Genomic DNA, 41,320 nt, shown 5'->3' with positions numbered 1-41,320 from the left:
TCAGTGCTGGGCCCGGACCGCTTGCCGGCGTCCCGCTCGGCCTGCGCGACCCAGCCATGCAGCGTCTGCGGAACGCACCCGATCTTGCCGGCAATCGAGACGATCGCCGCCCACTGCGACGGATACTCCCCGCCGTGTTCCATCACCATCCGAACCGCTCGCTCACGCACCTCAGGCGAGTAATGAGGTCTCTGCTTCTTGTCTGTCATAGGGCCACTCTCTCAAAGAAAATGGCCTCCGGCAAACCCGGCGTGGTTCATCCTCTACTTTCAATCGGTTCTTCGGCCAGGACAGAACTTCTTGGAGGATTGTGTCGATTATCTTGTGCCGAGTTTCTGCCTCGTTTTGACTAGAATCTCGGGTGAGGTTTGCATAAGCGATTAGCTCGTCGATGATGGCTTGATGATCTTGGGGCATCTATCCGCACTTCAACTTTATTTAGGAATTTATGTGATCGGATTCAAAGAAAATGACAATCGGGCAAACTCGAGGGTCTTAAGAGCATATCGGGAAGAAAAATGACATCAACAGGCGCCTCTAATTGCTAGGGAATTGCAGGGGTGGAACGGTTCATTTGATCAGCTATCGGTCGGCGGATAGGTAAATCTCGCCGCGTTGGGATGACTTTTGCGACGGTGTTCATCAATGACCGGAATCGGCGATTAGCCGCCTTTCGAGACCCGGTCTGCCAATGTCGGCTTTCAGGAATGAAGCGCCTTCGTTGTTGGATTTTCAGCCGGTATAAGTACAGCTTGAGATCATGCACTACCCAGCCTACCCGGCACCAAACACCCCCGCCTCAAACGGATGCGCAATCTTCAATAGCTCCGCGCGCCGGTATTCCAGCGACCCGCCCATCCCGTATTCCGGCCGGTTGTTCTTGTGCCCCATCAGCGCGCAGCGCAGGCCGTAGTCGAGCCCGCCTTCGAGCATGCGGTCTTCAAACGAATGCCTGAAAGAATATATGACGTGGTCGGATGTTGGCAGGAGCTTTCTCTGCCTGAATGCCTTCATCAAGTTCGCTGACACCAGCGTGCTGCGGTCGTAATAGTAGGGAAACCCCTCCGGGCAGGCACGCATCGCGATTTCAGCGACGCCGACCAGCGGGATCTCACGCCGGGAATCATCTGTCTTGAGCTCCCGGTTCTGCTCGGGCCGGATCGCGATGTGCGGGACTTTGGCATTTAGCCGGATGTCTTCCGGGCGCAGGTTCACAAGCTCGCTGAGGCGTGCGCCGGTTTCGATGAGGAGGTAAATGATGACGCGCAGCTCCAGCCGCAGCCCCTCGAACAAGCCTGGCACGAGGATACGGCTTCTCACCCACTCATTGCTGAATGATGCGCGCTTCACCTCGGTCTTGCCGCTGAAGTAAAAGTCCCGGAACGGATCTTCCACATCGGCCGCGCCGATATGCTTGAAGTAGCGCTCATAGAGCGAGCGGATGTTTCCGATATGCCGGTTGGCTGTGTTGGGCGCGACCGGCGCCGAGCCATCGGCCTGCGGCTGCATCTTCTCCATCCACCAGTCCCGGTATTCGAGGGCCTTCTCCCGCGTGATGTCGCTCAGCGGCAGGTCGCCCATCTGGTCGATGAAGTAGTTGATCGAGGTTCGCTTTGTCTTCTCCCAGGACCGGCGCTGGGCGTTCGACTTGTTGTACTGGTCATCGAACGCGATGCGTTTGACGTAGAGCTCGAACGCCTCGGACACCGTAATGCTGGACGACGGATCGGGTGATCCGCCGAGAAGGGCTTCGGCGTCTGCGCGGCGCGGATCCCCGCCCTTGCCGGCCTGCGCCTCCAGCATCCGGATACGCTCCATCAGCTCGGCGATTGCCTGGCTCTCGGCGAGCGGTTCGGCCGGCTTGTAGGAAAACCCATAGGCCATGGCGCGGGAGATGGCCGCCTTGTACCGATGCTCGAGCGCCGCGCGAAGGGCCGGCCCTCTGCCGCCGGGGCTGCCCGCTTCAGCCGCGAGCGCCATCCAGTACTGATCATCTGCCTCTGCAAGCTGGTCCCGGCGAAGACGCGCGACCTCCTGCGATCCGGTCTTCAGGGAGACCTTCACGAAGGCCCGGTGATCAAGATGGGAAAACGCGTTCGGAACGCGCCGCTGATAATACCAGCGGTTGCCGCGCTTGAGGAGAAACCTGTCAGGATCGCGGAGCTCAGCCATCGCTCCTTGTATCCCATTTTGTATATCAATTTCTACCCTTAATTGCCGCCCCTCACCTTATCGGCGCCCTCGGCCCGCAGGCCGGAAAGTAATTTCCGCCCTGGCGGGCGGGAACGTCAACGCTCATAGTGTTGTCATAGGCCCGCAACCTCATCTGCGTGCCGTGTCAAAGCCTTTGCCGGAGACATCTTCCAGGTGGACGCCGGCGGCGAGCGCCTTTCCCAGCTGGGCGGTTGGCTTGCCAGCTTCCAGATCCACAATGAAGCGCTCTCCGGCATTGATGGCCAGGGCGAGCTCGCGCTGGGTAATGCCCAGCGCCTTGCGCGCGCGGGCAACCATCTGGCCGAATTCTGAGGCGTTGCGGATCATATGAAATCTTCCCGATCGGGAAGATCATGGACCCGGACTTCAGGGTCGGCAAACGCGTTCGGGGGAGCGCAGGAGACACCCGTCTGAATACCCGGGCGCACATATCCGTTTCTCTGCCCGCCTGATGCTCCCACCCTTAGGGCGGTCCCGCGTGACTAAAAGCTGACAGGTGACCAGCGGGGCGCTTGCACTGGAAAGCGCCCCTGATTTGCATGAATTTTCAATAAGAAAACTTGCATATTGCCATTCCCTACCGTATATAGGACGTGAGGAGCGCAGCGATGACGGCACTGACAGATCTGACGAAACACCTGCGGCCAGGCGAGGTATACCGGCGCCGGGATCTTGCGCGCTGGTCGACGGCTGTCGACCGCCACCTCCAGCGGCTTCTGGCGGAGGGCCGGCTTGAGAAAGTCGGAGCCGGACTTTACATGGCACCGCGCAAAACCCGTTTTGGGCTGGCGCCGGCCGATCCGCAAAAGCTGGTGGAAGCTTTTCTGGGAGACAGCCGCTTTCTGATCGTGTCGCCCAACGCCTATAACAGTCTCGGACTTGGCACGACGCAGCTTTACAATGAGCCGGTCGTGTACAACCGCAAACGGCATGGCCGTTTCGAACTGGACGGGCGCTGGTATGATTTCCGGATGCGCGCCTGCCTGCCCGCAAAGCTGAGCACGGAAGTCCTGCTGGTCGATCTGCTTCACAATCTCCACCGCCTGCCCGAAGATCAGTCGTCTGTTCTGCCCAGGGCGCTGGCGCGGGCGCGAGGCATGAACCGCAATCGGCTGGCAAAGGCAGTCCGGGAGTTCGGCTCTGCCCGGGCGCAGCGGCTGCTGGAGCCTGTTCTGGAAGATCCGCATACGGTAACTGCATAATGCTGCTGCACACGCTTCGGGATTTTCCTGATCTTCTGGCCGTCGCGGGACGCAACGAAAAGATTGATCCTGGACTGATCGAAAAAGACTACTGGATCATGCACTGCCTCTGGGGACTGCAACAGCAGGGTTTTGTCTTCGAGCTGAAAGGCGGCACGTCCCTGTCGAAAGGCTATGGTCTGATTGACCGGTTTTCTGAGGATATCGACATCCTGATCCATCCTCGGGAGGATCTGCAAACCGGACCGAACCACAATAAACCAGCGCAGGTCGCTGCAAGGCTGGCGTTCTTCAACAGCCTTGCAGGCACCATAAAAATTCCGGGGATCACCGGGGCCGCCCGAGACACTGACTTTGATGACACGCGCTATTACAGAGGCGCCGGGATCCGGCTGCAATATGATCCGGTCCATCCGTTACCGGATGGTCTCAAGGCAGGCATCCTGCTTGAGGCGGGATTTGATCAGGTTGCGCCGAACAGGCCCTGCACGATCTCGTCCTGGGCTTATGATCTCGCCGTCGGGAGCGGTGTCCGGGGGCTGACGGACAACCGGGCGATCAACGTGCCCTGCTATGAACCTGGCTATACATTCGTCGAAAAGCTGCAGACGATCTCCACGAAGTACCGGCTGCAACAGCAGTCCGGAGACATGCCCGTCAATTTCATGCGGCATTACTATGATGTCTACTGCCTTCTCGGCGCGAAAGACGTCCAGTCATTCATCGGCACGGACGACTATTTCGCCCACAAGCAAAAGCGATTCCGGAATGACGATGTCGCCGATCTCAGCAGGAACGACGCCTTTCTGCTTGAGGATAAAACAACACGCAGAGCGTATGCATCCGCCTATGCCGCAACCCGTGCCCTCTATTATCGCGAGCAGGTTCCCTTCGACGCCATTCTGGAGCGCATAGCAGGGGTGGTGGCTGACCTGTGACGGGTTGCGGCCATGCGCGCCTGGTTCACCCATTTCATCCTGCCTGAGGAGCCCGTGGAAAGCGGTCAGACGGGCCGTCAGCCAGCCCTCTTTGTATCCCACTTTGTACCCAATTTGTATCCCAGTTTTGGGGAACAACGGGATTCGAACTCCAGAAACCGACCTAAGTCTTTGATTTTATTGGAGTTCATTCCAAATGGAATGGCGCGAGTGACGGGGCTCGAACCCGCGACCTCCGGCGTGACAGGCCGGCACTCTAACCGACTGAGCTACACCCGCGCATTTTTCTGCCGCCCCCTTCGGAAGCGAAGCGCCTCTCTAATCAAGCATGGCGGATGGGTCAAGCACACTTCTTCACGCAATTCACAAGCATGTGTTGTGCCCCTGCGCAGGCGCCTTTCCCCCCTTTTATGCCCGCTTTGCCATTCACACGACACATTCCGAACCCATGTGATACTGAATTACGCAAAAGTCGGGATTCGCCCCATGAATATCAAACGCATCGGCCTGATTGCTGGCGGCGTTATCGCCCTGCTCCTGATCGCGCTCGTGACGGTGCCCTTCCTTGTGCCCAAGGAGGTTTACCGGGCCCAGATCGAACGCGCGGCCACACAGGCGCTGCAACGCCAGATCTCCCTGACCGGTGATGTAAAAATCTCGATATTTCCGTCGATTGCCGCCAGCGTGGGCGGGGTAACGGTGGCCAATCCGCCTGGATTTGATGGCCCCTACATGGTCGAAGCCGGTGAACTTCGCGGCTCGGTGCGGTTGATGCCGCTACTTTCCCGCCGGGTTGAGGTAAAGGAACTGGCCTTTGTAGACGCGAAGGTGTCCCTGCAGAAACTTGCAGATGGACAGACCAACTGGGTCTTCACCCCGGCTGAACAGCCCCCGCCCGCCCCAACGCGGTCGCCGGCAGAGCAGAAGGGATTCAATGGCGGGGTGGAACAGGCCCGGCTGCAGAATGCGTCGCTGACTTACCGGGACGCGGGCACTGGCGAATATTATGAGCTGCGCGACCTTGATCTACTTGCCTCGATGGCGTCGACCGACGAGCCGTTCCGGCTGAAAGCGAAGGGGTTCTTTCAGGCCCACCCCTTCGAGATCAATTCGACGATTGAAACCATCGACGCCCTGACCAAGGAAAGGCCGGCAGATATCAAGGCCGACCTGGAGACGCCGTTCGGGAAGGTCCATTACACAGGATCGGTCAAGCTTGGGACAATACCGGACATCGAGGGACAATTCCGGGCGTCTTCGGACGCGCTTCCGGCCCTTGCCGCGCTCACCGGGGCAGAGGTTCCCTTCGATCTTTCCAAGCTGGGCAAGATCAATCTGGAAGGCCGCCTGAAAGGCCCTGCCGACGCCCTCGTAGTCGATATCGACAAACTCACCCAGACATCAAACCTCGCCAAGACGAGCTTCTCCGGACAGCTCAATCTCTCCGAAGCGCCGACCATCTCCGGCGAGTTGAGCCTCGACGCGCCGAGCCTGGCGGAGCTTGCCCGGTTTGCTGCTGTCGAGATGCCTCTCAACCTCGCCCCCCTGGGCGGGGCCGATATCAAGGGCAAGGTCAGCGGATCCCTGCTCCAGCCTGATCTCAGCTTCGAGAAGCTGGGCATAAAGGGCGCCCTCATCAACGCCAACTATGCCGGCACCATTCAGCTGGGCGAAGTGCCGTCGCTCAATGGCAGGCTGGACCTTCGCTCTTCCAATGCGGGAGAGCTGGCGCGCCAGTTGGAGTTTGATCTGCCGGCCTCGACCGCGCTTGGCAAAGTGGAGCTTTCCTCTGCGATCAGCGGGCCCGTGGATGGGCTTGTTCTGACAGGGCTGGAATTCACCCAGCAGAGCGACATTCTGACCGCTTCCTATAAGGGGGATGTGGGCCTGGGCGGCGATGGCAGCCTGAAGGGCCAGCTTTCGGCGGAAAGCGAGCGCTTGCGAGACCTGCTGGCAGCCGCCGAGGTCGAGATGGCGCCAGGCTCTACTCTTCGCAGCTTCAGCGCCAGGGGACTGGCCAGCGGAACGTTTACGAAAATTGCGCTGACGGGCCTCGATCTCAAGCTCGATGACATTACTGCCAAGGGCACCGCGGGCATCGACCTCACAGGCGAACGCCCCCGCCTGACCGGCAATCTCGACATGGGCGCGCTTGACCTGTCCCCCTTCCTGGCGCCCGCCGACCAGAAGCCGCAGCAACAACAGCCGCTGGAAGCCTGGAGCAAGGACAAGCTCGACCTTGCCGGATTGCAGGCCGCCGATGCGGATCTGAACATCAAGACAAGCAAGCTGACCCTGGGCAGTGTCGTGCTGACTGATGCGGCGCTGGCCGCCAATCTGAACGCCGGCAAGCTGACGACCGATCTCTCCCAGTTCAAGGCCTTTGGCGGAAACTGGAAAGGTCAGATGGTGGTAGATGCGGGCAGCCAGATCCCGGCGGTGAACCTTGCAATGGAAGGCAACAGCGTCGCCATTTCCAACCTGCTGGGAACGCTGGCAGGGTTTGACAAGTTGACCGGCACAGGCGCGTTCAAGGTCAATGCTTCTGCACGCGGCGCCTCGATCGACGAGATCATGCGCGGGCTGAACGGAGAGCTCTCGACAAATCTGAATGAAGGCGCGCTCAAGGGTCTGAACGTCACGCAGATCGTGCGCAGCGCACAGTCGCTGCAACAGGCGTTCACTACCGGCAGCCTGAACAATCTGGACTTCCGCGGCGTTCTTTCGCCCGCGGCCGAAACCGAGTTCACCACATTCAACACAGTGCTCAGTGTCCAGAATGGCGTCGCCACAGTGGATGTCCTTAAACTGCTGAGCCCGGTGCTGGGCATCGACGGCAGCGGCAAGATCGACATTGGCGGGCAGTCCCTTGACGTGCGCCTGGCAACAGCCATCGACAGGAGCGGTCAGGGCCAGGGGGCGGTGGTGCAGCTCAACGGCATTCCGGTGCCCGTGCGCCTGTCAGGCAGCTGGGACGCGCTGAAGGTAACGCCGGACTTCTCAGGCGTTCAATCGGCCTTGCAGGCAGAACTGACAGGTCGCCTGCAACAGGAAGTGAACGACCGGGCCGGCGATGTTGCCGGAGCGATCATCGGCAATATCATTGGCGGAAAACAGCCGGCCGCAACGCCGCAGACGCCCCCCCCTGCCGGCCAGGATGAGGACGAAACACCTGCGGCTCAGGCCCCTGCGCCTCCTGTTGAGCAACAGCTGGAAGACGCAGCGGAGAAAGCGGCGCGTGACGCGATCGGTAACCTCTTCGGCCGCCGCGCCGCGCCCAAACCCGCTGAAGAACCCAAGCAGGACGAGGACGGAGAATAAGGCGTGCCGGCTGAGCCCCCAAAAGGGCGCTCAGCTGGCCCGGCTTTGTACGGCCGCTTCCAGCACCTGCGGCGGTGAGGTGACCTCGACCGCCTGTCGCAGCGGCACGATGTGAGCGAGCTGTTCCAGCGGGTGGGCACGGCTGAAGAAGAAACCCTGCAATTCCTCACAACCGAGTTCGCGCAGATATTCCGCCTGAAGCGTGGTCTCCACCCCTTCTGCCGTACACTGCATACCCAGCGACCGCGCAAGGCTTACCATGGACTGGGTGATCGCCTGGCTGTCGGAGCGGGTTTCGATTTCGCTGACGAATGTGCGGTCAATCTTGATCCGGTCAAACGGGAAAGACCGCAGATAGCTCAGGGACGAGAACCCGGTCCCGAAATCGTCCAGCGCGATGCGTACACCCAGCGAGCGAAGCTGGTGCAGGCGGCGCAGCGTGAACTCGGTATTGCTCATCAGGGCCGTCTCGGTGATCTCGAGTTCCAGCCGGCTGGGGTCCAGCTTGCTGGCGGCAATTGCGCTGACAATTGTGGTGGTGAGCGAGGCGGAGTGAACCTGCAGGGGTGAGATGTTTACGCAGATGCGGACATGCTCCGGCAGGCGGGCGGCCTCGGTCAGCGCAGCCCGGATCACCCATTCTCCCATACGGGTTATCAGGCCGTTTTCTTCTGCATGCTCGATGAACTCGCCGGGATAGACCAGCCCGCGTTCAGGATGCTCCCAACGGAGAAGTGTTTCACAGGCAACCGTTTCGTGCGTCTGCGCGTCAACGATGGGCTGGAAGTGGATCCGCAGCTCGTTGCGCTCCATGGCGCGCTGCAACTCTTCCTGAATATCCAGCCTGGCCTGAGCCCGTTGCTCGAGTTCGTCCTCGAACATGCACCACTTGGCCTTGCCCAGATGCTTGGCCTGATAGAGCGCAAGGTCTGCCTGGCGAAACATGGCCCGGCTGTCGCGGATCGTCGGATCAAACAACCGTACACCAATAGAGGCGGAGGAATTCGCGGTTGATCCCCAGACATCATAAAGCGCGCTCATTTCGGAGGCGAACTGGTCAAGAAAGCTGCGGAGCGCGTCACTGCTTGACCGCTCTACGACCATTGCAAATTCATCGCCGCCAAGCCGCGCAACGAGGTCTCCGGGCTCCGACAGCGCGCGGATACGCGAGGCGACCTGGCGCAGCAGCTCGTCTCCTGCCGGGTGGCCGAGCGTGTCGTTTACCCATTTGAAGCTGTCGAGGTCCATCATCATCAGCGCCCGGCAGGCCGGCGCAACAGGTGGGCGGCGCAGCAGGTTTTCCAGCTGATCCTGCATCGTGATGCGATTGGGCAGACCGGTAAGGCTATCGAAATGCGCCATGTGCGCGATGCGGTCTTCGATCTTCTTGGATTGAGTCACGTCTGCCGCAACGCCGCGATAGCCAAGGAATTGTCCGTGTTCGACGACAGGCTTGCCGGTCACCGACCACCAACGCAGGTCTCCGTCCGCACCTTTGATCGGAACGACCCTATCGCGGAACGGCTGGCGGGCATTGACTGCCTTTTCCAGCGCCCTGCGGGCGTCACCCGAATGAAAGACTTCCGTAAACACCGCGCCGCGGCGCAACATGTCACTCTTGCTCCAGGCCGCATCGCCTGCCTCGCTGACAATCGGAATTTCCTGCAGCACACCATTCGCATCCGTCTGCCAGAGCGTATCGGACGTGCTTTCCTCAAAATCGCGCAGGAGAAGGCCAATCAGCTGTGACTGGTCCTGAATGGCTGCCCGGCCGAGGAACTGTTCCACGAACTGCCGGTGGGTCCATGCCACGGCGACCAGCAGAACGATCAGATAATACACCATCAAAATGGAAAGGATGGCATATTTCGGCCCGGTCTGAAGCATCAGCGCCGTCGCCAGGCCGAGGCCCGTGGGAACGATATAGTAGATCGCTGCAACGGGGATGCGGGACAGCAGGAAACCGCCCGCGAACATCATGCCGGCCGTGATGATGCCCATCACCATCTGGCCCTGAACATCAGCCGTTCCAAGCACAACGATGGGCGCCAGCCCCCAGAGCACCCCGTTGCAAATGGCAACACGGGTGAAGTCAGCGATGGCGCGGCGGTTGCTGCGCTGTTGCGAATCGATCCGGAGGAAATGGCGATATTTGAACCAGGCGCCGATGTTAATGATCAGTCCACAGACAGACCACGCCGCCAGGAAGTGGATCTGGCCATAGTTCAGGAAAATGCCAAGAATGGCGATGATGTTCAGAACATTCGACAGGATGATCACATTGGTGATCCGGCTCATCGAATTCATCTGTTGGGCACGCAACGCGGGCACATGCTTTTCCGGCACCTCCACACCCTGCAAAAGTTTCCTCAGCGACCAAAGCGTCGCCGAGCCGTCCTGGCCATGTGGCATTACCCCATCTCCCGCACGCTTTAAGTGTCCCGCCTTCTACTGAACATTGTTACCGCAAGCGGGTTAGCCACTGCCGACCGGGATCGATGAAATTTGATCTATCTCCCTGTGGAAATGCGATTGTTACGGGGAATTCAGGCCGATCTCACGAAGGAAACCAGCCGCTTCGGAGCGTATCTCAGCGCGTTCCGAAACGCTCATCCTGTTTAAGGATTTACAGATCACGGCCATCCGTGGGTTGTTTTTGAAGCGCGCTTCATGGCGGTCGACAAAATCCCAATAGAGAAAATTAAAAGGGCACGCTTTTTCGCCGGTCCGGCGCTTCACATCGTAGGGGCACCCTTCGCAATAGTCCGACATCTTCGAAATATAGTTGCCGCTGGCCGCATAGGGCTTGGACGCCATAAGGCCGCCATCGGCGTGCAGCGCCATGCCATGCGTGTTGGGCAGTTCCACCCATTCATAGGCGTCCGCATAGACCAGCAGATACCATTCATTAACCTGCGCCGGCGACAGCCCGGCAAGCAGGGCGAAATTGCCGGTAATCATCAGCCGCTGGATATGATGCGCATAGGCATAGCGCCTGGTCTGGCCGATCGCTTCGGCCATGCAGCGCATGGGGGTCTTTCCGGTCCAATAGAATTCCGGCAACGGATGATGCGCGTCCAGAGCGTTCATCTCCGCATAGCCAGGCATCTTGAGCCAGTAGATGCCGCGCACATATTCCCGCCAGCCGATAATCTGCCGGATGAAACCCTCAACAGCGTTGAGCGGCGCCCTGCCCGCTTTCCATTCCGCTTCTGCGCGGCGGCAGACATCCAGCGGGTCCAGCAGGCCGCAATTGATGTAGACCGAAAGCAGCGAGTGCCACATCCACGGCTCGCCGCGTGCCATGGCGTCCTGCCAGTCGCCAAAACCCGGCAGGATTTCGGCGATGAAATGGTCCCGCGCCGCCTCGGCTCCCGCGCGCGTCGTCGCGAACACCCAAGGCTCAAGATCGCCGAAATGGTCCGGAACGCGCTCGGCAACCAGCGCCATGACCTCGCGCGTCAGCGCATCGGCCTCGGGCAAGAAACGCGGGGGCGTCACCATGGATTTGGGAAGGCGCTTGCGGTTTTCGGCGTCGTAATTCCACTGGCCGCCTTCAGGTTGGTCTCCCTCCATCAGCAGACCCGTCTTGCGGCGAACCTCGCGGTAGAAATACTCCATCCGCAACTGTTTGCGCCCCTTTGCCCAGGCTTCAAACTCCGTCAGCGGCACGATGAAGCGGGTATCGTCCCGCAGCTCCACAGGCACGGGCAACAGCGTACCCCATTGCTCCATATCCTGCAGCAGGCGCCATTCGCCGGGCTTGGTGACCACCAGTCTATCGAGGCCGGGCACCTCTTCCAGCGCGCTCGCGGCTTCAGCCCTGAGCGAGCCCTGATTGGCGGGATCATCAAGGCGGATATACCGCACCCTGTAGCCGGAGACCGTCAATTCCTCTGCAAAATGGCGCATTGCCGCGAAAAGGAAGGCAATCTTCTTCTTGTGATGGCGCACATAGGTCGCCTCCTCCCTCACTTCCGCGATGAGGATAACGTCACATGATTTGTCGGCATCCCTCAGGGACGAGAGGTCCGGCGACAGCTGGTCGCCGAGCACGAGCCTCAATGTCCCCACCCCCAGGCTCCCGGCGCATCAATACATCTGGTTGAGGACGTACTCGATCTGCTGGCCGCGCGCCTCGAAGGCGAGCTTCACCCACCGGCCCTGATCATCATACCAGAGATCAACGTCCAGATCGGACTCCAGAAGGTAGCGATTGGCCTCGATCTCGCGCCCGGCGGCGGTAATCGTTTCGCGGCCTTTCGGCGTGACCTTGATGTCGTAGATTTCGCCATCTTCGGTCGAGAGCAGGTTCCGCGTCTGCGTCTGGGCAAAATTCCAGTGGCTGGCCGGGATCACATTGGTGGGCACCTCGCCGGAAAACAGCGTGCCTTGCACGGCCAATGCGTTGCCATTCCGGACAGCTTCCATCGAAGCCCTCTTGCCATCGTCATTGACCTCGCCGGCCACCTCGACGAGTTGGCCTTCCCGCCAGACTTCGCTGGCGGTGTGATCATAACGGAACACCGTAATCGGGCCGAGGCCGGCCTTCAGGTTGATCTTCGTCTTTGCCACAAGGGCGCCATCGGGGCCCTCATCGAAGGTAACGAGGTGGGACCCGAACGGGCTGCCCTTGCGCAGAACATCGAAGCGGATCACGTCACCCGGCGCGGGTTGCCAAGCCTGCGTGATGCCTGCGGGCTGCGGAACGGGGGCGTTATCCGCTGTCGCCGCGCCGCTGAACGGAAAAATCAGGACAGATGCGGACAAAACCAGTCGCTTGACGAGCATGTGAGTTATCCTTTCGCTTGTGTGACCTCTGTACGGCCAGCCAGGCGAAATAGATCAATCTGAGCTGTCTGACCGGAAATGCAGGGGCGGCCAACTCGCAGCCGCCTTCAGCGAATTAACCCCGCTACGGCGAGATGGTTCCACGCCCGCTTAAGGGACATGTGAGTTGACGGCGGGTGCCACCAGCCCCTTTTCACCCGCAAACCGGGCATACGCCGCGGCAGTTTCGCAGCCCTTGCGGATTGAACGCGCTGACGGCGGCGCGTAGCCTGCATTCAAGCAACCCAGTGTCAGAATCGAGTAACGCCCCATGACCATCCACAGGTCTGTCATCGACCTCATAGGCAACACGCCGCTGCTCCGTCTCAACCGTGTATCGGATGAGACGGGCTGTGAAATTCTCGGCAAATGCGAATTCCTCAATCCCGGCCAATCCGTGAAGGATCGCCCTGCCCTGGGCATTGTTCGGGAAGCGGAAGCCTCCGGCGCGCTGAAGCCCGGCGGGACGATCGTGGAAGGCACCGCGGGCAATACCGGCATCGGGCTTGCGCTGGTGGGCAAGGCGCTCGGTTACCGGGTGGTGATCGTGATGCCGCGCACACAGAGCCAGGAGAAGAAGGACGCCATCCGCCTGCTCGGCGCCGAGCTGATCGAGGTGGACGCGGTGCCCTATGCCAACCCGAACAATTATGTGCGCTATTCCGGGCGCCTTGCCGAGGAGCTGGCCGCGAGCGAACCGAACGGCGCGATCTGGGCCAACCAGTTCGACAACCAGGCCAACCGCCGCGCCCATTACAACACCACCGCGCGGGAAATCTGGGATCAGACGCAGGGCCAGGTGAACGGCTTCATCTGCGCGGTCGGTTCCGGCGGGACGCTGGGCGGCATTGCCCTTGGCCTGAAGGAGCGCAATCCGAAGATCACCATCGGCCTGGCCGATCCCGGCGGCGCGGCGCTCTTTTCCTATTACACCACGGGCGAACTGAAAGCCGAGGGCACCTCCATCACCGAGGGCATCGGCCAGGGGCGCATCACGGCAAACCTCGAGGGCATCCCGGTCGACAAGGCCTGGCGCATCCATGACGATGAGGCGCTGCGCTATCTGTTCGATCTGGTGGAATATGAAGGGCTGTGCCTTGGCGGCTCAAGCGGCGTCAACGTAGCCGGGGCGGCCCGCCTGGCAAGGGAGCTGGGGCCGGGGCACACCATCGTCACGATCCTGTGTGACTACGGCAACCGTTACCAGACCAAGCTCTACAATCCGGAATTCCTGCGCTCCAAGGGCCTGCCGGTTCCGCCATGGATGGAGACGAAATGATGAGCGAGCAAGGCGACCCGCTGGTCAGCGCAGACTGGCTGATGACCAACATAACGGCGCCGGATGTGCGCATCGTGGACGCAACCTGGTTTGCCTCCTGGACCAATCCGGTGGAAACCGGGCGCGAAGCCTGGAAGCGGGGACATATTCCGAAGGCGGTCTATTTCGACATTGACGAGATCGCCGACACCGCCTCCCCCTACCCGCATATGATGCCCGATGCCGTGAAGTTTTCCTCGCGGGCGCGCAAGCTGGGCCTCGGCGATGGCAGCCGCATTGTGGTGTACGATCAGAACCGGTTCTTTGCCTCCGCCCGCGCCTGGTGGATGCTGCGCGTGATGGGGCACAAGGATGTGTATGTGCTCGATGGCGGGCTGCACGCCTGGGTGTCCGAAGGCGGCGCGCTGGACGACCTGCCCACCCCGCCGGGCGAGCGCCACTTCACCCCGCGCGTACGCAGCGACCTGATCATGGATGCGCGGGATATGGAGCAGCTCGTCGGCTCTGCCCGCGTCAAGATCATCGATGCCCGCCCGGATGGACGCTTCTTCGGGCGAGATCCCGAGCCGCGCGCCGGGCTGCCCTCCGGCCATATCCCCGGCAGCATCAATGTGCCGGGCAGCCTGCTCGTCTCCGAAGATGGCCGCATGAAATCGGCCGAAGAGTTGCGCCGCCTGATGCCCGATCCGGGCGCGCCGACCGTGGCCACCTGTGGCTCCGGCGTAACGGCGGCGATCACGGCGTTGGCACTTGCGCGCCTCGGCAACTGGGATGTCGCCGTCTATGATGGTTCGTGGACGGAATGGGCGTCTGATCCCTCCCGGCCGATCGTGCGGGGCGCGCCATGAGCGCAAACGATGACGCAGCCCCCGAAACACGCCTGATCCATACGCGCGCCGAGCGCCTTGGCCGCGTGACGGTGAACCCGCCGGTGGAGCGGGCGTCGACCGTTCTGTTCCGCACCGAAGCCGCGCTCTATGGGCCCAAGCCGACCTATGGCCGGATGGGGCTGACGGTTCACCGCGAACTGGAAGCGGCCATGTGCATTCTTGAGGGCGCCAGGCATACGCGGCTGGCCTCCAATGGTCTGCAGGCCTGCGCGCTGGGGATTGCCAGCGTGGTGGAAGCCGGCGGGCATCTTCTGTTTACCGACAGCGCCTACGGGCCGACGGCGCGCTTCTGCGAAAAGCGCCTGAAAACGATGGGCGTGGAGGCGGAGCGCTTTAATCCGCGCATCGGCGCGGGCATTGAACGCCTGTTCCGGGAGAACACGCAGGCGATCCTGCTGGAATCCCCCGGCTCCCTGACCTTCGAGATTTCCGATCTGCCGGCCATTGCCGAGGTGGCGAAGAAGCGCGGCATACGGATCGTCTGCGACAATACCTGGGGCGCGGGCCTGCACTATCAGCCGCTGGCTCTGGGCGCCGATATTTCCGTGCAGGCGCTGACCAAATATGTGGTGGGCCATTCGGATGCGTTTGGCGGCGCGGTGATGACGAATGAGCTCAGCCTTGCCAACAAGGTGGCCAATTGTTCGGAAGACTGGGGCATCGGCCTTGCTCCGGATGATGCCTATCTGGCCATTCGCGGCATTCGCAGCCTGAAGACGCGCCTGAAAGCCCATGAGGCTGCCGGGCTGGAACTGGCCAGATGGCTGGAGACACGGCCGGAAGTGGCCAGCGTCATCCATCCGGCCCTGCCCTCCCACCCCGATCACGCCCTGTGGAAACGGGATTTCACGGGCGCCAATGGCCTCTTCGCATTCGTGCTGAAGGACTATCCGGCAGAGGCGAAGAAGCGTTTCTTCGAGGCCCTCAGCCTGTTCGGCATGGGCTTTTCATGGGGCGGTTTCGAGAGCCTGATCATTCCATGCGATGACCAGCTGACACGCAGCGGCACATGCTGGACGAGGCAGAAGCCCGGCGAGTTGATGCGGGTGCATGTGGGGCTGGAAGCGGTGAGCGATCTCAAGGCAGATCTTGAGGCGGGTTTTGCGGCGCTGAACGCGGCCTAGGGCGCGGACCGTTCAAAATCCAGGAAGACGAGCAGGTCTTCCACATCGGCGCCCAGATCGGACTGCGGCTCGGACGGAGGCCAGAGGCGCTGCTGGCGCTCCTCCATCGCAACACAGCGGCGCGTCATGTTCGAGAGGTGGACGAAATCGTCCGCACCCGGCAGGGAATCCAGAACGCACTGGTCAAACACCGGATAGATCATCCCCGCGCCGCAACCGAAGGAGGAGCGGTCCGGCCGGGCCGCCGTCATCACCAGCCGGTTCGGCGCGGCCAGTTCCGGCACGAAGACGCCGGAGAAGCAAGCCGAGACGACCACCACCGTCGGGCGCTGCCCGCACCACTGGCTGATCAGGCCATTGAGTTTCCTGGGGCTGATCAGCCCTTCCGTGCCCAGCACCATGCCTTCGGGAACACCATGCGAGGTGAAATAGAAGAGGCAGCCCGCTGGCGCCTTGGCTGCCAGCTCTCCGAAGGCAGAAAACACCTCCTCCGAACGCAGCGAAATGCCGCCCAGCTCTCTTGGGCGCAGCGACATGTGGGTGATGTTATCCGGGTTGAACCCCACATCGGCAAAGCCGCGGGCAAGATCGCGCCGCGCATTCTCGAAGGCATCGATGGGGGCGCCTTCACTGTCGCGCCAGTCAGCTGCCAGGATACCGACGGCCCAGTCCTTGAGCGGAGCATCTTCGACGGCGGGTTTGGCAAAAGCAGGCCCCGCCCAGCACGCAGCCAGGAACAGAGCCACAGCAAACAGACGGCGCAACTTCAACCGCGTTCTCCCCACGGTGAGTGTGTTCTCCGGCCATATGAGCAGCGCACAGGGCGAAGCGCAAGCGCGCAGGCAGCCGCCTTTGTTTCCTTCCGCTCCTGCGCCCGGAATTGCGGCGGCTATTTGGGATAGGTGTCGAGCGATGGCTCGCGGTGCCAGCAGTCGCAGCTGGCATTGTACTGGAAGGCTTCGCCATAATCGTTGATGCGGGTGGCGGGGGTGACATAGTAGCCGGGCACATAATCCCAGGCCGGATCTGCGTAGCGGTCCGCAAAGCCATCGCCAGTGTCGTCGCACACGGCATACCCCTGAGCATTGTAATCGCATCCATAGCGAGGGGTCTGGGTCAGCGTGACGGCCATTTCGTCAGCCGCCATATTGAGGCCCATGGCAACCGCCTCCCAGTCAGAATGGCTGCAGCCAGCAACGCCGATCAGCGCTGCGGCTGCAATCCATCCCCGTGTCCCCAGTCCCGCATGCCGTCCCATTTCCCACTCCCAGACTTCATGAATGACATTCTGGTAATGGGGCGCATGAACGCAAGCTGAACCTGAGCCTCAAACCGGCTCCGGACTGACCTGAACCACGAGTTTTCCGAGATTTTTGCCCTCAAACAGGCGCGAGAGGCTTGCCGGCGCCTTCTCGAAGCCCTCGACGATATCGGTCTCGAATTTGAGTTTCCCCTCCATCAGCCACTGCGCCATCTGCTGCATGCCTTCCGGGAAGCGGGGGAAATAGTCGATGACGATAAAGCCCTTCACCAACGTCCGCCGCATCAGCAGGTTGGCAAAGTTGTAAGGGCCCGGCACGGGCGTGGTGGCATTGTAGGTGGAGATCAGCCCGCAGAGCGGCATTCGCGAGAAGTCGTTCAGGCGCGCGATCACCTCATCCATGATCTTGCCGCCGACATTCTCGAAGTTGATGTCGATGCCCTTCGGGCAATGCTTGTCCAGCGCGGCGCCGACATCTTCATTCTTGTAGTCGATGGCGGCGTCAAAACCGGCGACTTCTGTGAGCCAGCGGCACTTGTCGGCCCCGCCCGCGATGCCGACGACGCGGCAGCCCTGGATCTTGGCGATCTGGCCGACCATGGAGCCGACGGCGCCGGCGGCAGCGGACACAACCACCGTCTCGCCCGCCTTGGGCTTGCCGATGTCCATCAGGCCGAAATAGGCCGTCATCCCCGTGGCGCCGAGCGGCCCCATGAAAGCCGTCAGCGGTACGCCCGGCAGCTTGGGCAGCTTGGTGAGCGCGGCGCCAGGCAGCGTGTTGTAGATCGCCCAGCCAGCCAAGCCGGTGTTGACGATGTCGCCGGGCGCGAGGCCCTCAAACCGGCTTTCGGTGATCACGCTGAGCCCGCCGCCGCGCATCGGGTCGCCGATCTGCACGGGCGGCAGATAGGCGTCCATATCGCTCATCCAGATACGGTTGGTCGGATCAAGCGAGAGATAGATCGTCTTGGCGCGCACCTGTCCGTCTTCGAGCGGGGCGAGCGGCGTTTCGACCAGCTCCAGATCCCCCTCTTTCAGATCGCCCACAGGACGATTGCGCAGCACCCATGTCTGGTTCTTTTCGTTGACCATGTTGTTCCTCCCTGAACTTCTCGCCGGGAGGCTAGAGCGAATTGCGTTCAGCGCAAGACGCCGCGCTTCATCTGCCACCAGGCATATCCGAGCTGGACCAGCGCGATCGCGATGATGACATAGGGGAAGAACTCTGCGCCCTCCATCTTCGGCGCGTCGGTGGCCATGATGCCGATGGCGAGGCTGATGACGGCGCCGAGCAGCGAAAGGGCAAAGAGCCTCACCGCCCAGACGCTGCGCAGCAGCAAGGCGGCCGCGCCGAAAAAGCCGCCAAATACACCGAGCGCCCAGACCGCCCAGACCCACCAGGGCATGGCAAACCAGTAGTCCAGCATCTCCTGCGGATAGGGCTTCAGATAGGCTTCGTTGCGCGTGGCCGTCATCACGAAATCGAAACAGCCAAAGGCGTTCCAGAAGAGCGCGAGAATGCCCACGAGCCAGATATGCCAACCTGCTTTCGGTGCGATTACGGATGTATCTTCGGTCATATGCGCGCCCTCCCTGACGTAGGGGAAGTGTACGCCGATTTCGGGGGAGCGCAATCTGGGCGGCCGGAGGCCTACTTCAGCACGCCGAACTTCGCCCAGGTCTGCGCGTAATAGAGCAGCAGGACAGAGACCACGATCGTGAACATGGAGACGGCGTGGATGGTGCCATCATCGGGCGCGCCATTGGCGAAGGTAAAGCCGATGCCCAGAATGGTCGCCGTGGCGCCGAGGGCGAGGATCCGGACGGCGGTGAGCCGCTTGCGGATAAGGTAGACCGCGCCGGCAAGCGTGGCGAAAACTGCCACCGCGCGCAGGATGATCACTGCCGGCGGAAGCTCGTAGATGAACTCTCGTGTCAGCTCCGGCATCTGGTTCATATAGGGCGCAAAGCGGGTGATCATCGCCAGAAGGTCGAAGACGCCCAGGAGGCTCCACAACACGGCGATGGCCCCTATAACGGGGAGATGCCACGGCGCCTTCGGCACATGCTTCTGCACAGCCGGGATAAGGGCCGTCGCTTCTTCGAAGTCCAGATCACGGTCCATGTTGCATAATTAGCACACCCCAGCTGCCACGGAAAAGACAAAATTGGCCCCGGCGCATTACTTAGACGAAAGGTGGCGAATCGACAGGCAATGCGCCTGATTTCCGGGCCAGCGGGTGACGTGGCCGATCATGCGGGCTAAACCGGGAACAAATAAAGGAATCGCTCATGGCCACGGCGCCCATCACCCAGGACAGCCACCTCTACCTCATCGATGCGAGCGCCTATGTGTTCCGCGCCTTTCATGCCCTGCCCCCGCTGACACGCTCATCCGATGGCCTGCCGGTGGGCGCCGTTGCCGGCTTCTGCAACATGCTGTTCAAGCTGCTGGAGGAGTTGAAAGGCGGGCAGCGGCCGACGCACTTTGCGTGCATCTTCGATGCCTCCGAAGTGACGTTCCGGAACGAGATCTACCCGCTCTACAAGGCCAACCGTTCCGACCCGCCAGAGGAGTTGGTGCCGCAATTTCCCCTCGTGCGCCGCGCGGCGGTGGCCTTTGCCGCCCATGCCATCGAACAGGGCGGGTTCGAGGCAGACGACCTGATCGCCACCTATGCCAAACAGGCCGAAGCCAAGGGCGCCCGCGTCACCATCGTCTCGTCGGACAAGGACCTGATGCAGCTTGTTTCCGACAAGGTGCTGATGATGGACCCGATGAAGAACAAGCTGCTGGGCCGCGAGGATGTGATCGAGAAATTCGGCGTCGGCCCCGAAGGCGTGGTGGATGTGCAGTCCCTCGCCGGCGACAGCGTGGACAATGTGCCCGGCGCGCCCGGCATCGGCATCAAGACCGCTGCCCAATTGATCAGTGAATATGGCGACCTCGAAACCCTGCTGGCGCGCGCCGAAGAGATCAAACAGCCCAAGCGCCGGGAAACGCTGATCGGCTTTGCCGACCAGATCCGCATTTCCAAACGGCTGGTGCAGCTCGAAGAGAATGTGCCGGTGAAGGTGCCGCTGGAAGACCTGGCCGTGCAGGACCCGGACCCGAAGGAGCTGATCGGCTTTCTGGAGGAGATGGAGTTCCGCACCATCACCCGCCGCGTGCGCGAGCAGATGGAGATGGAAGGTGCCCTCGAAGCGCCCACACCCGAAGGCCAGCCCTTTGACCTGTCCGCCTATACCTGCATCCGTGATCTGAAGACCCTGGAAGACTGGGTATCCCGCGCGATGACGCAGGGCCACGTCGCCGTTGATACGGAAACGGACAGTCTGGACTCCGTCTCCGGCGGCCTCGTCGGCGTGTCACTGGCCCTCAGCCCCGGCGAGGCGTGCTACATTCCGCTGGCGCATGTCGACCCTGACGCCAAAGGCGACGGCGACATGTTCGGCGCAGATCCGCCGCGGCAGATCCGCATGGCGGATGCGCTGAAAGTTCTGAAGCCGATGCTGGAAGACCCGGCCACGCTGAAGATCGGCCAGAACATCAAATATGATCTCTGCGTGTTCGCGCAGCATGGCATTCGCGTGGCGCCTATCGACGACACGATGCTGATCTCCTTCGCGCTGAATGCCGGCATCCACGGCCACGGCATGGACGAGCTCTCCGAGCGCTATCTCGGCCATACGCCCATCACCTTCAAGGATGTCGCCGGCAGCGGCAAAAGCCAGAAAACCTTTGCGCAGGTCGCCCTCGACAAGGCCACGGAATACGCCGCCGAAGACGCCGATGTGACCCTGCGCCTCTGGCAGACGCTGAAACCGCGTCTGCGTACGGAGCATATGACAGCGGTTTACGAAACGCTGGAACGTCCGCTGGTGCCGGTGCTGGCGGAGATGGAGCGGGCGGGCATCAAGGTGGACCGGCAGATGCTGTCGCGCCTGTCGGCAGACTTCAACCAGCGCATGGCAGGCCTGGAAGCGCAGGCGCATGAGCAGGCAGGCCGCAGCTTCAACATCGGCTCTCCCAAGCAGCTTGGCGAAATCCTGTTTGACGAGATGAATTTGCCCGGCGGCAAGAAGACCAAGACCGGCGCCTGGGTGACCGATGGGGATGTTCTCGAAGGGCTCGCCGCAGAGGGCCATGCCCTGCCCCGCACGATTGTGGACTGGCGGATGCTGTCGAAGCTGCGCTCCACCTATACCGAAGCCCTGCAGGCGGCGATCAACAAGAAGACCGGCCGCGTGCATACCAGCTTCATGATGGCCGGCGCGCAGACCGGACGGCTTTCCTCAACCGACCCCAACCTTCAGAACATCCCTGTGCGGACCGAAGAAGGCCGCAAGATCCGCGAGGCGTTCATCGCCGAAGACGGCAATGTGCTGGTCTCGGCGGACTATTCGCAGATCGAGCTGCGCATCCTCGCGCATATGGCGGACATTCCGGCGCTGAAGGATGCGTTCCGGCAGGGGCTGGACATTCACGCGATGACAGCGAGCGAGATGTTCGGCGTGCCGATCGAAGGCATGGACCCGATGGTGCGCCGGCAGGCCAAGGCGATCAACTTCGGCATCATCTATGGCATCTCGGGCTTCGGCCTTGGCCGCCAGCTCGGCATTCCTGCGGGCGAGGCGAACCAGTATATCAAGACCTATTTCGAGCGCTTCCCCGGCATCCGTCAGTATATGGACGAAACCAAGGAGTTCGCCCGCGAGACCGGCTTTGTGCGCACCGCCTTCGGCCGCAAGATCAACCTGCCGGACATGAAAGCCAAGGGCCCGGCCCGGTCCTTCGCCGAGCGGCAGGCGATCAACGCGCCGATCCAGGGCTCAGCCGCCGACATCATCAAGCGCGCGATGATCCGGATGCCGGAGGCGCTGGGCGAGGCTGGCCTTAAAGCGAAGATGCTGTTGCAGGTGCATGACGAGCTTGTGTTCGAATGCCCGGAGAAGGAAGCGGAGAAGCTGATCGCGCTGGTGCAGAAGACGATGGCGGCGGCTGATGGACCGGCGCTCAAGCTTTCCGTGCCGCTGGTGGTGGAAGCCAAGGCGGCGAGCAACTGGGCGGCGGCGCATTGAGCCGCCGGGAGCGCGCCCCCAGCACAAGCCACCGCTCATCCTGAGCGAAGTCGAAGGATGGGCCACGCAGGACTGCCCCAAGCCCCGGCTCGTCCTTCGACTTCGCTCAGGATGAGCCATCCGCGAGCGGGTGGTGAACAATAGCCCAACGCTATAACCTCCCAATCCGCCATCTGGCCCATTCCAATCTTTCCCGTAGATGCTAAAGAGCGGGTGAATTCACCGCTTTCCGGCTTCATTTCCGCCCCGGAAGGCAAAATTTTGCGTATGTATCGAGACCTGAGCCAATGATCCCCTACCGTTCACGCACCTCCACCCACGGCCGCAACATGGCCGGTGCCCGCGGCCTTTGGCGCGCAACGGGCATGACGGACAGCGATTTCGGAAAGCCGATCATTGCGGTGGTAAACTCGTTCACCCAGTTCGTGCCGGGGCATGTGCACCTCAAGGATCTCGGCCAGCTGGTGGCCGGCGAGATCGTCGCGGCGGGCGGCGTAGCGAAGGAATTCAACACAATCGCGGTCGATGACGGCATCGCCATGGGCCATGACGGGATGCTCTATTCCCTGCCTTCGCGCGAAGTGATCGCCGACAGCGTGGAATACATGGTCAACGCCCATTGCGCCGATGCGATGGTGTGCATCTCCAATTGCGACAAGATCACGCCCGGCATGATGATGGCCGCGCTGCGCCTCGACATTCCGGTCGTGTTCGTCTCCGGCGGGCCGATGGAAGCGGGCAAGGTCAACATCGACGGGGAGCTGCGCGCGGTGGACCTGATCGACGCCATGATCGAGGCGGCCAATCCGGAGCGCACTGACGCCGAAGTTGACGAGTTCGAGAAGAATGCCTGCCCCACCTGCGGCTCCTGCTCAGGCATGTTCACGGCGAACTCGATGAACTGCCTGGCCGAAGCGCTCGGCCTTGCCCTGCCGGGGAATGGCTCGACGCTGGCGACGCACGGCGACCGCGAGATGCTGTTCCGCCGCGCCGGGCGCCGCATCGTCGAGCTGACGAAGATGTATTACGAGCACGGCGACACCGGCGTCTCCGCGCGCGGCATTGCCACCAAGGCGGCGTTCGAGAATGCCATCACGCTCGACATAGCGATGGGCGGATCGACCAACACCATCCTCCACCTGCTGGCCATGGCCCGCGAGGGCGAGGTAGACTTCACCCTCGACGATATCGACCGCCTCAGCCGCGTGACGCCCTGCCTCTGCAAGGTCGCCCCGGCGGTGCATAATGTGCATATGGAAGACGTACACCGCGCCGGCGGCATCTTCGGCATCCTGGGCGAACTGGCGCGTGCCGGAAAGCTCGACACGTCCGTGCGCACGATCCACTCGCCCACGATGGCCGAAGCGTTGAACAAATGGGACATTGCCGTCACCAATGATCCCGAAGTGCAGGAGCTGTTCCTGGCCGCGCCGGGCGGCGTGCGCACGACGCAGGCGTTCAGCCAGTCGCGCCGCTATAAAGCTCTGGATACGGATCGTGAAAAAGGCGTCATCCGCTCGGCGGAACATGCCTTCTCCAAGGATGGCGGCCTCGCCGTTCTCTTCGGCAATATTGCCGAGCAGGGCTGCGTGGTGAAAACGGCCGGCGTGGATGACAGTATCCTGAAATTCTCCGGCCCGGCCATCGTGTGCGAAAGCCAGGAAGAAGCCTGCAAGCGCATTCTGGGCAAGCAGGTGAAAGCCGGCGATGTTGTCATCGTGCGCTATGAAGGCCCGCGCGGCGGCCCCGGCATGCAGGAAATGCTTTACCCGACCTCGTATCTGAAATCGATGCGGCTGGGCAAAGCCTGCGCTCTGATCACGGACGGGCGTTTCTCCGGCGGCACTTCCGGCCTTTCCATCGGCCATGTCAGCCCGGAAGCAGCCGAAGGCGGCGCCATCGGCCTGATCGAGGAAGGCGACCTCATCGAGATCGACATCCCCAACCGGACGATCCATGCGAAGGTTTCCGCTGAAGAGTTCGCGCGGCGCCGCGCGGCGATGGAGGCCAAGGGCGCCAAGGCCTGGAAGCCGGTGGAAGACCGCCCGCGCAAGGTGAGCCGTGCACTGAAGGTCTATGCGGCGCATGTGGGCAATGCGGCTCAGGGGGCCGTGCGGCTCGATCCCTGACATCTGCCGAAAGCGGCGGCCGGACGGGCGCTTTGGTTTCAGGCAGCACGAAGGGCCGGACGCAGCGGGGGCTGGCCGGGGATTTGGGCTGAGTTCGGCGGTTGCGGAAAGCTAGGACGTGTCGGGGCGTGCGGCGCGGGCGCAGGCCCCCTTCATTCCTTCTCGGGGCGCTTGCAGCGCAAACGCTTTTCCCTCGAAGCCCCCGCAAATGCGGGGAAAGAAAAGGGTGTGCGACTCATCAGCGTTGAAGATCGCCGGAACGGCGCTGGACCAGCAGGGATCGCTCCACGGCTTTCGTGTGGGCTCAACTGGTCTGTAGGCGGAGGGGTTGGGCGCGGCGTCGCCGAGATATTCGATGTGCACGCCGCCCCACCACATCACGCGCAGCATGGCGCGGCTGCGCCCGGCGGCGCGCACTTCTTCCACTGCGCGCGCGAGCTGCCAGATCAGCACCGGCCAGAAGAAGGGATGCACGAACGCGAAATATCGCGCGAGCGCAGGTTCTTTTCTGAGGCGGGCAAGACTGAACATCCGCCAAGGATACGCCCGGCACGGGAGGGGGTGGACAAGAATTGCGGAGATTTTTTGCAAGGTGTTGATTGTATTGGGGATGTTGAGCGCGGCTCGGGCGGAATTTGTTGGATAAGCGGGGAGGCGCGTAGAGAGCGCCTGCTGCTGGCGCCTCAGCGGGGGTCGGAGTGGGAGGACGTTCACAAATGCGGCACCCATGGCCGCAATGAATCGTGAAACTGCCGTAATGTTGGCAATCGGGCGCCCCAGTCCTTTGTTTTCCTTGGCCTCAACAACAAGGAGGGCTTTTTCTATGACGCGAGCTGTGTTTGAACCTGTAACTGGACGGGCCGAGCCCCAACATGCTTCCCGGCTCATGGAAAAGGATAAGGCGATGACGACACTGGCGCTGGTAGATGACGACGAGAACATCGTGGCTTCGCTCAAGATGTTCTTCGAGGCAGAAGGCTATCAGGTGCGCGCCTATCATGATGGCGAGGCCGCCCTGCCCGCGCTGACCGACTCGCCACCCGACATCGCCATCCTCGACATCAAGATGCCGAAGATGGACGGGATGGAGCTGCTGCGCCGCCTGCGCCAGACTTCCGAGCTGCCGGTGATCTTCCTCACCTCCAAGGATGAGGAGATCGACGAGGTGATCGGCTTCAATATCGGCGCAGATGATTTCGTGCGCAAACCCTGCTCCAACCGCCTCCTGGCCGAGCGCGTGAAAGCCGTTCTGCGCCGGGCGCGCGGCGCCTCGGCTGTGCCCGAAGAAGGCGATGTGAAAGCCATCGTGCGCGGCAAGCTGGTGCTGGACCCCAACCGCCATGCCTGCACCTGGGATGGCAAGCCGGTGCGCCTGACAGTGACCGAGTTCCTGATCCTGCAGGCGCTCGCCGCCCGCCCCGGCTATGTGAAAAGCCGCGACCAGCTGATGGACGCTGCCTATGACGACCAGATCTATGTGGATGACCGCACCATCGACAGCCACATCAAGCGCCTTCGCAAGAAGTTCCGCGAAGTGACCGACGAGTTCGATGCGATCGAGACCCTCTATGGTGTCGGCTACCGCTATACCGAATAGGCCGCCTGCGGAGCTTTATATCGGCGGTGCAGCGGACGAGGCCTCACGCCTTGTGCTGGGCTATTCCGAAGCGCGCCGCCGATTGCTGGAGCCGAAAGGCTGGCAGGTCCGGTATTTCCCGCATTACCGCATTCCCGAGGCGCTGGCCTTTGCCCGCGCCATGGCGGGCGAAGGCCGGCCGCTGGGGCTGATCGGGCATAGCTGGGGCGCCGATGGCGCGTTGCGGCTGGCCCGGCGGCTGGAGACGGATGTGCTGCTGATCGGGGCTGACCCGGTGGCCAAGCCCGCCCTGCCCCTAGCGCTGTGGCAGGGGCGGCCGGAAGCGGCGCGGACCTTGGTGCATGTCGATGCCGTGGCCGAGGCGCGCGACCGGTCTGACCATGTGAAGACGATGGGATACCTGGCCGGGGGCGGCGTTCACCGGGCCTGGCGGGAGGCTGACCATATCATTCCGACGCGGCTCAACCATTGGAACTTTGCCGGGATGATGGCGGCGAAGGGCCCCGATGGACGCTCTGCCGAAGACTGGCTGGCGAGCCTGGTGGCCGCTTAGCCGCCGACGAGCCGGGAGAAATGCCAGGCCCAATTGGGCAGCGAAAAGGTGAGCGCGAGGAAGCCAAAGCCGATCAGCGCGCAGAGGGGGGAATAGAGGCGGCGGTTGAGCGTCAGGTAAGGTTGTTCCGGCGCGGCGCGCTCGAAGGCCGGCAGGATGCCGACAACCCCGCGCAGCAGGAAGATGGCCGACAGCAGCAGGCCAACGGGCACAAGCAGGAATTTCAGGCCCGTGAAGGTGGCCGCATAATGACCCATGATGAGAGCCGCTGCCGCGCCGCACAGCAGCAACACGCCCAGCAGCGCAACCGAGGCGCGTGATGGCAGGCGGGTTATACCCCTGCGGCCAACCACCGACCTGGCCAGCGACTGCTGATTGGGGAATGGAAATGACGCGCCTGCTGCCCATATCAAATGGAGCGCGCAAAGACAGCCGAGCACAAGTGCCAGCAGGGTGCCTAGCAAAGCGGCCACGGTTCTCCTCGTCAGCGCAGGCAGAATGACCTAATAATACATGCAGGTAGCGCTTGCCGCCAGTGCTGCGATTGAATAGCCAGATTGCCAGCTACGGCCCAGCCAGGAAAGAAAAAGATGTCCGACCCCGAAAACACCCTCCTTGTCGAAACCTCCAAGGGCAATGTTACCATTGAACTTCGCCCTGACCTGGCGCCGGGCCATGTGGCGCGGATCAAGGAACTCGCCCGTGAAGGGTTTTATGACGGCATCGTCTTCCACCGCGTGATTGCCGGTTTTATGGCACAGGTCGGCTGCCCGAAAGGCAACGGCACGGGCGGCTCCAAGAAGCCGGACCTGAAAGCCGAGTTCAATGCCGAGCCGCATGTGCGCGGCACCTGCTCGATGGCGCGCACCTCGGCGCCGCATTCGGCCAACAGCCAGTTCTTCATCTGCTTTGACGATGCCCGCTTCCTGGACCGCCAATATACGGTGTGGGGCAAGGTGACCGAAGGCATGGACATCATTGACCAGCTGGCCAAGGGCGAGCCGCCGCGCAATCCGGACCGTATCGTGAAGATGCGGGTAGCCGCCGACGCCTGATGTCGGACGGGGGACGCCAAGGGAAGAAGGCGGGGGACAAGAACGCCCCCAGCCGCAAGAACCAGAGGCGTGGCCCCACCCTCCTCGGCTCGCGCATTGCGCGGCTGATCTTTGCATCGAACCTGGCGGGCCTCGCCATCCTCATCGTCGGCGCCATGGTGCTGAACGAGATGCGGGCGGGCTTCGTCGTTTCCAAGAAGCAGGACCTGATCGCGCAGGCGCAGGTGTTCTCCGGGCTTCTGTCGGATGACGCGACCACGCCGGAGCCAGCGCTCAACCCGGAAGCAGCGCGTCTGGCCATTGCGCGCCTCAACCTGCCCGAACGCATCCGCGCGCGCATCTATACGCCGACCGGCGAGATGGTCGCCGACAGCTATTTCCTGTCTGATATGGTGGATGTGGCGGCGCTGCCGCCGCTGCGGGAACCGGGCTGGATTGCGCGGACGGGGCGGGATCTTTCCGAATGGGCGGGCGAAGTGTTCGGCGTATTCTCGCCGCGGCGCAGCTCTGAAGCGCTCCGTACACAAACCTTCGAGGAAGAATTCCGCGCTGCTGCCCTCGGCGAACAGGCGGCGAGCCAGCGTTTCTCCGACAGGGGGCAGCGGGTGATTTCCGTCTCCATGCCCATCCAGCGGGTGTCTGCGGTTGTCGGCGTGCTGGTGGTGGAAGGCAGCGACATTGACGAGATCATCCGCGCCGAGCGCGTGGCGCTGGTGCCGTTTGTGGGCGTGGCCGTTCTGATGGCGTTTGTGACCTCCATCCTGCTGACCATCGGGATTGCCCGGCCCATGCGGCGGCTGGCGATTGCGGCTGACCGGATCCGCGCAGGCTCCTCGGCGCGGATGGACATTCCGCAGTTGACGCGGCGGACCGACGAGATCGGCGACCTGGCGACCTCCCTGCAGGCCATGACCGAGGCGCTGATCGAGCGGATCGAGGCGAACGAGCAGTTTGCCGCCGATGTGGCGCATGAGCTGAAAAACCCGCTGACCTCCATCCGCTCTGCCGTGGAGACGCTGGAGCGGGTTCAGGACCCGGATGCAGCGGCGCGCCTGCGGGCAGTGATTGCCTCGGATGTAAAGCGGCTGGACCGTCTGATTACAGATATTTCCAATGCGTCCCGCCTGGAAGCGGAGATGACCCGCCTGCCGAGCGAAACCATCGACATCGCCCGTTTCGTGCGCGATGTGGTGCATACCTATGAGGGGCTTTCCGACAGCGCAGAGGCGGTGCATGTGGCCTTCACCGACGCAACGCTGGGCGCGCGCCTGCTGGTGCGCGGGCGCGAGGGGCCGCTGGGACAGGTGCTGCGCAATCTGATCGACAATGCCCGCTCTTTCTCCTCGCCAGGATCAAAAGTGGAAGTGACGCTGGAGCAGACCAATTACGGGCCGCGCACGGTGGCGCGCATCCTGGTGGAAGATTCCGGGCCCGGCATTCCCGAGGATAAGCTGGAGACGATCTTCAACCGTTTCTATACGGACCGCCCGAAAGGCACAGCCTTCGGCAACAATTCCGGGCTTGGCCTCTCTATCGTGAAACAAATCGTGGAGACCCATCGCGGCGAGGTCTGGGCCAGCAACAAGCCCGGCGGCGGCGCACGGTTTACGGTAGACCTTCCGGCGATCTGACGCGTCAGCCGACGCGCAGGCGCGGGCGATAACCCAGCCGCCCGGCAAGACGCTCAAGCCGCGCAGCCAGAGGCCGGGTGAGATAGGCGGCTGCCTGAGGCCGCGAGGCGAGCCAGCCAGCCGCCTTCGGCAGATTCTTTGCTCTCATGGCCATGGCAAAGCCTTCGAAGGCCTCGGCAGTCTTCAGGGCGGATTCATGCCGTCGCACGGCGCGCACGCCAGTGGCCGAGAGCCTGCCGGCATGACGCTTCAGGAATGGCGCGTATACGGATCTCTGCAGCGTGTAGACATTATCTCCCCGCGTGCGCGAGAGGGAGGCCGGGCGCACGGCGTAACGATAAAGCGGCGCAGGCAGAATGGCGAAGCGGGCGCCACAGGCGAGCAGATCTGCCACGAACCAGCAGTCTTCGGCCACGCGCAGTTCGGGAACATAGGAGATGTCGTGGCGGAGAAGAAATTCGCGGCGCACCATCGGCTTGAGATAGCCGAGCATCGGCGTCTTGATGCCGGCGCGATTGCCTTCCAGCCAGACCGGCAGGTCAACGGGTTTGAGATCAGTCCCAGGCTGGCCAAGATATGGTTTACCCTCGCCCATCAGCGCTTCAAACTGCACCAGCAGCAAATCGTCCGCGATCAGATCCAGCCCTGTCTTCTCCGCAGCCGCGACGAGCGTTTCGAGGCGCGTGGGTTCAAACGCATCGTCTGAATCGAGGACCGCGATCCAGTCTCCCGCCGCCTGGCTGTTACCGAGATTGCGGGCGCAGGCGACGCCACCATTCTGCTCTGCCCGGACGAGTTTGATGCGCGGGTCTCCTCCGGCGGCGGCCATGGCCACAGCGGCGGTGTCATCGGGCGAGCAATCATCGACGATGATCAGTTCCCAGTCCTGCAGGGTTTGCGCGCGCACGCTGGAGACGGCCAGGCCGATGAAGGCGGCGGCCTTGTAGGCGGGCATCACAACGGAAACTTTCGGCGCGGCCATAGGCCCCCTCAACGGACGGAAACGCTAAGCTTATGCCCATAACAGGGATAATAAAGCTTTTAAGGCCGCGCGCGAATTCTAGCGGTTCTGGCGGTTCTCGATCAGGTCGTTCACCACTTCAGGCTCTGCCAGCGTGGATGTGTCGCCCAGATTGGAGAACTCGTTCTCGGCGATCTTGCGCAGGATGCGGCGCATGATCTTGCCAGAGCGTGTTTTCGGCAGGCCGGGCGCAAACTGGATGAGATCAGGCGAGGCAATCGGACCGATCTCGCCGCGCACATGCTGGACGAGGTTTTTCCGCAGGGCGTCATCCGCCTCGCAGCCCGCGCGCAGGGTGACATAAGCATAAATGCCCTGCCCCTTGATGTCGTGCGGGTAGCCGACCACAGCCGCCTCGGCGACGGCGTCATGGCTGACGAGCGCGCTTTCGACTTCGGCCGTGCCCATCCGGTGGCCGGAGACGTTGATCACGTCATCGACGCGGCCGGTGATCCAGTAGAAGCCATCTTCGTCGCGGCGGCAGCCATCGCCGGTGAAATACTTGCCCGGATAGGCGGTGAAATAGGTTTCCACGAAGCGCTGGTGATCTCCGTATACGGTGCGCATCTGGCCGGGCCAGCTGTCGGTGATCAGCAGGTTTCCATCGGCGGCGCCGTGCAGTTCCTTGCCATCAGCGTCCACCAGGATGGGCTGGACGCCGAAGAAGGGGTGGGATCCTGCGCCGGGCTTCATGTCTGTTGTGCCCGGCAGCGGAACGATCAGCGTGCCGCCGGTTTCGGTCTGCCACCAGGTATCAACGATGGGGCAGCGCGCCTCGCCGACGACATGGAAATACCATTCCCATGCTTCCGGATTGATCGGCTCGCCCACCGTGCCGAGGAGGCGGATGGATTTGCGCGAGGTCGTGTTCACCGGGCCTTCGCCTTCGCGCATCAGGGCGCGGATGGCGGTGGGCGCGGTATAGAAGATCGTCACCTGATGCTTGTCGCACACCTGCCAGAAGCGGCTGGCATCGGGATAGGTGGGCACGCCTTCGAACATCACGCTGGTGGCGCCATTCGCGAGGGGTCCATAGATGATGTAGGTATGACCGGTGACCCAGCCGACATCGGCCGAGCACCAGAAGATGTCGTTTTCCTTCAGGTCGAACACGTATTCATGCGTCATCGAGGCCCAGAGGAGATAGCCGCCGGTGGTATGCAACACGCCCTTGGGCTTGCCGGTGGAACCGGACGTATACAGAATGAACAGCGGGTCTTCTGCATTCATCGGCTCGGGCGGGCAATCGGCAGAGACGGTAGCGCCGATCTCGTGCAGCCAGACATCGCGGCCTTCGGTCATGGCGACATTGGCGCCGGTGCGGCGGACGACGAGGATTTTCTTCACGACGCCGCCAGCGATGGCAGCAGCCTTGTCTGCATTCACTTTCAGCGGAACCCTCTTGCCACCGCGCAGGCCCTCATCGGCGGTGATCACCACTTCGGAGCCGCAGTCGGCGATGCGCCCGGCGAGCGCCTCGGGCGAGAAGCCGCCGAACACGACCGAGTGGACCGCGCCGATACGCGCGCAGGCGAGCATGGCATAGGCCGCCTCAAGGATCATCGGCATGTAGATGGTAACGCGGTCGCCTTTCTTGACGCCGAGTTCCTTCAGGACGTTGGCGAACTTGCTGACGGCGGTGTGCAGCTCGCGATAGGTAACCGTGTGGCTTTCGCCGGGGGCGTCGCCTTCCCAGATGAAAGCGGCCTTGTCGCAGCGCTTTTCAAGATGGCGGTCGATACAGTTGGCGGTAACGTTGAGCACACCATCGGAATACCAGCGGACATGCAGGTCTCCGGTTTCCCAGGAGACATCCTTCACGACCGAATAGGGCTTGATCCAATCCAGGCGCTTGCCCTGCTCGCCCCAGAAGGCGACCGGGTCTGCGATCGAGGCCGCGTACATCTCCCGGTACTTTTCCGGGGTGAGGTTTGCCTGTTTCGCAAACGCCTCGGGAACTGGATAGGTCTTTGAATGGTCGCTCATTGCCGACATTCCCTCCGCCATTTTTATGAGCCTTTCTATCAGAATGCATACTTTGTCGAGAAGGTGAAACGGCTAATCGACCCGTCTGCGCCGCTCTCTTCCTCGCGGATACCGTGCATGGCTTCAACCCCGAGGGTGACTTTCGGCGCCACATCCCAGAGTACCGCCGCGTAAGCGGACTGGACTGAGGCGGTTGTCGCGGCGGGCACATAGGACGGGTTGTCGAGGAACAGGCCGGAATAGCCGATATTGAGGCGGGCGGTCTCGCCAAACGGGTGGCGCCAGGCGATCAGGCCGCCAAAGGCCGGGATGGCTTCCAGCTCGCCAGCGGGGCTGAGAACAGCCTCCCGCCCGGCAGCAAGGCCCACATAGCGCCCGACGCCCTCGCCGCCCACCACGTTGAAGCGGATGTCATCCCGCGCGCCCACCTTCAGGAGGCCCGAAACGGAGAGGCCATAGCCGAAGGCTTCTTCCGTAACGCCGGCCTCATCCACGCGCAGCTGCCGCGCCAGGCCGGCCAGAGACACGTTGCCGTAATCCCCTTTCCAATTGTAGCGCACCACGGCATCCGGCAGCGTATTGGCATCCTGGTTGCCTGACGTGATCGTCGGCGTGTTGGGATTTTCGATGGCGACTTGCCAGTTGCCATGAGTGTAGCGTATCTGCGGCTGACGCACGAATATCATGCCATCGGAGAGGATGAGAAAGCTCGCGCTTTCGGGAATGGCAGAGGTGTTCTGGAAGGTCGACCATTCCTGCCCGGCCAGCCAGTTGCCATAGGTGACGAAGGCCCGGCGCATGCGCGGTGAATAGGAGTTTGTCACCAGCTCATTGCCCTGCGCGGAGCCCAGGAAATCCATTTCCAGATAGCCGATGACACTGCCCTCCCCCGCGGGCTGGGAGGCGCTGATAAAGAAGCGCGTGGATTCGGCGGTGAAATCGGTAAAGGTCGTGCTCTCGCCGCCAATGGGGGTCGAGCCGGGGATATAGAAATCCCGGGCGATGCTGTTGGAGGCAATCGCGCCTCCGTCGAGATGGGTCACATGCGCATCCAGATCAATGATGCCGCCGATCTTCACGGTCGCGTCGCCCACCCGGAAACCATCAGCCTGGGGCGGCGGCGCGGCCGGCGCAGACGTTGCCGCTATCTGGGTTTCTATACGGACGATATCGGCGTCGCCCTTCGCGCGTTCCGAAGCCAGTTCAGCCTTGAGTTCGGCAACCATTTCTTCCAGCGCGGCCAGACGGTCTTCCAGCGGGGATTGGGCGTGCGCCGCTCCCGCCGACGCCAAGCCCGCCGCTGACAGGAAGAGCAGTTTCTTCAAGCAATTCATGGCGTTTCCTCCGGGAATTTCTTTTGTGTTTGAGGCAACTATCGTCAGCCGGAGGCAGGCGCGCTATTAGCAATAGGTGCTAAGACCAAAGTTCTACGACCAAGGTAGAAGCCGGGACTCGACTTGCGCCCTGCATTGCGTCAGGTTTGGTCTCGTGCCGCGCAGGTAGAAAATTGCAAAGCCGATCACGCGCACAGGGAGGACAGGATGAGCGAGGGACCAAGGGTCCTCATCGTGGACGATCATCCCCTGTTCAGGGACGCGCTGGCGGTTGCCCTGCGCGGGGCCTATCCGTCCGGCGCAGCGGCGATGTTTGCCGGCTCCCTCGCAGAAGCCATAAGCCATCTCGATGCCGGCGCCTGCGATCTTGTGCTGCTGGATCTCAACCTTGGCGACACACATGATTTTGAAGGGCTGACGCGCATCAAGACGAAGCATCCCGCCCTGCCGGTCGTGGTTGTCTCCGCCACCGAAGCGCCTCAAGCCTTCCAGACAGCGCGCACGCTCGGCGCGGCCGGATATCTGCCCAAAAGCCTGTCGCTGGAAGATCTGTCTGCAGCGCTGGCGACAACGCTGGATGGCGGCGAATGGTTTCCTGAAATGCCGGGCGCCGCGCTCGCCGACGCATCAGCCGCCAGCCGCATGGCAAGCCTGACGCCCGCCCAGCGCCGCGTGCTCTCAGGCCTTGCCGAGGGCCTTCTCAACAAACAGATCGCCTATGAAATGGGCATCTCGGTGGCCACCGTGAAAGCCCACATGACGGCAATCTTCCGCAAGCTGGGCGTACTCAACCGCACGCAAGCCCTGCTGATTTATCAGGAAGCCCTCTCGGCAGGCGATCACCTGGCCACCTGAAACTGCAGGCGCCGGGCGCACTCTCCCAGGAAACGCCTGAGGTTAGCCGGGCTTGCAGGCTTGCGCATCAGCGTGATGCCGGCCGCCGTGGCCAGGTCGGCCAGAGCGTCCTCCGCGGCGGCCGTGATGAGGAGCGTGTTGCGCGGCTCCGAAAGGGACGCCTGCGCGGCTGAAATCACATCAAAGCCCGTGAGATCGGCGCGCAGATCATAATCGGCAATCATCACATCTGGCGGGGCGCTGGCGAAAAGCGACAAGGCCTCTCCAGGCGTCCGGCAGACACGAATGTGGCAGCCCCAGCCCTCCAGCAACAGGCGCATGGCTTCAGTGATCGAGGTCTCGTCATCGACGAACAGGACATTGAGCCCGGCAATCTTCTTCTCCGGCTCGGGGGCGGCGTCGGCAAGTCGGGCGCGTTTGACCGGCGCAAGCTGCGCAGCCGGAACCGAAACCCAGAACACGCTGCCTTTTCCCACCCAGCTGCGCACGCCGATACCGCACTTCATGATGGCTGCCAGCCGGCGGGCGATTGCCAGGCCGAGCCCGGCGCCGCGTTTGCCGGTATTGTCCACATCTGAAAACCGGCGGAACTCTTCAAACACATGCGGCAGCAGGTCTTCTGCGATGCCCGGGCCAGTATCCCAGACCTCAATCTGCACCTTGTCGCCCCGGCGGCGGGCGCCAACCAGCACAGCCCCCGAGCGGGTGTAGCGACGGGCATTGGAAATGAAATTCCGCAGGATGCTTTTCAGGAAATCCGGATCGGCCTCCACGGCCAGGCGCGTGGGGACGAGACGTATCCTGATGCCGACTTCCTCTGCCATCGGAATGTTTTCATCGACGAGATCTTCCAGCAACGGCCCAACGGGCAGGACGACCGGGGCAGGCTCAACCATCGCATGGTCAAGACGGGAGACATCGAGAAGCCCCCGCAACAGCTCGTCCGCCGACTGGATGGCGCGGTCCGCCTTATCGATTACCTCCGGCATGCTACGCCCGGCATTCGCCGCGCCGAGCAACAGCCGCGCCGCATTGAGGGGCTGGAGGAGGTCATGGCTGGCCGCCGCCAGAAACCGTGTCTTGGACGCATTGGCGCCTTCTGCCGCCTGCCGCGCAGCGAGCAGGTCTGCCGTGAGACGTTCGAGATCGTGTGTCCGCTCACGCACCCGCTCTTCGAGGGTTTCGTTTGCCTCGATCAGGGCCCGCTCGCGCAGCTTGTCCGCCGTAATGTCGGTGAAGGTGGTGACATAGCCGCCGCCGGGCATCGGCGCGCCGGTAATGCGCAACCAACGGGCATCAGGGATCTGGCGCTCGCGCGTGTGCGGGCCGCCCGCTTTCATGTGATGGATACGGCGGCCAATCTCCTGCTCGGCATTGCCGCCGATCCATCCGCCGGAAATATTATGCGCAATCAGTTTTTCAACCGGCGTGCCGACCCGGCAAAGCTCAGGCGGATACTGGAACAGATCAACATAGGCTGAGTTCCACGCGACGAGTTTCTGATCCGCGTCCACCACGCTGATGCCCTGCGCGATATTTTCCAGCATCGACTGCAGCATATGCCGCTCGAAGCGCTCTGCCTGCGTGCGGGAATCGAGCATGGACAGCACGTCCGGCAAGGCAATATTCTTCCCGCCGAGGGCTGACGCCAGCACGATGCGCGCCGATGAAGCGCCAAGCGCGCTGGCCAGAAGACGCTCCGTGCGCTGAACAAGCCGCCAGTCGGCCGGGTCGTCCCCCGTTGCCACAATCCCTGTCGCGCGGGCAAACTCTTCAAATGCATGATCGACGGCTTCGGCGGACAGAAATCGGGCGGCCAGCGTCTTGAGGCCATTGGGGGAAGCGCCGCGCAGGGCCGTGGCATACCCTTCCTCATTCTGGCCAATATCGCTGGCGCCGACAAAGGCGGCTGCCTGTACGCGGTCGCGCAGCCGCTCCCGCGCCTGAAGCGAGATGAGGATCATCAAGGCAAGGTTGAGACTAATGCTCCAGACCGCGCCATGGGTGAGCGGATCGCCAAAGCTGAGCCCGAAGAGCGCGTGCGGGTCGAGCCAGCCGGGCATCTGTGAACTGACGGCATCCCAGCCGAGAATCGAGGGCAGGAACAGCGAGTAAAGCCAGATCACCATGCCGGCGATCATCCCGGCCAGCACGCCTGCACGCCGCGCCCCGCGCCAGTAAACCGCCGCAACGATTGCCGGGGCAAACTGCGCCGCCGCCACAAAGGCCAGCAGGCCAATCTGCGCGAGCGCGTCCCCCGGCCCGGCCACGAGATAGTAGCAGTACGCCAGCAGGAGCAGCATCACGATGACGATGCGGCGTGTGGCGACAAGGCGCGCGCCGGCATTGGCGCTGAAGCTGGAGAGGCTGCCCGAGCGCATCAGAGCAGGCACGATGAGGTCATTCGTCACCATGTTCGAGAGCGCGATGGTGGACACAATCACCATGCCTGTGGCCGCCGAAAAGCCGCCGAGGAACACCAGGGTGGCGAGCAGGCCATTGCCCCGCGCGAGTGGCAATTGCAGCACGAACAAGTCTGCCGGATAAGCGCCGGCAAACAGGCCAAGCCCTGCCAGCGTGATCGGCACAACGACAATAGAGGTGATGAAGAGATAGAGCGGGAAGAGCCAGCGGGCGAGCGTCATCTCTCCTTCATGGCGCCGCTCGACCATGGCAACGTGGAATTCATGCGGCAGGCAGACAATCGCCGCCATGGACAGCAAGATGATCGCGATAAAGCGGCCCGAGGGCGCCTCGACCGGGAAGACACTGGCCAGGGGCGGCGCGTCCGGAATGCCGCCCGAACCGAGCAGGAACAGCGACAGGACGGCCACCCCGGCCAGCGCGCCAAGCTTCACCAGCGCCTCGATGGCCAGGACACGCATCAACCCGGTATTGGACCGGGTGGCATCGGGAAAGCGGGTACCGTAGAGAACCGAAAAGGCGGCAAGCGCCAGCGCGGTGACGAGCACGGTTTCATCCCCTGGCGCGAAGCCCGGCCCGGCCGCCCCGGCAAAGGCTTCGAAGCTCATGCCGATGGATTTCAGCTGAAGCGCAATATAGGGCAGCCCGCCCATGACCGCCGCCAAGGTCGCGAAGGCGCCCACCGCCCGGCTCTTGCCATAGCGGGCTGAAAGAAAATCCGACAGGGATGATACGCTCTCGCGTTTGACGACCTCGCCAACGCGCCGCAGGAGGCCGGGCATCAGTAGAAAGACGAGGGCCGGGCCAAGATAGATCGGCAGATAGTCCCACCCGCTTTCCGCCACCGTGCCGACCGCGCCGAAATAGGTCCAGGATGTACAGTAGACCGCCAGCGCCAGGGGGAAGATGAAACGGTTTGGCCGGAAGCCTGGGCGCTCTTCATCCCGGTCGCCACGCGCCGCGATGGCAAACAGACCGGCCATATAAAGGACCGTTGCAATCAGGATCAGCCAGGCGGGCATTTCAGATCAGGAACCTCCCTTCGAGAGCTTTGCTTGGACAGAGACCTCTGCGCAAGGCGCCTGGCTGACAACGGGAACGGGCGGCCTCGTAATGGAGGCCGCCCTTCACCGGACAGACGCAGGAGGGATACGCCTATTCGGCCGGAGACATCCCTGCATCGGCGATGCCATGGGGCCTGCGCTGACCCGGCACACGGATATCTTCGACAAGATCCTGAATATCCTGCGGCGGAGCTTTGGTCGCGAGCGACACGACAACCCCAACAATGATCGACAGGATCATGACCACGAAGCCGATACCTTCCGGCGACACACCCAGGAACCATTCATCAGGACCGGCATCCTTGCCTGCGCCCAGCTTGAAGTGCCAGATGTAGATGAAGGTCGGGACAAGGCCGGTGAGCATCGAAGCGATAGCCCCTTCCCGATTCATCCGTTTCCAGAAGATCCCAAGCAGGATCACCGGGAACAGCGAGGCCGCCGCCAGACCGAAGGCGAACGCCACGACCTGCGCCACGAAGGCCAGCTGGGACGAATAGATGCCCATGAAGCCGGCCGCCATGACGGCGCCTGCCGCAGCCAGCCGCGCCACCCGCAGCTCGCTCTTGTCCGACATGCCCTTGAAGAAGGTGCGCCGGCAAAGATCGTGGCTGACGGCGGATGAGATCACCATCAGGAGACCGGCCGCTGTTGACAGGGCCGCCGCAAGTCCGCCCGCCACCATCAGGCCCACCACCCAGTCGGGCAGCTGCGCGATCTCAGGGCTCGCGAGGACGGCGATGTCGTTATTGATGGTGACTTCATTCTCAAGCCCGTCAGGAGCATTCGGCCCGCGGATCTGCATGATGCCGTCGCCATTCTTGTCTTCAAATCCGACAAGCTTGGTGACCTCCCAGCGGGTGAACCAGGCGGGGGACGGCGTCACGCCCTGGGCTTCAAGAGCGGCCGCCTGAGCCGCATAATCCTCACCCGGCGCAACATAGGTGGTGTCGTTGACGGTGTTGATGACATTGAGGCGCGAGAAGGCACCGACCGCCGGGGCCACCGTATACAGCAGCGCGATGAAGACCAGCGCCCAGCCGGCCGACAGGCGTGCATCGCTGGGCCGCGGAACGGTGAAGAAGCGGATGATGACGTGCGGCAGGCCCGCTGTGCCGAACATCAGCGCGGCAGTGATGCAGAACACATCAAACACAGTCTTGTTGGTGGTGGTGTATTCAGAGAAACCGAGGCTGGTGAGCGTGTCACTCAGCTTCTGGATCATCGAGACATCCTCACCCTTCACATTGGAGATGAATCCAAGCTGGGGGATCGGATTACCGGTGAGCATTAGCGAGATGAAGATCGCCGGAACCGTATAGGCGAAGATCAGCACGACATATTGGGCGACCTGCGTGTAGGTGACGCCCTTCATGCCGCCGAGCACGGCATAGATGAAAACGATCCCCATACCGATGAAAATGCCGGTATTGAAATCCACGCCCAGGAAGCGGGAAAAGGCGATGCCGACGCCCGACATCTGCCCGGCGATATAGGTGAAGGAGACAAACAGGGCGCAGATGACGGCCACGAGGCGCGCGGTGTCGCTGTAATACCGGTCACCCACAAAATCGGGCACGGTGAACTTGCCGAACTCGCGCAGGAACGGGGCGAGCAGCAAAGCGAGCAGCACATATCCGCCGGTCCAGCCCATCAGGTAGACCGAGCCGCCATATCCCAGGATGGCGATCAGACCGGCCATGGAGAGGAAGGAGGCTGCGCTCATCCAGTCTGCGGCGGTGGCCATGCCGTTGATGACGGGGTGAACCCCGTGGCCGGCTACGTAAAAGTCGTTGGTCGAACCCGCCCGCGCCCAGATGGCGATGCCGATATAGGTCGCGAAGGTTGCGCCGACCCAGAAGAGTGTCCAATCCATATCTGCCCCCTCAGCCTTCGATCCGGAATTTCCGCTCGATGCGGTTCATGGCGAAGCAATAGTAGAAGATCAGCGCCACGAAGACGTAGATCGAGCCGTTCTGGGCAAACCAGAAGCCGAGCGGCGCGCCGCCGAGCTCCACCGCGTCCAGAACCTCGCGGAACAGGATGCCTGCACCGAAAGAGACCAGGAACCATACCGCCAGGAGCGTCAGCGTCAGCCGGATGACCTCCTTCCAATAGGCTTTCCCGTCGATTTCGGGCCCGTCGATTTCGGGCCCGTCAATTCCGGGCGTAGTTTCAGACTGGTTTTCTGACATGTCGCATTCCTCCCTGGCCATGTGCCTGATGCGGTATTCCGCTGGTTGCACGCTGCGCCAGGCGGAGCCGTGCGTACAGGTGGACCTTGGTCTAACGCCGTAGGGGAAAGCCTGAAGGCTGTTGCCATCGCCGCAGGTTCGGCGTGAAATCGGAAAAGAGGGCAAAGACGGCCCCGCCAACCGGGGAGGACTTCGATTTGATCCACAAGACCACGCTGCTTCCGCCCCTGCCCGCCCAGCCGCCCGGCACACCCTGGCCGACGCAAGACTGGCCCCAAGCCCCGCTGGACCCGGGCGTTGCCGAAAAACTTCAGCCCCTGCTCGACATGGCCTTCAGCGAGCCTGCGCCCGCGGCGATCGGCGAAACCCACGCCTTCCTCGCCGTGCAGGGCGGGAAGATTGTGGCTGAGCGCTACTGGACTGGCTTTAACCGGGAGAGCACGCATCATTCCTGGTCGCAGGCCAAGAGTATCACGCAGGCGCTGGTGGGTATTCTGGTGCGCGACGGGAAGATCGACATCCACGCCCCCGCTAACATACCCGAATGGCAGCAGGCGGATGACCCGCGCCGCGCAATCACGCTGGACCAGCTCCTGCGCATGTCCAGTGGGGTGAAGTTTGCCGAGGACTATGTGGATGCGGGTGTTTCGGATGTCATCGAGATGCTGTTTGGCGCGGGCAAGGAGGATGTGGCGGGGTATGCAGCCAAATCTGCGCTGATCCACCCGCCGGGAACGGCGTGGAGTTATTCCAGCGGCACGAGCAATCTTGTCGCCCGCGCCGCCGCGCTGGCTTATGGGGCTTCCGGAGAGGCGTTTCGGGACTTCATGTTCCGCGAACTCTTCGGGCCTCTGGGCATGACCTCAGCCAGCCCGAAATTCGACAAGGCCGGCACCTTTATCGGCTCGTCCTTCTGCTACTGCACGGCGCGCGACTTTGCCCGCTTCGGTCTGCTTTACCTGCGCGATGGCGTCTGGGACGGGCGGCGCATCTTGCCGGAAGGCTGGGTGGACTATGCCCGCGCGCCGACGCCGGTGCCCGCCACGGAGCGGCTGGGCTATGGCGCGCATTGGTGGCTGGGCATGGGAGGGCCGGGCAGCTTTTCAGCCAATGGCTATGAGGGGCAATATACCGTCATCGTGCCGGAACTGGACCTGATCCTGGTGCGCAATGGCAAATCGCCCGACGCGCAGAAGGAAGCGGTTCAGGACTGGCTGGGCGAGGTGGCGGAGTGTTTCCGGGTTTGACTCCCCTCTCCCTCCGGGGAGAGGGGCTGGGGGTGAGGGGGCGCAACATTTCCTCAAAATGCTGGACTCGCGGTGACGCCGCTCCCCCNCC

33 protein-coding genes and 1 tRNA gene are annotated in these 41,320 nt (G+C 62.5%); 14 read left to right on the top strand and 20 right to left on the bottom strand.

Translation table 11 applies throughout. The annotated features are described in order from the left end of the window. The 3 genes from BBF93_RS06565 to BBF93_RS06555 form a co-directional block, all read right to left on the bottom strand. A partial coding sequence (locus tag BBF93_RS06565) for a transposase (protein WP_162786438.1) occupies positions 1 to 209 on the bottom strand: 209 nt, incomplete at its 3' end. A gap of 565 nt (positions 210 to 774) precedes the next feature. Continuing rightward, positions 775 to 2,172 carry a DUF6538 domain-containing protein gene (locus tag BBF93_RS06560; RefSeq protein WP_233349298.1) on the bottom strand — a complete coding sequence of 466 codons (1,398 nt, stop codon included), beginning with the start codon at positions 2,170 to 2,172 and terminating at the stop codon, positions 775 to 777. 150 nt (positions 2,173 to 2,322) lie between these two features. After that, entirely contained in the window at positions 2,323 to 2,541 is a 219-nt protein-coding gene (locus BBF93_RS06555; RefSeq protein ID WP_114105376.1) for a DNA-binding protein, read from the bottom strand. A gap of 281 nt (positions 2,542 to 2,822) precedes the next feature. Here BBF93_RS06555 and BBF93_RS06550 point away from each other — a divergent pair, with 281 nt between their 5' ends. Together BBF93_RS06550 and BBF93_RS06545 are read left to right on the top strand one after the other, a co-directional pair. Then, on the top strand, positions 2,823 to 3,416 hold the full coding sequence (locus BBF93_RS06550) for a hypothetical protein (protein WP_114105375.1): 594 nt from the start codon (positions 2,823 to 2,825) through the stop codon (positions 3,414 to 3,416). Then, positions 3,416 to 4,354 (top strand): nucleotidyl transferase AbiEii/AbiGii toxin family protein, encoded by a 939-nt coding sequence (locus BBF93_RS06545; protein ID WP_233349297.1) that lies wholly within the window; start codon positions 3,416 to 3,418, stop codon positions 4,352 to 4,354. The genes BBF93_RS06550 and BBF93_RS06545 overlap by 1 nt, the downstream gene beginning before the upstream one ends. Positions 4,355 to 4,556: 202 nt before the next feature. On the opposite strand, the gene BBF93_RS06540 is transcribed toward BBF93_RS06545, so the two are convergent. After that, positions 4,557 to 4,633 (bottom strand) — tRNA-Asp (locus tag BBF93_RS06540). 207 nt (positions 4,634 to 4,840) lie between these two features. On the opposite strand from BBF93_RS06540, the gene BBF93_RS06535 reads away from it, so the two are divergent. Next, entirely contained in the window at positions 4,841 to 7,675 is a 2,835-nt protein-coding gene (locus BBF93_RS06535) for an AsmA family protein (RefSeq protein ID WP_114105373.1), read from the top strand. Between the two features lie 30 nt (positions 7,676 to 7,705). On the opposite strand, the gene BBF93_RS06530 is transcribed toward BBF93_RS06535, so the two are convergent. The 3 genes from BBF93_RS06530 to BBF93_RS06520 all read right to left on the bottom strand — a co-directional run bounded on the left by BBF93_RS06530 (position 7,706) and on the right by BBF93_RS06520 (position 12,466). Beyond that, positions 7,706 to 10,087, bottom strand: coding sequence for a bifunctional diguanylate cyclase/phosphodiesterase (locus tag BBF93_RS06530; protein WP_114105372.1), 2,382 nt, complete (start codon positions 10,085 to 10,087; stop codon positions 7,706 to 7,708). Between the two features lie 123 nt (positions 10,088 to 10,210). Then, positions 10,211 to 11,749, bottom strand: coding sequence for a cryptochrome/photolyase family protein (locus BBF93_RS06525; RefSeq protein ID WP_114105371.1), 1,539 nt, complete (start codon positions 11,747 to 11,749; stop codon positions 10,211 to 10,213). A gap of 18 nt (positions 11,750 to 11,767) precedes the next feature. After that, entirely contained in the window at positions 11,768 to 12,466 is a 699-nt protein-coding gene (locus BBF93_RS06520; protein ID WP_051612360.1) for a DUF6134 family protein, read from the bottom strand. Between the two features lie 310 nt (positions 12,467 to 12,776). Between BBF93_RS06520 and BBF93_RS06515 the strand changes: the two genes are divergently transcribed. From BBF93_RS06515 to metC, 3 genes are read left to right on the top strand one after another with little or no spacing between them, the layout of a single operon-like run. After that, positions 12,777 to 13,784 carry a cysteine synthase A gene (locus BBF93_RS06515; protein WP_035595770.1) on the top strand — a complete coding sequence of 336 codons (1,008 nt, stop codon included), beginning with the start codon at positions 12,777 to 12,779 and terminating at the stop codon, positions 13,782 to 13,784. After that, positions 13,784 to 14,632, top strand: coding sequence for a sulfurtransferase (locus BBF93_RS06510; RefSeq protein ID WP_114105370.1), 849 nt, complete (start codon positions 13,784 to 13,786; stop codon positions 14,630 to 14,632). Before BBF93_RS06515 ends, BBF93_RS06510 begins: the two co-directional genes overlap by 1 nt. Beyond that, positions 14,629 to 15,798, top strand: coding sequence for a cystathionine beta-lyase (gene metC / locus BBF93_RS06505; RefSeq protein WP_114105369.1), 1,170 nt, complete (start codon positions 14,629 to 14,631; stop codon positions 15,796 to 15,798). Before BBF93_RS06510 ends, metC begins: the two co-directional genes overlap by 4 nt. Here the strand turns inward: metC and BBF93_RS06500 are convergent. The 5 genes from BBF93_RS06500 to BBF93_RS06485 all read right to left on the bottom strand — a co-directional run bounded on the left by BBF93_RS06500 (position 15,795) and on the right by BBF93_RS06485 (position 19,184). Further along, a complete protein-coding gene (locus BBF93_RS06500; protein ID WP_162786437.1) occupies positions 15,795 to 16,568 on the bottom strand; it encodes a C13 family peptidase in 774 nt (257 codons plus the stop codon). The genes metC and BBF93_RS06500 overlap by 4 nt on opposite strands. A 119-nt stretch (positions 16,569 to 16,687) precedes the next feature. Further along, positions 16,688 to 17,056: a hypothetical protein gene (locus BBF93_RS19465; RefSeq protein WP_162786436.1), complete on the bottom strand. Its 369-nt coding sequence runs from the start codon at positions 17,054 to 17,056 to the stop codon at positions 16,688 to 16,690. 69 nt (positions 17,057 to 17,125) lie between these two features. Continuing rightward, entirely contained in the window at positions 17,126 to 18,151 is a 1,026-nt protein-coding gene (locus BBF93_RS06495; protein WP_114105367.1) for an NADP-dependent oxidoreductase, read from the bottom strand. 47 nt (positions 18,152 to 18,198) lie between these two features. Further along, a complete protein-coding gene (locus BBF93_RS06490) occupies positions 18,199 to 18,639 on the bottom strand; it encodes a hypothetical protein (protein ID WP_051612362.1) in 441 nt (146 codons plus the stop codon). Positions 18,640 to 18,710: 71 nt separating this feature from the next. Continuing rightward, positions 18,711 to 19,184: a hypothetical protein gene (locus BBF93_RS06485; protein WP_035595780.1), complete on the bottom strand. Its 474-nt coding sequence runs from the start codon at positions 19,182 to 19,184 to the stop codon at positions 18,711 to 18,713. A 167-nt stretch (positions 19,185 to 19,351) separates the two neighbouring features. Between BBF93_RS06485 and polA the strand changes: the two genes are divergently transcribed. Both polA and ilvD read left to right on the top strand, forming a co-directional pair. Continuing rightward, positions 19,352 to 22,141: a DNA polymerase I gene (gene polA / locus BBF93_RS06480; protein WP_114105366.1), complete on the top strand. Its 2,790-nt coding sequence runs from the start codon at positions 19,352 to 19,354 to the stop codon at positions 22,139 to 22,141. Positions 22,142 to 22,428: 287 nt separating this feature from the next. Next, positions 22,429 to 24,270, top strand: a complete 1,842-nt coding sequence (ilvD, locus tag BBF93_RS06475) for a dihydroxy-acid dehydratase (protein WP_114105365.1) — start codon at positions 22,429 to 22,431, stop codon at positions 24,268 to 24,270. 111 nt (positions 24,271 to 24,381) lie between these two features. On the opposite strand, the gene BBF93_RS19460 is transcribed toward ilvD, so the two are convergent. Further along, complete coding sequence (locus tag BBF93_RS19460; RefSeq protein WP_162786435.1) at positions 24,382 to 25,227, bottom strand: hypothetical protein; 846 nt, start codon at positions 25,225 to 25,227, stop codon at positions 24,382 to 24,384. Between BBF93_RS19460 and BBF93_RS06465 the strand changes: the two genes are divergently transcribed. Together BBF93_RS06465 and BBF93_RS06460 are read left to right on the top strand one after the other, a co-directional pair. After that, positions 25,175 to 25,867, top strand: coding sequence for a response regulator transcription factor (locus BBF93_RS06465; RefSeq protein WP_035602642.1), 693 nt, complete (start codon positions 25,175 to 25,177; stop codon positions 25,865 to 25,867). The genes BBF93_RS19460 and BBF93_RS06465 overlap by 53 nt on opposite strands. Then, positions 25,839 to 26,420 carry a hypothetical protein gene (locus tag BBF93_RS06460; protein WP_162786434.1) on the top strand — a complete coding sequence of 194 codons (582 nt, stop codon included), beginning with the start codon at positions 25,839 to 25,841 and terminating at the stop codon, positions 26,418 to 26,420. Before BBF93_RS06465 ends, BBF93_RS06460 begins: the two co-directional genes overlap by 29 nt. On the opposite strand, the gene BBF93_RS06455 is transcribed toward BBF93_RS06460, so the two are convergent. Beyond that, on the bottom strand, positions 26,417 to 26,893 hold the full coding sequence (locus BBF93_RS06455; protein WP_162786433.1) for a DUF3995 domain-containing protein: 477 nt from the start codon (positions 26,891 to 26,893) through the stop codon (positions 26,417 to 26,419). The two genes, BBF93_RS06460 and BBF93_RS06455, sit on opposite strands and share 4 nt — an antisense overlap. 117 nt (positions 26,894 to 27,010) lie before the next feature. Here BBF93_RS06455 and BBF93_RS06450 point away from each other — a divergent pair, with 117 nt between their 5' ends. Both BBF93_RS06450 and BBF93_RS06445 read left to right on the top strand, forming a co-directional pair. Continuing rightward, positions 27,011 to 27,475: a peptidylprolyl isomerase gene (locus BBF93_RS06450; protein ID WP_114105361.1), complete on the top strand. Its 465-nt coding sequence runs from the start codon at positions 27,011 to 27,013 to the stop codon at positions 27,473 to 27,475. Next, entirely contained in the window at positions 27,475 to 29,106 is a 1,632-nt protein-coding gene (locus BBF93_RS06445) for a stimulus-sensing domain-containing protein (protein WP_035602635.1), read from the top strand. The genes BBF93_RS06450 and BBF93_RS06445 overlap by 1 nt, the downstream gene beginning before the upstream one ends. Before the next feature lie 4 nt (positions 29,107 to 29,110). Here the strand turns inward: BBF93_RS06445 and BBF93_RS06440 are convergent, their stop codons facing one another. From BBF93_RS06440 to BBF93_RS06430, 3 genes are all read right to left on the bottom strand, one after another. Then, complete coding sequence (locus tag BBF93_RS06440; RefSeq protein ID WP_114105360.1) at positions 29,111 to 30,088, bottom strand: glycosyltransferase family 2 protein; 978 nt, start codon at positions 30,086 to 30,088, stop codon at positions 29,111 to 29,113. Positions 30,089 to 30,166: 78 nt separating this feature from the next. Beyond that, positions 30,167 to 32,113 (bottom strand): acetate--CoA ligase, encoded by a 1,947-nt coding sequence (gene acs, locus BBF93_RS06435; protein ID WP_114105359.1) that lies wholly within the window; start codon positions 32,111 to 32,113, stop codon positions 30,167 to 30,169. A gap of 38 nt (positions 32,114 to 32,151) precedes the next feature. Continuing rightward, a complete protein-coding gene (locus BBF93_RS06430; RefSeq protein ID WP_114105358.1) occupies positions 32,152 to 33,447 on the bottom strand; it encodes a DcaP family trimeric outer membrane transporter in 1,296 nt (431 codons plus the stop codon). 207 nt (positions 33,448 to 33,654) lie between these two features. Here BBF93_RS06430 and BBF93_RS06425 point away from each other — a divergent pair, with 207 nt between their 5' ends. Next, positions 33,655 to 34,302: a response regulator transcription factor gene (locus tag BBF93_RS06425; RefSeq protein ID WP_114105357.1), complete on the top strand. Its 648-nt coding sequence runs from the start codon at positions 33,655 to 33,657 to the stop codon at positions 34,300 to 34,302. On the opposite strand, the gene BBF93_RS06420 is transcribed toward BBF93_RS06425, so the two are convergent. The 3 genes from BBF93_RS06420 to BBF93_RS06410 form a co-directional block, all read right to left on the bottom strand. Further along, positions 34,287 to 37,748 carry a PAS domain-containing hybrid sensor histidine kinase/response regulator gene (locus BBF93_RS06420; RefSeq protein WP_114105356.1) on the bottom strand — a complete coding sequence of 1,154 codons (3,462 nt, stop codon included), beginning with the start codon at positions 37,746 to 37,748 and terminating at the stop codon, positions 34,287 to 34,289. The genes BBF93_RS06425 and BBF93_RS06420 overlap by 16 nt on opposite strands. Positions 37,749 to 37,881: 133 nt before the next feature. After that, complete coding sequence (locus BBF93_RS06415) at positions 37,882 to 39,663, bottom strand: sodium:solute symporter family protein (RefSeq protein ID WP_114105355.1); 1,782 nt, start codon at positions 39,661 to 39,663, stop codon at positions 37,882 to 37,884. 10 nt (positions 39,664 to 39,673) lie between these two features. Further along, a complete protein-coding gene (locus tag BBF93_RS06410; protein WP_114105354.1) occupies positions 39,674 to 39,982 on the bottom strand; it encodes a DUF4212 domain-containing protein in 309 nt (102 codons plus the stop codon). A 197-nt stretch (positions 39,983 to 40,179) separates the two neighbouring features. On the opposite strand from BBF93_RS06410, the gene BBF93_RS06405 reads away from it, so the two are divergent. Then, complete coding sequence (locus tag BBF93_RS06405; RefSeq protein ID WP_233349296.1) at positions 40,180 to 41,229, top strand: serine hydrolase; 1,050 nt, start codon at positions 40,180 to 40,182, stop codon at positions 41,227 to 41,229. The last annotated feature ends 91 nt before the right edge of the window (positions 41,230 to 41,320 follow it).

Origin of the sequence: Hyphomonas sp. CACIAM 19H1 (genome assembly GCF_003325995.1) — a bacterium.
Taxonomy (GTDB): domain Bacteria; phylum Pseudomonadota; class Alphaproteobacteria; order Caulobacterales; family Hyphomonadaceae; genus Hyphomonas; species Hyphomonas polymorpha.
The sequence above is the reverse complement of the archived record's forward strand: the minus strand, read 5'-3'. Positions and strand labels throughout refer to the sequence as shown.

Bases quoted from the DNA above. Each gene is read 5' to 3' on its own strand.
- BBF93_RS06430 (WP_114105358.1), bottom strand. From the start codon at position 33,447: ATGAATTGCTTGAAGAAACTGCTCTTCCTGTCAGCGGCGGGCTTGGCG.
- BBF93_RS06530 (WP_114105372.1), bottom strand. From the start codon at position 10,087: ATGCCACATGGCCAGGACGGCTCGGCGACGCTTTGGTCGCTGAGGAAA.
- BBF93_RS06515 (WP_035595770.1), top strand. From the start codon at position 12,777: ATGACCATCCACAGGTCTGTCATCGACCTCATAGGCAACACGCCGCTG.
- metC (WP_114105369.1), top strand. From the start codon at position 14,629: ATGAGCGCAAACGATGACGCAGCCCCCGAAACACGCCTGATCCATACG.
- BBF93_RS06410 (WP_114105354.1), bottom strand. From the start codon at position 39,982: ATGTCAGAAAACCAGTCTGAAACTACGCCCGGAATTGACGGGCCCGAA.
- BBF93_RS06440 (WP_114105360.1), bottom strand. From the start codon at position 30,088: ATGGCCGCGCCGAAAGTTTCCGTTGTGATGCCCGCCTACAAGGCCGCC.
- BBF93_RS06450 (WP_114105361.1), top strand. From the start codon at position 27,011: ATGTCCGACCCCGAAAACACCCTCCTTGTCGAAACCTCCAAGGGCAAT.
- BBF93_RS06535 (WP_114105373.1), top strand. From the start codon at position 4,841: ATGAATATCAAACGCATCGGCCTGATTGCTGGCGGCGTTATCGCCCTG.
- BBF93_RS06550 (WP_114105375.1), top strand. From the start codon at position 2,823: ATGACGGCACTGACAGATCTGACGAAACACCTGCGGCCAGGCGAGGTA.
- BBF93_RS06420 (WP_114105356.1), bottom strand. From the start codon at position 37,748: ATGCCCGCCTGGCTGATCCTGATTGCAACGGTCCTTTATATGGCCGGT.
- BBF93_RS06415 (WP_114105355.1), bottom strand. From the start codon at position 39,663: ATGGATTGGACACTCTTCTGGGTCGGCGCAACCTTCGCGACCTATATC.
- BBF93_RS06520 (WP_051612360.1), bottom strand. From the start codon at position 12,466: ATGCTCGTCAAGCGACTGGTTTTGTCCGCATCTGTCCTGATTTTTCCG.
- BBF93_RS06555 (WP_114105376.1), bottom strand. From the start codon at position 2,541: ATGATCCGCAACGCCTCAGAATTCGGCCAGATGGTTGCCCGCGCGCGC.
- BBF93_RS06460 (WP_162786434.1), top strand. From the start codon at position 25,839: ATGGTGTCGGCTACCGCTATACCGAATAGGCCGCCTGCGGAGCTTTAT.
- ilvD (WP_114105365.1), top strand. From the start codon at position 22,429: ATGATCCCCTACCGTTCACGCACCTCCACCCACGGCCGCAACATGGCC.
- BBF93_RS06445 (WP_035602635.1), top strand. From the start codon at position 27,475: ATGTCGGACGGGGGACGCCAAGGGAAGAAGGCGGGGGACAAGAACGCC.
- BBF93_RS06485 (WP_035595780.1), bottom strand. From the start codon at position 19,184: ATGGACCGTGATCTGGACTTCGAAGAAGCGACGGCCCTTATCCCGGCT.
- acs (WP_114105359.1), bottom strand. From the start codon at position 32,113: ATGAGCGACCATTCAAAGACCTATCCAGTTCCCGAGGCGTTTGCGAAA.
- BBF93_RS06425 (WP_114105357.1), top strand. From the start codon at position 33,655: ATGAGCGAGGGACCAAGGGTCCTCATCGTGGACGATCATCCCCTGTTC.
- BBF93_RS06465 (WP_035602642.1), top strand. From the start codon at position 25,175: ATGACGACACTGGCGCTGGTAGATGACGACGAGAACATCGTGGCTTCG.
- BBF93_RS06510 (WP_114105370.1), top strand. From the start codon at position 13,784: ATGAGCGAGCAAGGCGACCCGCTGGTCAGCGCAGACTGGCTGATGACC.
- BBF93_RS06490 (WP_051612362.1), bottom strand. From the start codon at position 18,639: ATGACCGAAGATACATCCGTAATCGCACCGAAAGCAGGTTGGCATATC.
- polA (WP_114105366.1), top strand. From the start codon at position 19,352: ATGGCCACGGCGCCCATCACCCAGGACAGCCACCTCTACCTCATCGAT.
- BBF93_RS19465 (WP_162786436.1), bottom strand. From the start codon at position 17,056: ATGGGACGGCATGCGGGACTGGGGACACGGGGATGGATTGCAGCCGCA.
- BBF93_RS06495 (WP_114105367.1), bottom strand. From the start codon at position 18,151: ATGGTCAACGAAAAGAACCAGACATGGGTGCTGCGCAATCGTCCTGTG.
- BBF93_RS06545 (WP_233349297.1), top strand. From the start codon at position 3,416: ATGCTGCTGCACACGCTTCGGGATTTTCCTGATCTTCTGGCCGTCGCG.
- BBF93_RS06560 (WP_233349298.1), bottom strand. From the start codon at position 2,172: ATGGCTGAGCTCCGCGATCCTGACAGGTTTCTCCTCAAGCGCGGCAAC.